Origin of the sequence: Devosia sp. WQ 349K1 (genome assembly GCF_016595685.1) — a bacterium.
Classification (GTDB): domain Bacteria; phylum Pseudomonadota; class Alphaproteobacteria; order Rhizobiales; family Devosiaceae; genus Devosia.
In genome coordinates, this window is the sequence record NZ_JAENGO010000001.1 from 910,479 (window position 1) to 968,149 (window position 57,671).

Here is a 57,671-nt window from a genome sequence, read left to right on the forward strand (position 1 = left end):
GACCCATCAGGGTCGAGGTCACTGGGAAGCCAGTGAGCTCGGCCAGCTCGCGCAGGGATTCGGAGGCTTCCGGACCCGAGTTGATGATGCCGCCACCGGTGTAGAAGATCGGACGCTCAGCCTTGAGCATCATATCTACAGCCGCTTCGATAGCCTTGAGGTCGCCATCCATCTGCGGACGGTAAGACTTGGCGCGCAGCGTGCTCGGCTCTGGACGATAGTAATCGCCAACCGCGAACTGAATGTCCTTCGGAATATCGATGACAACCGGACCCGGACGGCCAGTGGTGGCGACGTGGAAGGCTTCGTGCAGGATGCGCGGCAGGTCCGCCACGTTCTTCACGAGGTAATTGTGCTTGGTGCACGAACGGGTGATGCCGACCGTATCGCATTCCTGGAAACCGTCGGTCCCGATAAGGGTCGTTGGCACCTGCGCGGTGATGCAAACGAGCGGAATGGAATCGAGAAGAGCGTCCGTGAGGCCGGTCACCGCATTGGTCGCGCCCGGGCCCGACGTTACGAGCACAACCCCCGGCTTGCCGGTCGAACGTGCATAGCCTTCGGCCATGTGGGTCGCACCCTGTTCGTGGCGCACCAGAATGTGCTGGACGAAGTCCTGCTGGAACATCGCATCATAAATTGGCAGCGCAGCGCCACCGGGATATCCGAAGATATGTTCAACGCCCTGATCGGTGAGCGCTTGGATCACCATTTCAGCGCCGGTCATTTTTTCGGCCATCATTCAGCCCTTCCTAATTCTCCCCCGGAGGGAAATCCGTCGTTCTCCGCCTCTCCCCGCGCGGCGGAAAAAAGGCAATAAAAAAGGCCCCGTTTGGGACCTTGTGTTCGGCGCATCCGCAATCGCGCGGGGTTTTACCCCACGGTGCCGATGCGCCTGCTAACCACTACGAGAATGAGCGCCCGCATGGGACCTCTCCTGAAAATTCGTTGCGCATTGATAAAGTGATTGTGAGACCTGAGTCAACCCAAAATGCCGCACGCAAATCGTCACTCCGTGAAGGCGTCACCCTGCCACGCTGGCTTTTTTAATGGCAGCAGGCCTGCAAAGTGCTACAGGCGGCACAACAGAGATTATGACGTTTTGGTGACATGAGTAAAAGCGCGCTCGACAAAGACTTGCAGCGTGTTTCCGGAATGGAAACGGCAACCTTTAATTTGACCCGCTCGCTTGCAGCGCCGGGCATCGCCTTAGTCTTCCTCCTGCTCGCCGCAGTTTGGGCCAGCTACGCGATGGGCGGCTCGCCTGGCACCTATATTGTTGTCATTTCGGCCTGTATTGCAGGGTATATGGCGCTCAACGTTGGCGCCAATGACGTCGCCAATAACATGGGCCCAGCTGTGGGTGCTCGTGCCATCACCATGGGCGGTGCTCTCGTAATCGCGGCCATCTTCGAAGCAGCAGGCGCTCTGCTCGCTGGCGGCGACGTGGTCAACACGGTGGCGCGGGACCTGCTGATCGCACCAGACTTTGAGTCGACAACCTTCATCACCGTGATGATGTCCGCTCTGCTGGCATCAGCGCTATGGGTCAACCTTGCCACCTATATCGGCGCGCCAGTGTCCACCACCCATGCCGTTGTCGGCGGTGTGGTTGGTTCCGGTATTGCCGCCGCAGGCTTCGGCGTTGTGAACTGGGGCATGATTGGCGCTATCGCAACCAGCTGGGTGATCTCACCCGTTATGGGCGGGCTGTGCGCCGCGGGCCTATTGTGGTTGATCATGAAGACGATCACCAATCGTCTCGACAAGATTTCAGCAGCGCGCGTTTGGGTGCCGATCCTCGTCGCGCTGATGACCGGCGTCTTCGCCATCTATCTCGCCACCAAGGGCATGAGCCGCATCTGGAAGCCTGAGCTGCCCATCGTTGTGGTGCTGTTCTTCGTCTTCACGGCGCTGGGCTGGATTGTTTCCATGCCCATCGTGCGCAAGCAGTCGATGAACCTTGAGAACCGCAAGAAGCATGTGGCGACCTTGTTCCGCATTCCGCTGGTGATCTCGGCCGCCCTGCTCTCGTTTGCACACGGCGCCAATGACGTCGCCAACGCTATCGGCCCAATGGCCGCTATCGTCAGCGCCATCGAAAGCGGCGGGGCTGACGCGGGTGGCATTAGCTTGCCATTCTGGGTTCTGGCCATTGGCGCTATCGGCATCTCGCTGGGCCTTGCTCTGTTCGGACCCCGTCTCATCCGGACCGTTGGCGAGCAGATCACCAAGCTCAACGAAATCCGCGCGTTCTGTGCGGCGCTGTCGGCGGCTGTGACCGTGCTCGTCGCATCGGCACTCGGCATGCCGGTTTCCTCGACCCACATTGCCGTGGGTGCGGTGTTCGGCGTCGGCTTCCTACGTGAGTATTTCTCGCGCCGCGACATGGAAGGCTCTGCCGTTCCGGTCAATGCCAAGTTCGTGGACCCATCCCAGCTCAACGCAACACCGGAAGAAGCGCTTGCCAATGCGCGCAAGTCTGAAGGGCGACTGCTCGTGCGTCGTCAGCATGTGTACTCCATCGCGGCAGCTTGGGTTGTGACCGTACCCGCCTCTGCAATTTTGTCGGGCGTGCTCTATTACGTGCTGAGCCTGATCATTCGCTAATTTGGCGAGTGCGATAGTTGAAACGAAGAAGGCCCGGAACCACATGGTTCCGGGCCTTCTTCGTTAAATCCGGTGGCAGCGCTTATTTGCCTGAGTAGAGCGTGTGAAACTTCACCGCGAGGCGCGCTAGCGAGCGATCAGCCAGAAGGCGCTTGGCTTCGGTTAAAGTCGCCCAGTGACGCAAGCGCTGACCCTTCTCGCGCCATGTGTCGAGCTGCTCGGTAACGAGAAGCGGGTAGAGATCGACATTGACCAAGGTCGCGCCTTCTCCGCCGGTGCTCGCCCGGTAACTGCCAATAACATCCTGCGCGATCGTACCGACAACGCCAGCTTCTTCAGCGGCCTCGGTCGCGGCACTGTCCCACGCGGTATATCCCGGCTCAATCGCGCCCTTGGGAAAAATCCACTTGCCGCTGCGGCGCGAGGTGATCAGCAGGAAAGCCATGCGCCCATCGACGATCGAATATGGCAGCGCTCCAGCCTGACGCAGCGCGTCTGGCGTTTCGACTGCAGGGCTCCAATGCTTTAGCAATTCGCGCAAGGTCACGACCCTTTTGGAAAAATAGGTTGCTCGCTCCTTGGCACAGCTACGCGGCCAGAGTCCACACCACAAACAGAAAGGGCCCCGTAGGGCCCAATCATCAATTCGGTATGTCGAGCCGATATGCTCGATTAGCGTGCCAGTGCAACGTTTGCAGCAGAAACCTTGCCGTCACGGCCGGTTTCGAGTTCGAAGGTGACCTTGTCGCCTTCGTTCAGGCTCTGAAGGCCCGAGCGCTGCAATGCAGAGATATGCACAAACGCATCTTTTTCGCCGTTCTCAGGCGAAATAAAACCGTAGCCCTTAGTGGTGTTAAAGAACTTCACGGTGCCCGTAATAGTAGACATAGCAAGACCTCGAGGTCGTAGATGCTGCTCGCGCAGCGTTGGGTGAGCCTGACAGCAAGTTGTCAGAACGTACATTTTCACCAGATCAGGAGGTAGCCTAGTTTCCGGAAGCCCGGTCGTTCAGTTAGCGCAAGTCGAGTGGCACGTTAGAACCAATTATCTATGCAGACTGAACAATTTTCAAGGCACATCTCACTGTAAGTGAAAGACACCCGGCCGGGGGGCCGACCGGGTGTCTTACGCCCAAAAGGGCGTACGCCGCAGGGGGCGCTACGGCATCTAGAGACGGTGTTAGCCGCGCGGACAAGCCGCTACGTACTGCACACCTGTGCGTGGGTTACGGTACACGCACTGATTGGGATTTCCGTTGTAGTTGCGGCTTTGCAGAGCATCGCCTGCAGCCGCACCAGCGATCGCGCCAATGCCAGCACCAACGATCGCGCCAGCTGCGCTGCCGCCCGTGATTGCCGACCCTACGACTGCGCCACCGACGCCGCCAACGGTTGCACCCTGCTGGCTAGCAGTACATGCGGTGAGCGAGAGAGCCGCAGCAGCGACCACCAAAATCTTAAGCATGGAATATCCTCCACGATAACTTCCGCGTCCAAAATGCGCGACGTCCGTGAATGGTTCCAGAATTTTGACCGAATTATTTATTTAATTTAGCGAGGCCCGCGCCACTTAGGGCAAATCCAAGCCATCCCAAAATCATAAGCCCACCGCCAATCGGTGCCGCACCTGCAAAAAGTGGGGCGCTGAGAAACTCACGCAACGCCAAATCCGCTCCAAAAATCAGCGTCCCGAGCGCCAGAATTGCCCCCGAAACGGCGAACGAACGAGACCGACCAAAGAAGCCAACCGCTAACAACGCAGGGCCATGGGAGAGGAAGACTGCCGCGATGGCGGAAAGATTGCGCGAATCTACCATGTGGGAGGATGCAGCCGCAGCAGCCACACCGCTTGCCCCAAGCAAACCTACAACGACAAGCAGGCCTCGATGCAACACAATCATGTCCAACTCCTTAGCTGCTCTTTTATAGCGCCAGCGAATGGTCTAGAGGATCACTCTCTAAGAGAGTATTGAATATGAGTGAGATGGTCGCGCCAATGCCAGAGCGTGCTTCGCGCGGCGCCTGGGGGCGGGAATTTATCGAGAGTTTTTCTCTCGCCTGGCCGCTGGTTATTGCTCAGCTTGCTCAAAACGCCTTGCAAACAACAAACGTCGTGATGGTCGGCTGGCTTGGCCCCTCCGATCTCGCCGCGGCAACGCTGGCCTCGACGTTCTATACCCCTTTCATGCTGCTCGGCACCGGGATCGTCGCAGCAGTATCAGCGCTTGTTGCGCAAGCGCGTGGGCAGCGAGACATCAAGGCAGTGCGCCGTGTCGTGCGCCAGGGGTTCTGGGCGGCCCTCATGATTTGCGCGGTGCTTGTGCCGCTGATCTTACAGTTTCAGAATATTTATCAGCATCTGGGCCAAGACCTCGACACGCTCGCGCATGGCCAGAGCTACATCAATATTCTGGCGTTTTCCCTGTTCCCGGCACTCGGCATCATGGTGCTGCGCTCGTTTTTGTCAGCGACCGGCATCACCCGCCCCATTCTGATCATCACCATCTTTGGCGTGCTCATTAACGGGCTGATCGCGTACTGCCTCATCTTCGGCAATTTTGGTTTGCCGGAAATGGGCATTCGTGGCGCTGGGGTCGCCTCGCTGGTGGCGAACTTGGCGATGTTCGCCATGATGCTGACCTATGTGCTGCGTCACCGCAAACTTAAGCGCTTCAACATCCTTGTGCGCTTCTGGAAGGCGGACTGGGGACACCTCAAGGAAATCTTCCGCATTGGCGTGCCGATGGGCATGACGACACTGGCGGAAGTCGGGCTATTCACCGCCGCGGCGGTGCTCATTGGTCAATTCGGCACGGACGCGATTGCAGCCCACGCCGTCGCGTTACAATGCTCGTCGACCGCCTTCATGGTGCCGCTCGGCTTGGGATATGCCGCAACCGTCCGTGTTGGCTTGGCCTATGGTCGCGGCGACAAGGAAGGTATTCGGCGCGCTGGCTGGGCGTCCTTCATCCTCGGAACCGGCTTCATGGTGTTCTCCTGCGCCCTGTTCCTGCTCGCGGGTCGACAGATTGCCGGGGTATTTTTGGATCCGACGCTCGAGTCCAACGCCCATGCGATCAATCTTGCTGTGACCTTCATCGCTGTGTCGGGCCTGTTCCAACTGGTCGATGGCGCTCAGGTTACCGCAGCCTATTCGCTGCGCGGCCTCAGCGACGCGAAGGTGCCCATGTGGATCGCCATCTTTGGCTATTGGTTCATCGGCCTACCGACCAGCTATGTCTTGGGCTTTACCTTCGGCATGGAAGGCTTGGGCGTTTGGCTGGGCCTCGCTGTTGGTCTCGCCTTCGTCGCTGTGCTGCTGGTCGGGCGATTTGCCTATCGCGAACGCCTCGGACTGCTCAAAACACTGAACCCCGCCTAAAGCGGGGTTCCTCCAAGGCCCAGTCTTGGCCAATCAGCCATACGGTTGCGGAACCACGTTCGCTGCCGTTTGGCATATTGATGGGTGGCGGTTGTGGCGAGGCGGATCGCCTCTTCCTCATCCATTTCCCCTTTCAGCCAGGCTGCAATCTCCGGTACGCCAATCGCCTTCATGGCCGGCAGCATCGGGTCGAGGTTTTGCGCCAACACCGCCTTCACCTCCCCCACAGCGCCATTGTCGAACATGTGGTCAAAGCGATGGGCGATACGCTCGCGCAGCACCTCGCGCTCGGGCCACATGACAAAGCGCTCAATTTCGGCGTCAGCCAAAATTCCGGCCTGCGGCTCGTCTTGATAAGACGACAGCGCCCTGCCCGTTGCCCTCTTGACCGAGAGCGCCCGAACCACACGCTGAGGGTCAGCAACCTTGAGCCGAGATGCGGTGATGGGGTCTTCCGCCGCGAGCAGCGCCATACGCTGAGCCTCGTCAAAATCGGCGATCTCTTCTTCAACCGAAATCATAACGGCTTGAGGCACTTCTGGGATGTCTGCGAATCCCTTTGTCAGCGCATCGAAGTAAAGTCCTGTGCCGCCGACAAAGATCAGCTCACGCGCTGGATCGACCTCTTGAATCAACGCATTAACTTTTCGGATATATTCGCCGGTTGAGAACCGTTTAGCGACAGGCACAACACCATAGAGATGGTGCTCGGCCTGCGCTTCGTCTTCAACAGATGGACGCGCTGTCACGACACGAAGCGTGTTATAAACCTGCATTGAATCGGCGTTGATAATCACGCCGCCACCCGTCTGGGCGCGCGCGATTGCCAGCGCCGACTTGCCGCTGGCAGTCGGACCCGCTATCAGAACCACGCGCCTCTGGGCCATCATTTCGTTCTCCCGAAAGTCGCTTTATCCATGCCGGTTCTTTCCCTGATCGCCAACCCTGCAGATCCTGATTTCGACACCAAGCTTGCTCAAGCTGTCGTGGCGGAAATAGGCGGAGAACTCAACTGGCTGAACAATGGTATCGCCTGCGATATCATTGAGCCAAAAGCTGAGAACGCTCTCGCCCTCGCACGCGAAATCATTGGCACGCGCGCCGTGGACGTCAATTTGGTGCCCACCGAGGGTCGCCGCAAGCAGCTTCTTGTCGCAGACATGGACTCCACCATGATCCAGCAGGAATGCATCGACGAGCTGGCCGCTGCCTTGAACCTCAAAGACAAGGTTGCCGAAATCACCGAACGCGCTATGCGCGGCGAACTTGATTTCGAACAGGCGCTAGACACGCGTGTGGCTCTCCTCAAAGGCCTTGATCGTGCTGCCATGGACGAGGTTCGTCGTGGCTCCATCACCCTCATGCCGGGTGGGCGTACGCTGATCCAGACCATGAAGGCCTATGGCGCCTACACCTCGCTGGTGTCGGGCGGCTTCACCTTCTTTGCTGACTATTTTGGCAAGCGCATCGGCTTTGACGAGGCCATCGCCAATGTTCTCGAATTCGACGGCGATAACCTCACCGGCACGGTGAGCAAGCCTATCGTCGACAAGACCACCAAGCGCACACGCCTTGAAACACTCGCCAATGAAAAGGGTCTGTCGCTGAGCCAGACCATGGCTGTGGGCGACGGTGCCAATGACCTCGATATGATCGCGATTGCCGGCATGGGCGTCGCGCTGCATGCCAAGCCGGTCGTAGCGGCCGCCGCAGGCTACCGCATCGACCACAGCGACCTCACGGCCCTGCTCTATCTGCAAGGCTATGACGACGAAGATCTCGTCCGCTAAGCCAACACCAAGATCCAATAGAAAAGGCCGGCGCAGTTTCCTGCGCCGGCCTTTATCATGTCTGGTCTGCCGTTACTGAGCTGCTGGTGCAGCAGGCTCGGCTTCAGTCGGAACCACGGGTTCAACTGGGGCCGGAGCTTCAATGCCAACGGTTGGCTGCAAGGCCGTACCATCTTCCAGCGTGATGCTTGGAACAGTGGTGTCCTGCAGGCCAAGGCCGTCGAGGAGTGGCTCAGTCGGTGCATCGACAACTTCTGGAACAACCAGAGGCTGGATCGGAGCACCAGTGATTTCGCCGCGTTCTGGCAGCGCGCCGCCCGAACCGAAGTAGCTGAAGAAGGCGCTGTCTGGCGACAGAACCATCGTCGTGCCGGTATTTGCCAGCGACGTACGATAGGCTTCCATCGAACGGTAGAACTGGAAGAACTCTTCGTTCTGGCCATAAGCCAGCGCAAAGATACGGTTCCGTTCAGCGTCGCCCTGACCGCGGAGGATTTCCGCATCACGGGTTGCAGCCGCGACGATTTCAACCGCCTGACGATCAGCGATAGCGCGCAGGCTCTGAGCCTGTTCCTGACCGCGAGCGCGAAGCAATGCAGCTTCGGCAAGACGTTCAGCACGCATACGTTCAAAGGTCGTTGCCGAAACTTCAGCATCGAGGTCGGTACGCAGGATACGTACATCGACAATGTCGAGGCCGAGGTTTGCCAGATCCGGACGGATCAGATCACGGGTTTCCTGCATCATCTGCGCGCGCTGATCAGACAGAGCGTCGGAGAATTCACGCAGACCGTAAACCTGACGCAGAGCCGCATCGAGGCTTGCGCCGATACGGGCTTCAGCGACTGCAAGCTGACCGGTCGCACGTTCACGGAACAGACGCGCATCAGCGATGCGGTAGGTCAGGAATGCGTCAACCTGATAGAATGCGTTGCCCGACACCTGAACACGCATGTTCGAGATATCATAGCGCAGCAGACGATCGTCGATCATCTGAACGGTATCAACGAAGTCGGTCGGGATCTTGAAGTAGATGCCCGGCTCGGTGCGCACATCGGTGATCTGACCGAAGCGCATAACAATGGCCTGCTCGCGTTCGTCGACGACGTAAAGCGAGGAGAAGACGACGTAGAGGGCGGCAAGAACCAGACCGCCGAGAACATAAAGACGGTTCATGATCAGTTCCCTTCAGTGGTGTTGCGCTTGCCCAATTCTGGCAGCGGCAAATAGGGAACGACGCCCGAACCATTTGCACCTGGCTCGATCAGCACCTTTTCGGAGCTGCCCAGAACCTGTTCCATGGTTTCGAGGAAGAGACGCTGACGGGTCACTTCTGGCGAATTCACGTATTCAGCATAGATCGAGTTGAAGCGTTCCGCCTCACCGGTTGCTTCCTGAACGACGCGGTTCTTATACGCAGCAGCATCTTCACGGGCCGCTGCGGCTTCACCGCGAGCATTACCGAGAAGGGTGTTTGCGTAAGAACGTGCTTCTTCCTGAAGACGGGTCTCGTCCTGACGCGCACGCTGCACTTCATTGAAGGCGTCGATAACGTCAGCTGGAGGACCAGCATTCTCGATCAGCACCTGGCTGACATTCACACCGAGGCCGTAGCTTTGCAGCGTCGCCTGAGTGATACGCAGAACTTCCTGCTGAATGCCCGCACGGTCGTCAGAGTAAATGTCCTGAGCCGGACGACGACCAACCGCTTCACGCATCGCGCTTTCAGACGCGTAGCGCACCAGCGATTCCTGATCGCGAACGTTAAACAGGTAAGAGACCGGATCGTTGATCGCCCAGAACACGGAGAACTGGACATTGACGATGTTCTGGTCGCCCGAAAGCATCAAACCGTCGCCCGCATTGCTGCGCGACGATGCAGTGGCTGCACCGATCTGGGTCTGATTGACGGTCGTGGTTGCACGTTCAACCGATTCAACAGGCCACACCATGAAGTGCAGACCCGGGCCCGAAATCTCTGGCTTCGGCTTACCGAAGCGGAGTTCAACACCCACTTCTTGCGGGTTGATGGTGTAGATAGAGTTGGACACCCAAAACGCTGCTAGCGCGAGGAAGCCGCCGATAAACAGCCACTTCCCACCTGGAACGTTACCTTTAAACTGGTCACGGCCACGATTGAGAATGTCTTCGAGATTGGGGGGATTACCGCCCGGACGACGCGGACCACCGCCGCCGCCGCCACCGCCGCTATTGCCGCCACCACCTGGCGCTTGGCCCCAAGGGCCGCCATTGTTGCGGCCGCCTCCGCCACCATTATTCTCCCAAGGCATCGCAATCCTTTCGGTGTCTAAGAGAAAATCTGTTCGTTCTTATATAGGCATGCGCACCCGCGTATCAATCCGCGAGCGCTTGGCGCTTTTCATAGACCTTAATGGAATATGGCGCGCCGTCTTTTTCCGACGGTTCAACATGTGGTTCGGCCACAACCTGCCATATTTCGGGGTCGATCTGAGGAAAGACGACATCGCCCTCCGGCTCAAGCTCCACATGGGAGATATAGAGCCGATCCGCCTTGCCGATGGCTTGCGCGTAAATCTCCCCGCCGCCGATGACCATAAGCTCGTCAACACCCAGCGCACCGGCCAAGCTCGCGGCCAATTCTATGGCTGCTTCAAGGCTTGCCCGGACATGGACGCCCGCTGGAACCGCATAGTCTTCTTGCCGCGTCACCACGATATGCGGGCGCCCCGGCAAGGGCTTAGGGAAAGTCTCGAACTGTTTGCGGCCCATGATCATGGGCTTGCCCATGGTGGTTGCCTTGAACCACGCGAAATCGGACGGAATGCGCCACGGAATTGTCTGGTCAGACCCAATGACACTGTTCCGCGCCACCGCGGCAATCAAGGCAAGCTGCATGGAATACGGTCCTCAGTTCATCAGCTGATCGGAATGGCGCAGCAGAAGGATGTCGATCTCTCCTGAGGCCCAGTAATCTGTTTTGACCATTTCAAAGGTCGTTGGCCCGATTTTCTTGACGCCGTCCCCACAAAACGACACCAGATTTTTCGGGTCGCCCTTGTCGACAACGAGACGGAAGTTCTCGATTTGCCCGCCGGCCCAATTATTGCCGGTGGTGACGATGTAGGAAATCCAGTTATCCCAATAAGGGGCGTATTCCTCGCCCTTCGGAATGGATTTCCGCACTGTATTGCGGAAGCCTTCATCGACGCAGTACTTGGTTGCGTATTCGCCCTGCGGGTCCCAGCCGCTTTCTGGATCGCCGGTGAGCAAGACGTTTGTCCCCACGGTGCCGCCAACGCTTGGGCGGTATTTGTGCTCAACCACAACCTTATCATTGGCTGGGAATGTCGCCTCCCAAACATAGGAGGCGCGATAGGTCCAGAGCGGATAGGTGTCATCTTGCACCTTGCCCTCGCCCAAATCATAAACCTCACGCTGAACAATGCCGAGACGTTGAAGCGCGCTCTTGTCCTCCGCCGACAGACCATTGAGTGCGTCTTGGGTCTCGTCGGCGAAATTGACCAAGGGGATGCCCATGCTGGTCAATAGCGCGCTTCGGTCCACCCCGACGGCCATGGCATATTCATAAAGCTTCGCGGGAAGCTCATCGCCGTCGAAGGTCGTCACAAACTCAAAGAGGTTATCGAGTGGCCCTGTCGGATAGGACACTGGGCTATGATAGGAAAAATCAATGTCGGGCATCGGGAAGGCAACGAGCTGCTCAATGTCTTCGTCGCTATTGTTGCGGAAGACATATTTTACGCGGATCTCGTCGACCGAGATGTAGAGTTCCTCGCTCTCCATCGAGATGTGGTCATTGGTGACGAAGTTGAGCCCATTCGTCGTCAGTTGAACCGACGTGTCATTGGCAAAACTGGGTCCCACCAAAATTCCGGCAGCCACCATAAGGGCGATGAAACGCATGTGAACTCCCCACTCTGCCCGCTCCTCGTGGGAGCAGGACTCTCGTCAAAATGCCTTGTTCCGGTTTAAGCATGTTCAGCCGCAGCGCAAAACCAGCAAATTCGCTGAATTACAGCCGACGAAAGCTGACAGCAGCCTGAGCCTAGACTAGAGCATTCTTCAACACCGCATCCGAGCAAGTATTTAGAGCGCGCACATCATGGTTCAGACTTGGCAATTTTGGGCGTTTCTGTCCGCAGTGTTTGCGGCGCTCACCGCCGTTTTCGGCAAAATCGGCGTCCAGAACATCAATTCGGACATGGCGACGCTGATCCGGACAATCATCATTCTGGCCATGACAGCGGCTATTGTCGTGTCTTTTGGCCACTGGCAAAAGCTCGAAACTATTCCCGGCAAAACCTGGGTGTTTCTGCTGCTGTCGGGCCTCGCCACGGGCGCATCTTGGCTGTGCTATTTCCGTGCGCTGCAAATGGGGCCGGCGTCGCAGGTTGCGCCCATCGACAAGCTCAGCGTCGTTATGGTCGCTCTCTTCGCAGCGCTGTTTCTCGGCGAAAAGCTGGCCGTGCACAATTGGCTGGGCGTGGCTCTGATCGGCGTGGGCGCAGTACTCGTCGCGATCCCCTAATCGGGGCGATTGAAATAAGCGAACCACTTGCGGTCGAGCGCGGCATCAAGATCAATGCCGTTGTGGCGCGCATAGAGCAGCATCATTGCGAGAACGTCAGCAGCCTCGTCATCTCGCTTCTGCTTGATTTCGTCTTCGCTCATCCCTTTGAGCCGCCCGCGACCCGATAGGCGAAGATGCTCAGCAGTCAGCTCGCCAAGCTCTTCTTGGAGTTTAAGGATGAACCAATCGTCATTGCGTTCGACATTCATGCGCTCTGCATAAAGGTCGGAAATCTTGGCGACGAGACCGGTCAGCTCTTCGAGAGTGCGGCTCATACGGAAACCGACGCCTTGATATGCGGATGCGGGTCATAGCCCTCAAACGCAAAGTCCTCGAACACAAAATCTTCCAGACGCTTGCGTTCTGGGTTCATGATCAGCTTGGGCAGTGGGCGCGGCTCGCGCGTCAGCTGCAACTTCGCCTGCTCAAAGTGGTCATTATAGATGTGCACGTCGCCAAAGGTATGGACGAAGTCGCCCACTTCGAGATCGCACACCTGCGCCATCATATGCGTGAGCAGCGCATACGAAGCGATGTTGAACGGCACGCCGAGGAAAGTGTCCGCCGAGCGCTGGTAGAGCTGGCAGGAAAGCTTGCCGTTGGCGACATAGAACTGGAACAGGCAATGGCATGGCGGCAGCGCCATATTGTCCACTTCCGCCGGGTTCCAGGCCGAAACGATGTGACGGCGGCTATCCGGCTTGTGCTTGAGGCTTTCAACAAGCGCACCGAGCTGGTCGATGTGACGACCGTTGGGCGCCGGCCAGCTGCGCCACTGCGAACCATAGACCGGACCAAGATCGCCGTTTTCATCGGCCCACTCGTCCCAAATCTTGACGCCCCGCTCCTGCAACCAGCGCACATTGGTCTCACCGCGAATGAACCACAGGAGTTCATAGATGATGGACTTCAAGTGCAGCTTCTTGGTGGTCAGCAGCGGGAACCCCTCTTGGAGGTTGAAGCGCATCTGATAGCCAAACAGCGATCGCGTACCGGTTCCGGTACGGTCCGACTTGTCGGCACCGGTTTCAAGAATATCGGAGAGGAGTTTTAGGTACGGCTGCATGACCCATAACTAGCGCGATTCGCCGCCGAGGTGTTTCTCGATAAGTCGCGTCAAAGTTGCGATCTGCTCCTGTTGGCGCAAAATGAGACCGCGAATTTCCTCTTCGCGAAGCCGATCGAGTTTTTCATGCAGGGCCATGATCTCGATCTCCGATTTCAAATTCACCTCATAATCATGGGAAGAAACCTCCCGATCCTTCGCCGCCTGTCGGTTTTGGCTCATCATAATGACAGGCGCCTGCACGGCCGCCAGCATGGACAGCATCAGATTGAGAAAGATGAAGGGATAGGGATCAAATGCCCGACCGGCCAATAGCAGATTGGTGGTCACCCAAAGCGCCAACACCACGCCAAACCCTGCGATAAAAACCCATGAGCCGCCAAAGGCCGCGACCTTGTCGGCCAACCGCTGTCCAAAGGTCAGACTGTCATTGAATTGCGCCTGCGTATCCCGCGATAGAGTGCGTCGCTCGATCGTTTGCTCAAGGACCTTCCGCTCCTGGTCGGTCAGATTTTCCATATCCTTGCCGAGAAACCTATCGGACGCATGCGCAATACGGGCGGCGGGATCGGAAGACATGGGCATGTTCCCTTGCTTTATGGATGGGGCAATACTGACACTGCGGTGGCGCAAGCCAGAATGGCATCCTACTCCCGTATAGAATGCTGTCAGCACCTGTCTCAGACGGTGTTTCCTGCTTTAGGCGAGGCGACTGACAAACTCAGTCTCGTCCTTCTCCCAAACATGCGACTTGTCGATATGCGCTAGCGCCCACGCGAACATGGTCTGCATGCCACGCAAGTCTCGCGCCGCGACCGCTTCTTCCAAGATCTCGTTGATCCGCATCTTGGCGGGCAAATGGCCAAGAGGTCCGACACGCTCAAACTCAACACTAATGCCTTCATCAACCCAAGCGCCGACGAGAGCCGCGAACTCTTTGGAAATGAGGAAGGCGGTTAGCTCAAGAACGAGAATTGTGATCGTGTCATTGTCGAAATGCTCTGAGCGGATAACCACGCCGCTCCGCAGAGGATGCCACGCCTCGCTCAACTCAGGCAGGAAGAAGTAGCCGCAATAAAAGCCGCGGCATACGGTTGGACGCACATCATAGACGGTGCAGCCCTGCCCTTCGGCACAATGCAGGCACAAAAAATTGGCGGGCTTCTGCAGCTCTTCCGTGCGGATTGGCGCAAAGGAGCAGCAGGCGGTGCAGCTTTCGCAGCTACGCCCTTCAATTGGCTGCAATTCCATAGACCCCTCCAATTCCCCCGGACCTTAGAAGAGCGTGAATTGGGCCAGCTTGTCTAGCACCAGCTTTCGCGCTTACCGCGCCATGGATGGGCCAGACCTTCAGCGATCATAGTGTCTGCGATGGATCGGCCATTGCGCTCGACGATGCGCAGTTTGCGCCCGTATTGGTCTTCGTCACGCTCATAATCGCCCAGTGTGAAAGGTGCCGCATTCAACAGCGAGACAAGGCGCGTTGTTGCGCGCTGGCCCAATGCCGCTTCATGCGGGCAAGATGGGCTGCTGACTTCCGGCGTATTCAAATCGGCGATGCGATATTTCACGCCATCGAGCCAGAATGTGTCGCCATCGACAACGCAGGTGACGCGATTTCTCGTACTGCAGACAGAAAAATGTGCGCTCATCCTAGCGGGTGTCGCCACCCCAGACGGCGCAACACCGGTCGAGGCAACAGCGCTGATCCGTGGCTCGATAAGCCATTGCGCCAACCCGCTGCGGTCAACGCCCACAACGACCAAAGCGCCCAGCATAAACGAGCCTGCAATCGCATAGGCGATGGGGAATTTCACCCACCACGGCATGCGCTGGGATCGGCGCGAGCGGTTAGATCGTACGAGATAAAGGCGGGGCGGCATGGTTACTCCTACACAGAGCAAACTGACCTATCCGATCTTAATCCCGTGTGAATTTTATGCAGAGCGTTTGCATCCTTACGCCCAGTCACCTATATAGAAGGGGCTCGCAAGAGCTATGGCGATAAACTGTCATTGTAATAAACCCATCGGACCCGGGGGCAGTACCCGGCGTCTCCACCATCTCCCCTCTTTATGAGGTGAGCCAATGGGGACGAAACAGGATCGACGAGGGCGTAAAGAGTGTGCTTTCGCTCGGCATGGTACCACCGTTATCGGACTAAAACTTATAGTTGCAAATGACAACAATAAGGCTCCAGTAGCTCTCGCAGCGTAAGCTGCGCGACATCTGGGAAATAAGTCCTCCGCCCCTAGCCGGGCGATAGGCGGGGTTCGCAGGCACCTGGCAACAGAAGCCTGCACTCAATCTCCAATCCGATCGCAAAAATCCGTCTTTGTTCTTGAATTATCAGGGAACGTAGGGCTGATATGAGCCGTTCGGATTCGACACTACTCTCGGGAGAAGCCCCAATGGCCGAAGACCACATGCGTTACGATATCCTCACGCAAGAAGCGATGCGGGGCGTCGTGCGTAAGGTATTGGCGGAGGTGTCGCGCACCGGCCTTCCGGGTGATCACCACTTCTACATTTCCTTTGCGACCCGCGCTCCTGGCGTGCGCATCTCGGAAGAGCTGATCAAGCAGTATGATTCCGAAATGACCATCGTGCTGCAGAACCAATACTGGGATCTAAAGGTCAACGAAGCCAGCTTTGAAGTGGGCCTGAGCTTTAACGGCAATCCCGAAATGCTGCTCATTCCGTACACCGCGATCAAGGGCTTCTTTGACCCGTCCGTGCAGTTTGGCTTGCAGTTTGATCCGAGCAATGTTGCCGATGATCAGCGCGACGATACCGGCTCTTCTTCCTCTGCTGCTGCGTCGGAAGAAAATTCTGCCGAACCGGTCGAAGCGAGCGGCGAAAAAGTCGTTTCGCTCGACGCTTTCCGCAAGAAGCCATAAGTCGTCTCGGAGATGGACAAACGCTCCTTCTCCATTGTCGGCCACCGCACATCGATTGCGTTAGAACCCGCGTTTTGGGCTGGGCTTGAGGCCATGGCACAACAGCGCGGGTTAAGTTTGGCTGGCCTCGTCAGACATATCGACGAAACCCGCGACACGCAGAACCTATCTTCTGCCGTGCGTTTGGCCGTATTGGCCTATTATCGCGATGGCGAAGCTTTGGCTCGCTCCACAGACCCTAAGGCAAAGGCCGAATAGTCGGCGCGAAAAGCGTGGGATTCTGCGGGGCATCGGGCGCGCTCTGAATGAGCATTTCAATCGTCTGCTGATCAAAACTTGGCAACATCGGCTCCGGCGCGACGAGCGGCTGCGAGAATGGCGGCACTGGCTCTGCCTCACGCGCCGCTTCCTCCTCGGCGGCAAGACGCGCGGCTTCTTCCTCCGCAGCGATACGTGCTGCCTCTTCCGCAGCTAGGCGGCGCTGCTCCTCAATACGCCGGTTCCGATCTTCCGCCGCTGCACGCTGCCGTGCCTCGTCTTCAAGACGGAGCGCATCTAGGCGATCCAGCTCAATCTCATTGGCGCGCACCTGCACGGCAGCGGAAATTTCTGAGAGATCGAGAGTGGCTTCGGGGGCAGAGACAGTCCCGCCAAGTCTGGTGAGAATGCGCGCATTGTCGAGCTCAACCAAGCCGCGTGGATCTTCAAACGCTTTCGGCATCATAACGAAAGAGCCGCTGACACCCATATCGTTGAGCGCCAACTGGAGCGAGCCCGAAAGGGTGGCTGCCTCACCATCGATAAACATATTGCCCAAGCGCACTGTGCCGCCCGCAATCGTGAAAGCGCCCGGTGCCACAGCGGCACTAAATTTGCCCTCGGCCAGAGCCGCACGCATGACGGTTTCCAAAACGTCTGGCGGGGTGTTGAGAACATCGTCGACGTTCACGAGTGCTGGATAGACCGCCGTAGAATGCCCGGCGACGCCGAATTCCTGAATGGCAAAATTGCCTTCCCCGGAGAGGCTGCGCACCACTTCGGCCAAGCTTTGCCCTGCCCCTTCGAACTGCCCGCTGCCATCGAGAATGCCGGAAAGACCCAGCTCTGGCGCCACGGCATCAATAGTGACGCCCGTCATGGTCCCGCGCCCCGAAATGGTCCGTTCGCTCAAAGCGCCAGCGCAACAATTGACGAGGTTCAACGAGAGCTTGCCGCCGCCCAATGCGGTTTCAAAGCGCCCGAGCGTGGCCGATTGCTGATCCCAGAGGAACATGAAACTGGTATCGCCGCCGATCGTTCGCCCATCAAGGCTCAGCTCGCGGGCGATGACTTCAACATTGCCACGCGTTTGGCGGGGCGCGAGTGCTGTGGCCAGTGGGCCTTCTGGCCAGACGCCCTCTGCCGCTCCGATGAGCGCTTCGCCTCCAAAGAGAAACGCTGCCAGTGCGGTTGCGTCCACACGATCGGTGGTGATGGTGCCGCCAAAGCCCGGCATTTGCCCGATCATCTGCATGCTGACGTCGCCACTAAATCGGGTGTCGCCCGACGCGCCGGTAATCTCAGAAAGCGCAAGGCTGCGACCAGCGATAAATTCCATGCTGGCGCTCGCTTCCACCGGCGGCAGCTGTGCGCCGGACACGCCAACCAATGCCGCCAGTCCACTGCCATCGCGCAAGATCACGTCGGCCGTGCCCGTGCCGGAAAGCACAGCGCCATCGTCAAAATCGAAATCGCCATAAAAGGCGACGACTTGCCCATCTTGCCCCAGCGAAAGACGGCCAGTGAAGCCATCGGCCAGCGTGCCGTCAACAAAGGCGCTGCCGACCATGGCCTCATCGCCGGTAAACAGAGTCGGCCCGGTCCAACCGAATTGCTCAAGCAGCGCGAGGCTATCCTGCGCCTCAATTGATGCGACAACAGAAAGCTGGCCTTCGCCCATGTGCGAGATGGGCCCCTCACTCTCGACGCGGACGTCCAGCGCCGCCTCGGCAATGGAGCCATTGGCGGTAATGGTCTGGCCACTGCCCTGTTCTGCATCGGCCAGCACAATCTGCAAATCGGCTGGCATGGCCAAATCGATGGCTTGTTGCCAATCAAATGGCACATTGGCCATTTCATAAAGCGCGGTGAGCCCGGGCGCGCCCGCCTCTTTGAGATTTAGGCCACCCGAAAGCGTGACATTGGGATCGAGCAGCGAACCGCTTAGACGCACAGTGCCGTTAAAGCCGACCCCGCCCCAATCATCGACCGATAGGCGCGAGAAGCGGATGGCGTCCCGCGACCATTGCGCCTCGCCGACGAGATTTTGCGCGGGCAGACCGAGCACATCGAGCGCCTGCGCCTGTACTGAGAAACTGCCATCGGGGAAGCTAATAAGGAAATTGCTGTCGAGCGAGGCATTGGGTGCGAGGGCAAAGAGCGCCTCGCTCAGCGGCGCATCGAGGTCTCCCAAGCGCAGCACAGTGTCCAGTCTCGGCTCTGCGCCAAACCCGATACGTAGGTCCAGCCCATGATCCTGCCCACCCAAGGCGATCCAAGCATTGCTGAGGCCAAAAGCGTCGGAGCCCAAACGCACGCGACCGTGCAATTCCCCCGGAACGCCGAACAGTGGGTTGTCGTCGCTCGGCTTGCGCCAAAGCGCAGCCAGTGCGTCGAGACGCTGCGCCCGCATGACGATGTCGCCCATGACGCCCAAGCTTCCGCCGGCATTGGTCACCTTGCCCGAAAAACGGGTTTCGGTCTGGCCGGGCAAAAGCCCGATGGCTTGCGCAATGGTCCAGCTATCGCCGTCCGTCGTTGCTTCCACGCGCAAATTGCGCAGCGAGAAGCCACGCATCCCAACCTCAGCAAGGTCAATCTCAAGCTTGCCCGCCATTTTGGGAATAGGCGGAGCCGGAATTTCGCCCAAGAGACGGACAAACTCATAGGCCTGTTCGGCTGCAACTTCGCTTGCATCACGCGGCGGGAGCGAGAACACGCCCCCTGAAACCATAATGTCGAAGAAGCGCGTTTCCCCCAGCTGCACATTGGCCGTGCCGGTGAGCCGCATACCCGAGCGGTTCTGATCTGGGCTCAACGTAAACCCGGTCAGCGAGACCCGATCCGTGGACGCGGTAATCTTGGTTTCGAGCACCAGATCGCCCGTAATGTCCTTAGCCGCCGTGGCGAGCTGTGGTGGCTGACGATAGGTCAGCGTGCCATCAAACTTAGGGGCGAGCCCACTTTCAAAAGAGCCATCGGCATTAAAAACCGTATTGGTCGCAAGATCGCGCACCATGGCCGACACGCGCGCCGCGCCCTGCGCATCACTGGCCCCAGAGTTCAGCCGCAGCTCATAGCGCCCATCGGCATAGTCGGCATTGCCCTGAAACTGGAATGGCCCACCAAAACTAGACAGCCGCAGATCGCCAGAGAGATTGGAAACAGTGAAGGTTTCGTGGCTCCGCACATCATTGAGCCGCACACTGCCCTCAGTGATGCTGGCGTGACCCAGAGCGACACCGGTTCCGGCGTTCGACATATCAACGCCACTGGCCAAGAGACCGTTCTCGTCGATGGTGAAATCAACAACGGGACCAATCAGCGAAACCGAGGTGGCGTTATAAATATCGCGCAAAAAGTCCATCAGCGCGAACTCAGCTTCAACGCGCCGAACCGTTGCCGCCGGATCGGTGGCCGGGCCCACCACCACATCATCGAACTCAAGACGCGGGGTCGGCAACAGTGAAAACGCAATATCGCCGCGAATGGACACATCCGTGCCAAGCACTTGGCTGGCCAGCACTTCCATGCGGTCGCGATAATCCGCCCAGTGGATGAACCGGGGCAGAATGAAAGCTGAGCCGAGCACCACGATAGCGAAGATGCCGACCACGATATAAATGCGATTAAGCAATGTTGTGCCTGCCCCGGACAATTTGGAGCGAAGTGTAGGCGCTTGCGGCCCCCGCGCAAGCCATAGCCGCAATTTGCGCAATGAAAACGGGAGAAATTTCGAGCTCTGCCGCTGACGGATCGGTGAAAACACCCGCTTCTATACAGGGGGCGGCGCACTCCCTATATTGCAATGAGAACAAAATGAGATTCGACGAGGCTTGGCGACGCGGCTGACACGCTGTGAGCGCCTTGGAAACTTTCGCTAATGGTCGACAACGCGCCCCTGCCCCGCCCCAAGGCTGGTCCCATCACGAGCCAACTGAACCGTCAGCCGCCGGTTGATCGGAATATTCCCGATTACCTGCACGGTCTGAACCCGGAACAGCGCGACGCCGTGCTCACCACCGAAGGGCCGGTTCTAGTTCTGGCGGGCGCGGGCACAGGCAAAACGCGCGTTCTCACCACCCGTATTGCGCATATTTTGAATACCCGCATGGCCTGGGGCTCGGAAATTCTCGCTGTGACCTTTACCAATAAGGCCGCAGCGGAAATGAAAAAGCGCATCCATGATCTGGTGCCTCAGCTTGATGGCCTGCCATGGATGGGCACATTCCACTCGATCGGCGTCAAAATTCTGCGCCGCCATGCCGAATTGGTTGATCTCAAACCGCAGTTCACAATTTTGGACACGGACGATCAGCTGCGCCTGATCAAGCAATTGCTTGAAGCCGAGCAGATTGACGAAAAGCGCTGGCCCGCTAAGCAGTTCGCCGGAATGCTCGACGCCTGGAAAAACCGCGGCTGGACGCCGAAGGATGTTCCCGCCTCAGAGGGCAGCCACTACGCCAATGGCAAGGGCCTAAAGCTCTATTACGACTATCAGGCGCGGCTAAAATCGCTCAACGCCGCCGACTTCGGCGACCTTTTGCTCGAATGCATTCGCCTGTTCCGCGAAAACAAGGACGTGCTGGCCGAATACCATCGGCGCTTCAAGTTCATCCTCGTCGACGAATATCAGGACAGCAACACCGCCCAATACTTGTGGCTGCGCTTGCTCGCCATGGGCAAGCCCGCACCTGAGGCCAATATTTGCGTGGTGGGTGACGACGACCAATCCATCTACGGCTGGCGCGGCGCTGAAGTGGACAATATCCTGCGCTTTGAGCAGGACTTTCCCGGCGCAAAGGTCGTAAAACTCGAGCGCAATTACCGCTCCACGGCCAATATCCTTAAGGCTGCATCCACCGTCATCGCCTATAACGAAGGCCGCTTAGGCAAAACGCTACACAACGAGGGTAGCGAGGCCGGCGATGCCATCCATGTCGCTGAGCTATGGGACAGCGAAGAAGAAGCGCGCCATATTGGAGAAGAAATTGAGCAAATACAGCGAGATGGCGAAAACTTAAACCAAATTGCTGTCTTGGTTCGTGGGGCATCTCAAATGAGAGCCATCGAAGACCGCTTCATCCTGATGGGGCTAAGCTATCGCGTTATCGGTGGTCCGCGCTTTTATGAACGAAAGGAAATTCGCGACGCGTTGGCCTATCTTCGTATCATAAGCCAGCCCGCAGATGACCTAGCATTCGAACGCATTATCAATGTGCCAAAGCGCGGCATCGGCGATGCCACGGTAAAGACGCTGATGGAAACCGCGCGATTGATGAACGTACCATTGTTGGAGGCCACTCGCGAGCTGGTTAGCACAGAGGAACTTAAGCCCAAACAACGTTCAACCCTGAACGCGCTCGTTCAGCAGTTTGACTTGTGGGCCGAGCGAATGAAAGTCATTCCGCATCACGAGCTAGCCGAACAAGTTCTCGACGAGAGCGGTTATACCGGCATGTGGCAGGCAGAACGAACTGAGGACAGCACGGTACGGCTTGAGAACCTAAAAGAATTGGTCCGAGCTATGCAGGGATTCGAGAGCCTATCAGGATTTCTTGAGCACATCTCGTTAGTTATGGAGCGCGACCAAGAAAGTGGAAACGACGCTGTAACCGTCATGACGCTCCATGCGGCGAAGGGCCTAGAATTTAACTCTGTGTTTCTACCTGGTTGGGAAGAGGGCTTATTCCCGAGTCAACGATCCATGGATGAGAGTGGCAAGGCGGGGCTGGAAGAAGAAAGGCGTTTAGCCTACGTCGGTCTAACACGAGCGAGGAAGCGCGTTCGTATCACTTTGGCGCGCAATAGACGAATTTTCGATCGCTATGAGCATCGCCTACCAAGCCGCTTTTTGGATGAACTTCCCCCCGACGTGGTGGAAGTGAAAGACACCGGCTCGTCCTATGGCGGCTATGGTTATGGTGGTGGCGGCGGCGCATCGAGCCGCTTTAATAAGATCGACCCATTCGAAAGCGTCTATGAAACGCCCGGTTGGAAGCGTGCCCGCGAAAACCAATCGAGCCGCACGGGCGGTGGTCCCATGACGATTGAGGGCAATCTCGTGGCCCGTTCCGTCAACACCGGCAGCCAATCGAGCAGCTATTCGCTCAACGACCGCGTCTTCCACCTCAAGTTTGGCTATGGCACGGTCACCAATATCGAAGGCAATAAGCTGACGATTGATTTTGAGAAAGCCGGAACCAAGAAGGTTTTGGAGAGCTTTGTGAAGCCGGGCTAAGAGCCCGGTTTTTCTTCACGCTGCCCTATCCATTCGTGAACTCTGCTCCCATTTAAGCGTTGTGCCTGCACACACTTATGGGAAGAAAACATGATCCTCTCCACCACGCCCACCCTCGAAGGCCGTCCCGTCTCGCAATATCTTGGCATTGTTACGGGTGAAGTGATCGTCGGCGCTAATATCTTCAAAGACCTGTTTGCCGGTATTCGCGACATCGTCGGTGGCCGCGCGGGCGCTTATGAAAGCACACTGCGCGATGCACGCCGTGAAGCGTATCGTGAGCTCGAAGAAGAAGCCCGCCGCCTCGGTGCAGACGCCGTTGTGGGCATCGACCTCGACTATGAAGTCGTTGGTCAGGGCGGCTCCATGCTGATGGTTTCCGTCTCCGGCACTGCCGTAAAACTCTAATTCCGCGCGGGCAGGACACACTGCGCCATTGACTTGGACGCCTCTCCTGCCCCAATGGCACCGAACTCTAATAAAGGTCGCCCATGTCCGTCGAACAAGTCTCCGTCGCTCTCACCAAAGAACAGGCCTATGCGCTGGTCGACGCCGTGTCTGAACGCGACGATCTGGCCACGACCGTGTCGTGCCACGAGAACGAAGAAACCGGCGAGTGGATCTTTGAGGCAGGCTGCGAAGACACGCCAAACCTCGAAGCATTTAACGAAATCGCTCAGCAGGTTCTCGGCGGCGCGGTGACCTTTACCGTCGAAGAAATCGACCCGAGCATCAACTGGGTAGCCAAGTCTCTCGAAGGCCTAGCTCCTGTGATCGCAGGCGGCTTTTACGTCTATGGCTCGCACTCGACCGACCCGGTACCCGAAGGCCTGATCGCCATGCAGATCGACGCTGCGCAGGCGTTTGGCACTGGTCACCACGAAACCACCACCGGTTGCCTTGAAGCCATCGACATGATCCTGGGCACGAAAAACCCGCAGAACATGATCGACGTCGGCACCGGCACGGGCGTTCTCGCCATTGCATTGGCCAAGAAGCTCAACCGCAAGGTGTTCTCGACCGACATCGATCCGATCGCCGTCACCACGACGCTCGAAAACGCTGCCCTCAATGATTGCGCTGAACTGATCGAATGCATCGAAGCCACCGGCCTCGACCATGAAGAGATCACCTCTCGCGCGCCTTATGATCTGGTCGTCGCCAATATTCTGGCTGGCCCGCTGACCGAACTGGCTCCGGGCGTTGGCGCTGTGACGCAGGAAGGCGGCAATGCCATTTTGTCGGGCATTCTCAACACTCAGGCGCAGGGCGTTATCGACGCTTACCTCGCTGCCGACTTCAAGCTGGTCGAGCATCTTAAGCGGAAGGATTGGACCACGCTTATCCTCGAAAAGAACTAAGCACCCGCGCCTCAGAAATAGAAAAGCCTCCCTTCGGGGAGGCTTTTTTGTTGGCCCGTCGATCAAATGCGCAATGCGGTGCGAGTCCTGGTGCTCAGGCCCAAAAACAAAAAATCCCCGAAGGTGGCTCCGGGGATCGTCTGGTCTAGATTGTCAGCGTAATGCTTGCAGCCGCCTTATGGGCGCTTAGTAACCGCGCCAATCAGCTGGTGCTGCATGCGGTAGCTGACCTGGCGGGTAGCTTCGCGACCACGGCAGTCAATCAGACCACCCAGTGTGCTGCGGAAGCTATTCTTGCTCTCGGTCATTCTCTACTCCATGCGACGGCGGCAATCCGTTGCGCCGTCTGTGCGTTTCTCTATTCCATCCGCGCCATTCCAGTTAGTGGGGCGCGAACAGATCAGCTATGCCTTTTATGCAAGGCGACCGATTAGATGTCGGTATTGTGCTTCTGAGCAGCCTTGGTCTTGGCATCGAACTGAGCAACATAGCGTTCAGCCTGCTGTGTGCGAGCATCAACGATGGCATTCAGGGCGCGGCGGAAGAAATTCTCTTGCTTCGTCATTTTTCTCTCCTAGTGTTCGACACTAAGATAGGCATTCTTCGGGCGACAACCAGTCCGATAAAGACAAGCCAGCTATGCCCAGAGCGCAGCACGGCGCAGGATTTGTAAGCATGACAGACCGTTCTTTCCCGCCCACGCAGTTTCAGAGCTTCGAGGTCAAGAGTGACCCAAGCCAGGTCGCGCCCCGAGTCGCTCAGTTGCGCGCGGCGATGAAAGCTGCGGGCGTGGATGCCTTCCTCATTCCACGCGCTGATGCGCACCGCGGGGAGAGCGTGCCGGAAAGCGATGCGCGCTTGGCATACCTCACCGGCTTCACCGGCTCGGCGGGTCATGCCCTGGTCACAGCGGATAAGGCTGCGCTCTTTGTCGACAGCCGCTACACCTTGCAGGCACCCGCGCAGACAGACACAGACGTTTTTAAAATTGAGGAACTGGCGGTTGGCTCAGCCAGCCCGGTACTGCGCGATTACATCGCCGAGGGCGCGACCCTTGCTTACGATCCGTGGCTGCACACCCCGGGCGAAATCCGCACCTTTGTTGATGCGCTCAAGGGCTATGCCAAGGTCGTTCCGCACACCAATCTCGTCGACACCATCTGGCACGACCGTCCGGCAGCGCCCATTAGCCCGATCGAATTCCTGGGCCACAACCGCGCTGGCAAGACCGCGCAGGACAAGCTCACTGATCTGCGTAAAACGCTAAGTGACGAAAACGCCGCTGCTGTGGTGCTCACCCTGCCCGAAAGCATCTGCTGGCTCTTCAATATGCGCGGGCGCGACGTGCCCAACACGCCCTTCGTTCTTGGCTTCTCCATCGTGCCACAATCCGGCACACCGAAGCTCTTCCTCGATGAGGGGAAGATCACACCCGAAATTAAACAGGCACTTTCTGGCATTGCCGAGATCGAACCAGTAACCGGATTCTCTGCCGCTCTTGCGGCTTTTGGCGCAGATGCGAATAGCGTTCTAATCGACCCACAATCTGCCCCCGCTGCCGTTGCCGAAACGCTGACCAATGCCGGCGCCAAGCTCATCGAAAAGCGCGATCCGATCCTTGGGCCCAAGTCGCGCAAGAACGAGGTCGAACTCTCCGGCATGCGCGAAGCACATAAGCTCGATGGCGTGGCTCTGGCCAAGTTCCTCCATTGGTTCGACACCGAAGCCCCCAAGGGCAATCTCACCGAGATCGGCATCGTCACCGCGCTTGAAGCCTTCCGCCGCGAAGAGGAGACCTGCGTTGACGCCAGCTTTGATACCATTTCCGGCTCCGGTCCGAACGGCGCCATCGTCCACTACCGTGTTACTGAAAAGACCGACCGTCGCCTCAACCCCGGTGAGCTGATGCTCGTCGATAGTGGCGCGCAATATCTCTCCGGCACCACCGACATCACCCGCACGCTTTATACAGGCGATGCCAGCGCCGAAGAGAAAGACCGCTACACGCGCGTCCTCAAGGGGATGATCGCCATTTCCATGGCGCGCTTCCCCGTCGGCACCAGCGGCGCAGTCATTGATGTGCTGGCGCGCCAATTCCTCTGGCAGGATGGCATCACCTACACCCACGGCACCGGCCACGGTGTGGGCCATTTCCTCGCCGTCCACGAAGGGCCGATTGGCATTTCCAGCCGCTACACCGCTCCCCTGGAAATCGGCAATGTGCTCTCCAATGAGCCGGGCTACTACAAGGCCGGAGCCTATGGCATCCGCATCGAAAACCTGATCGTGGTCGAGGAAGCCAAATCCTTCCCCGGCTATCTCCAGTTCGACACGATTACCCTAGCGCCCATCGAAACGCGTCTCATCGACCAAAGCCTGCTCACGGCTCCAGAGCGCGATTGGCTCAACACCTTCCACGCCAAGGTGTGGGACGAGATCGGGCCACGCCTCAACGGCGAGGTGAAGGAGTGGCTTCGCCGGGCCACCACAGCGATCTAGTCAAACCAAAGGGCAGTCTCACGACTGCCCTTTTTCTTGTTCCTATTTTGCGATCCGCTCGAACCACTCGTCTTCCGAGATCACCTCAATGCCAAGCGTTTCTGCTTGCTTGAGTTTCGAGCCCGCCCCCGGCCCCGCCACCAGCAGATCGGTCTTCGCCGAAACAGACCCCGCGACCTTCGCGCCCAAGCGCTCCGCCATGGCCTTGGCTTCCGTGCGTGTCATCTTTTCAAGACTGCCTGTGAACACCACGGTCTTGCCTGCAACCACGCTGTCGGTCGAAATCACCACGACGTAGGGCTTTGGCTTTACCTCAACGAGCAGATCATTGAGCGCATCAACGTTCTTATCATTGGCGAAAAAGCCCATGATCGAAGAGCGCACCGTGTCACCGATGCCGGCGATTTCGGGGAATAGCGAATGCCCGTCGACATGATGCGCCGCCTTAAAGGCCACATCACGGAAGTTTTCAATCGTGCCAAATTCCTTAGCCAGCATGGCAGCCGTGGTTTCACCCACGTGGCGAATGCCGAGCGCAAAGATGAAGCGATCGAGTTCTGGCTCACGACGCGCATCAATGGCGTCGAACAGTTTCTTCACCGACACTGCCCCAAAACCGTCGGCGTCCTTGAGCTTTTTAAAACTCTTGGAATCGACAGCCTTGAGGGTGAAAATATCGGCCGGACGTTTAATGCGACCCTCGGCATAGAACTGGCTGATCTGCTTGTCGCCCAAGCCATCAATATCGAGCGCGTTGCGCGATACGAAATGCTTTAGGTTCTCAACCGCCTGTGCGGGGCAGAACAGCTCGCCCGTACAACGGCGCACCGAGTCGAGCTTACCTGTCTTCTCATTGATCTCGCGCACAGCTTCGGAGCCGCATACCGGGCAAACATGGGGGAAGACGAAAGGCTCGGTGCCTTCTGGTCGCTTATCAAGCACGACATTGACGATCTGCGGGATCACATCACCCGCGCGCTGAACGATCACCGTGTCGCCAACACGCAGATCGACGCCATCGCGAATGGCCTCGCCCTTATTACCGATACCTTTGATATAATCTTCATTGTGCAGCGTCGCGTTCTCAACAACCACGCCACCGACTGTCACCGGAGCCAAACGCGCCACCGGGGTCAGCGCCCCCGTCCGGCCCACCTGAATATCAATGGCCGTAAGCGTGGTGAACGCCTGCTCGGCCGGGAACTTATGAGCGATAGCCCAACGCGGCGCGCGCGCCACAAAGCCCCAACGCGCCTGCAGATCGAGCCGATCAAGCTTATAGACCACGCCGTCAATGTCGTAGCCGAGTGCCGAGCGCTGCACTTCAATACCGTGGTAATGGGCAATCAGCTCTTCGGCTGAAGTGGTGCGGACCATCAGCGGATTGGTAACAAAGCCCCAGTTTTTGAGCTTCTGGACGAAATCAAACTGCGTTTCGGCCGGAGGCTGAGGATTACCCGCGCCATCTTCAGCTAGGCCCCAAGCATAGGCAAAGAAATTGAGTTTCCGGCTCTTGGTAATTTCCGCGTTTTTCTGGCGCAACGAACCCGCAGCGGTATTACGTGGATTGACGTAATCCTGCCCGCCATACTTGGCGGAATGCTCCTTGAGGCGTTTGAACTCAGCGTGGTTCATATAAACTTCGCCGCGGATTTCGATCACCGCAGGCCAACCCTCGCCTGAGAGCGTGTGCGGAATATCGGCAATGGTTTTGAGGTTTTCGGTGATGTCCTCACCCACTGACCCATCGCCTCGCGTCGCGCCTTTAACGAGCACACCATTCTCGTAGCGCAGCGATGCCGAAAGCCCGTCGATCTTTGGCTCAGCGGTGAATTCGAGCTTGAATTCCGGGTCGCGCAGCGTATCGGCCATGAAGAATTTTTTGGCCCGCGCGACAAAGTCCGTCACGTCCTCGTCGGTGAAAGCATTGGCGAGGCTGAGCATCGGCACGCCATGGCGCACCTTGGCAAAGCCATCGGCAGGTGCAGCCCCAACCGCCGTCGACGGGCTATCCATGCGAACGAGAGCAGGGAAACGCTCTTCAATGGCAAAATTGCGTTGGCGGAGCTTGTCGTAATCGGCGTCCGACAAATCCGGCGCATCATTTTGATGATACGCAATATCCGCCGCCGCAATCGCCGTCGAGAGCCGGTCAAGCTCAGCCCGTGCTTGGTCTTCCGTGAGATCGGTTACAGGCAGCAGCGGCAAATCGGTCATGGCATCACTCAGAATCTGAATGCTGTTGGTTTAGCAGAACGCATCACACCGCGCATGGTGCCAGCGCATCGACACAGGGGATAGGGTCAACAGGGCCCAAGTTTACGCTAGCAAGGCGCACGGACAATTTCTGACAGCAGGCCGTGTCGCAACGCGAGAATTCTGCCCCTCAAGAGCGAGTGAGGAAGGATGTGCCCGTTGGGCCGGACGAAGGGTTGTCCCTGCCAATTACGCGCAAACCACCACCCCACCCTCAATCCCTCCCCCTCAAGAGGAGGGAGGCTGACCGATGTCGCTCAGGCCACGTCGCCTAAACGCGCGCTGTTTCACTCCCTCCCCCTTGCGAGGAGGGCTGGGGTGGGGGAAAGCGCCCCACACATACTGCCTCAACTCGGCCAAACACCGAGCACCATTTTAACTAAACCACTGTCCCCAGCAGTTTGCTCGCTGCAGCGCGGGCTTCATCGGTAATCTCCGCCCCCGCGAGCATTCGCGCCACTTCTTCCTGCCGTGCATCCCGGTCCAGCGGACGAACATGCGTGCGCATGAAAGCACCCTCTTTGACCATCTGCTTTTCAATAAGCAGGTGACGGTTGGCGCGGGCTGCGACCTGCGGGGCGTGTGTTACCGTCAGAACCTGCACTGTGCTTGCCAGCCGTGCCAAACGGCGACCAATCGCATCGGCAACAGCACCACCAACACCAGTGTCGATTTCGTCAAAAATCAGAACTGGCGCCGAGCCGCGATCGGCGAGCACCACCTTAAGCGCCAGCAGGAAACGGCTCAATTCGCCCCCCGACGCCACCTTGAGTAGCGGGCCCGCAGCTGTTCCCGGATTGGTCTGAACGTGGAACGCGATCTGGTCAAAGCCTGCGGCAGCGACACGGTTCTTATCAACCTGCTGGTCGACAATGAACTTGGCCGCGCCCAGCTTCAAATCCGGCAGTTCAGCCTCAACCGCCTTGGCCAGCGCTTTAGCCGATTTCGCTCGGCTGGTGCTGAGCTTTTCTGCCGCCTCTACATATTTGGCCCGCGCCAGCGCTTCGGCCTGCTGCAGAGTTTTGAGGCGCCCTTCCCCGCTTTGTAGCGTATTAAGATCGCCTTCATACTTTTCGAGCACTTCAACCAATCCATCGCAGCTGGTCTGGTGCTTACGCGCGGCTGCGCGCAGCGCGAAAAGACGCTCTTCGACCTGCTCAAGCTCAGAGGGATCAAACGCCATCTCACGCTTCAGATCTTCCAAAGCGTCAGCGGCTGTATCTAGGGTGGCCAGCGAAGCGTCCAGCGCATCCACAATCGGCTGGAACAGGGTCGCCCCGCTGTCCAGCTTGCGCAGCAAGCGCCGCATGAGCGCTGCGAGTGCAGGCGATGGCGCATTTGGACCGTTGAGGATTTCATCAATCTCGACAACATCCGCGGCAGCCTTTTCGGCCTGCTGCAACTGTTGGCGACGTTCGGACAATTCTGCCTCTTCGCCCAATCCCGGTTTCAGCTTAGAGAGCTCATCAACCGTGTGCCGCGCATAGTCCTCGGCGGCGAGTGCCGCATCAACCTGCGCGCGCTGCTCCTCAACGGCCTGTTGCGCCTCAACTAAGGTCGCCCAGGCGTCCCTCACAGCCGCTGCCGGTTTGGAGAGTTCACCAAAAGCGTCGAGCGCCGCGCGGTGCGTGGCCACATCAACCAAAGCGCGATCATCGTGCTGGCCGTGAATTTCGACGACCTGGCTCCCCACCTTTTGCAAAAGCGAGGCCGACACCGGCTGGTCATTGATAAAGGCGCGGGTACGGCCGTCCGAGAACTGAACACGCTTGAGGATCACGTCCTCATCATCGGGCACAGCGTTTTCGCGCAACAGCGCGCGCGCCGGATGATCTGCGGCCAGTTCCAGCACGGCGACGACCTGCCCGCTGTCCTGCCCCTGCCGTACCAGCGAGGCATCCCCACGTCCGCCGAGCGCTAAAGTCAGCGCATCAAGCAAAATGGATTTGCCCGCGCCGGTTTCACCGGTGAGGACAGTCATGCCGTTATCAAGCGCCAGATCGAGCTGGTCGATGAGAACGATATTGCGGACCGACAGCGCGTTTAGCATGCGCGAATTTCCCTCAAGGGACTGGGCTTTGCTTGTCTTATCAGCTTGGCTGCGGATTGAGACGTCCGCGAGACGCCTTCCACAGCAAAGCCGCTAACACAGCCGCGTGACACGATAGCAAAATAGAACAAAATAGCAACACCGTCTTTCGCTAACCCCAGAGCGAAAAACAAAGGGCCCCGTGTGGGGCCCTTCAAACTCGTCAAACTGACGCGCTTAGTTGCGAACGCCGGCCAACCAGCTGCCCGAATTCAGGCTTGGTGCGAGGCCCTGCTTACCGAGAAGTTCAAAGCCGCGCTTGTACCAATCGCTCGATGGGTAGTTGTGGCCCAGAACGGCGGCAGCAGACATGGCTTCTGTGGTCAGACCGAGCGAGAGATAAGCCTCGGTCAGGCGGTAGAGCGCCTCTTCGATGTGAGTCGAGGTCTGCCACTTTTCAACGACTTCGCGGAAGCGATTGATCGCCGCGGCGTACTGGCCATTACCGAGGTAATAGCGGCCCACCGACATTTCCTTACCAGCGAGCTGGTCATAGGCGATCAGGAGCTTTTCCTTAGCGTCCTTGGCGTGCTCGGACTTCGGATAATTGTTGATCAGGAGCTGATAGGTGTCGATCGCGTCCGTCGACAGCTGCTGGTCACGAGTAATATCCTTGATCTGAGCGAAATAGGCAGTGCCCTTCAGCCAGAGGATATAGGCGGTTTCAGAGCTCTTGGGATAGAGCGCCAGATAGCGGTCTGCCGCTAGGATCGCCTCGTCAAACTTGCCGATGCGATAGTTCGCATAGACCTGCATGACCTTGCCCTTTTCGGTCAGCGGATCCAGCGGATGCTGGCGATTGAGCTGATCGAGCTTGCGGATCGCGGTCTGGTAGCGCTGGCCATCCATATCGTCGAGCGCACCCTGATAAAGGGCAGCGGCAGGAATGATAGCAGCTTCTTTGAGCTTAGGCGGCTGGAACAGACCACCACCGGCGCAAGCCGTCAGTGCTGTCGCAAAAACGCCAATGGCAGCGAGCCGAACGGCGCGGGCTGTAAGCTTCTTCATTGCATTAAAGGTCACGTACGGCCCCGTATTGGTTCATGCGCACTAATGCGACGTAGTTTCCAAATGGATCAAAACTGTGGCAGCAGAAATCAACGTCTCAGCTTGCCGAGCGCAGATAATGGGACACCTCAAGACCTTCAGGTTGGTCGTTGAAGGCTTCCATTTCAAGCGGCAGATCCTCCGCGCTAACTATCTCATAATTAGCATCGCTGGAAAAGAGACCAGTCAAAACATGAGCATTGAGCGCATGGCCCCCTTTATAGGAGCGGAAGCGACCGAAGATCGGCAAGCCAGCGAGCGAGAGATCGCCCACGGCGTCGAGCAGCTTGTGCCGGACGAATTCGTCCTCAAAGCGCAGACCACCTGGGTTCAGGATACGGTCCTCATCGACTGTGATTGAGTTATCAAGGCTAGAGCCGAGCGCAAAACCAGCAGAACGCAGAATTTTGGCGTCGCGCGCAAAGCCAAAGGTACGGGCGCGCGATACGTCTTCAAAATACCGGCGCGGCGTCCAGTCAAAGATCATGCGCTGGCGGCCAATGACCCGAGAATCAAATTCAATTTCAAGATCGAGCGCGCGCCCGTTGTAGGGCTCAAGCGCTGCGAAGGCGTCGTTGTTACGAACAGTAACGGCGCGCATCACCTTGAGGAATTTCTTGGCAGCTGGCTGCGTGACCAAACCAGCTTCAATAATTGCCTTGGCAAAAGGATAGGCGGAACCGTCAAGGATCGGGCATTCCGGCCCTTCAAGCGTGATCAGCGCGTTGTCGACGCCAAGTCCCGAGAGTGCGGAAACCACGTGCTCAACGGTCGAAACACTGTAGCTATCGCCCAGGTCGATAGTGGTCGCGAGCGTCGTGCGGCTGACGCGCGTGTGCAGCACCGGAACCGTCTTTGTATACGTGCCGCCGCCGAGGGCGCGTCGAATTACATAGCCAGTATCGGGCGCTGCAGGCGCCAAAATCATTGTCACAGGCTGCGCCCCGTGGACGCCGTAGCCAGCAAAGTTAATCTCGCTGGCCAAGGTCCGCTGACGCGTAGATAGCTTAGTCATGCCTGGAATATTCCAAATAGGTCACGCTCAATCAGAACGCTTATCGAAAAAAAGCTCGGTGCGGAAGCCGCACCGAGCAAGGTTTTCACCTGTTGATCACGAAAAGACTAACCGTGCTTACGCAGGAATGCTGGAATCTCAAGGTGTTCCTTCTGCGCGGGTGCAGCAGGAGCGCGACCATGTGTATCAAGATTGCCACGCGCGCCTTCGGTTGCTGGTGGGACACGCGAAGCGCGCTGACCACCATTCTCGATTGCACTGCGAGCTGCAGCATCGTCAGCCATGGTCTGGCGCGGTTCAGCACGAACCTCTGCCTGAGCAGGTGCGCCCAAGTTTAGACCAACATTGGATGCCAGACGCTTGAAGAGTGCGCGAGCATTGCGTGGTTCTTCAGTCTGCACCTGCGGAGCGACTGCAGCTTCCTGAGTGCGGCGAGCGACAGCTGGCAGTTCTTCAGTACGCGGCATACGACGCTGACCGTCCGGACGCGCTGCATTGGATGGAACATAAACCGAAGGGATCGGCTGTTCCTGAGCAACAACAATCTCTTCTGGCTCATAGTGAGATTCAGAAGCCGGCACGTATGGTTCTACGACGATACCGTCGTCTTCGTGAAAGGAAACTGGCGATGGCTGCGCAGCGGGCGTTGGGTGCTGAGCGTGGAACGCCTCGGCAACCGCAGCTTCAACCTGCGAGCTGATGTCTTCAACTTCCATCATCACTGGCTCAACCGGAGCCTGCGGCACCACGGGACGGTTGGCCTCAACCGGAACGTGGCGTTTTACTGATAAAGGGGTGCGGGACGCGTGCGGCTTAGCCGGCTCCATTGCCTGAACCATAGTCGCGTCGGTGCCAGTAGCAACGACAGATACGCGGATCGTACCGTTCAGGTTTGGATCGTAAGTCGCACCAAGAATGATATTCGCGTCGGTATCCACTTCTTCGCGGATACGCGAAGCGGCTTCATCGACTTCATAAAGGGTCAGGTCTGGACCGCCGGTAATAGAGATCAGCAGGCCACGAGCACCATGCATCGACACATCGTCGAGCAGTGGGTTCGCGATAGCCGCTTCAGCAGCGTGACGTGCACGGTCTTCGCCCGAAGCTTCGCCAGTACCCATCATCGCCTTGCCCATGCCACGCATAACAGCGCGCACGTCAGCGAAGTCGAGGTTGATCAGGCCTTCCTTGACCATCAAATCGGTGATGCAAGCAACACCCGAGAACAGCACCTGGTCAGCCATCGCGAAAGCGTCGGCGAAGGTGGTCTTCTCGTTGGCAACACGGAACAGGTTCTGGTTCGGGATAACGATCAGCGTGTCAACGTGACGGTGCAGTTCGTCAATACCATCTTCAGCCAGACGGGTACGACGATTACCCTCAAAGTTGAACGGCTTGGTCACAACACCAACGGTCAGGATGCCCTGTTCGCGCGCAGCCCGAGCCACAACGGGCGCTGCACCAGTGCCAGTACCACCACCCATGCCGCAGGTGATGAACACCATGTGCGAGCCGGAAAGGTGATCGTTGATTTCGTCCCAGCTTTCTTCCGCTGCCGCACGACCCACTTCCGGGTGCGATCCAGCGCCAAGACCTTCAGTGACGCCAACGCCAAGCTGAATGATCCGCTGTGCCTTCGACAGGGCGAGTGCCTGCGCGTCGGTGTTTGCAACGACAAAATCCACGCCTTCAAGGCCGGATTGAATCATGTTGTTTACGGCGTTGCCGCCACCACCGCCCACACCGAACACGGTGATGCGGGGCTTGAGTTCCTGAATATCGGGAATAGTGAGGTTGATCGTCATGTGTGGCCCCATAGGTGGCGTGGTTGATTAAGATTTAGCGGCCTAATCGTTAATCCCACCCTAACAATTGCCTGTATTGCGCAGTTCTCGGCGCATTTTGCGACACCGCATGCAAGGCACGCCCTCCGGTGTTAACCAGCCGATAAGCAACAAAATTAACCTTGCACGGTGCGGAGCCGGTCAGTTTGGGCCTTGATAAAGTGATAATAAAATAAACGAATGCCCATAAAGTGAGAGGGCGCTCGCTTAACGAACGCCCTCTCCTGATTTGGCCGTACGGAGTTATCCGTATCTATCTTTGTGTGTTAATTCGCGCCCGAAGCCGTCGCTTGAACGCAGCTTTCCGTCGTCGATCAGAAGCTGCTCCGCAGCCAGTTGCCGACGCGTGAGAGGTAGCCGTCCGTACCAATGAGTTTGCGGCTACTGCGCGGCTCGGAGTATTCATTAGCGCAGACTTGCGGATAAACCAGCATGCCAGCCACTGTCGCAAAGGCGGCGCCACGAGCAATTTCAGGCAGGCCCGAAATCCCCATTGGGCGACCATTGCGGACGTTGCGAGCAAGGGTGCGACGCGCCACTTCCGGCAGGCCAGTCATTTCGCTGGCCCCACCGGTTAACACGAAGCGACGTCCGCAGACGTCCATCATGCCCGTGGCCTGCATGCGATCACGGATAGCTGTCAGAACTTCTTCGATACGCGGACGCATGATGCGGGTCAGAACAGCGCGCGGGATTTGCCCCGGCGCTTCGTCATGACTTGCACCCACGGGCTGGATCGGGATCATCTCGCGTTCATCCGCCTGCCCCGGCAGAACCGAGCCATGCAATGTTTTGAGGCGCTCTGCGTCCTGCACGCTCACCGAGAGCTGGCGCGCGATGTCGAGCGTCAGATGGTGCCCACCAATGGCGATAGCATCGGCATAGACCATGTGCCCGTCGTTAAACACGGACACTGTCGTCGTCGCGCCGCCAAAGTCGATACAGGCAACACCCAATTGCGCTTCATCATCCACAAGGGTTGCAAGACCCGAGGCATAGGGCGTGGCAACGATGGCTTCGATCTGCAAGTGGCAGCGGTGAAGCACCAGTTCCAGATTGCGCATAGCCAGAGTTTCCGCGCTCACCACGGCAACGTCGACTGAGAGCTTCTCCCCCACCATGCCCTTGGGGTCACGAATGCCCTTATGACCATCGAGCGAAAACCCGATGGGCAGCGCGTGAATAATGGAGCGTTCCGCGCGGACCGAACGAGAATTGACAGCCTTGAGCACACGCACAAGGTCAGACTTTTCCACCTCTTGCCCGTCAAGATTGACCGCAGCCGAGAAGGTTTCGGAACCCAGGCGGCCAGCCGTAACGTTGACGAGCACGCTTTCCAGCGTCAGCCCTGCAGCGCGCTCAGCCATGCCCACGACATTGCGAATAGCCTGTTCGGCCTTTTCAATATCGGTGACGACGCCACTCTTGACGCCTGCCGCCGGACCATAGCCAAAACCGATCACTTCTGCCTTGTGGGTACGCCCCTTCAAGGAGCGACCTTCGCTGCGCGGCACCAGGCGCGCGATAATGCAGCAGATCTTGGTCGACCCAATGTCGAGCACGGCCACCAGAGTGGTCTTGCCTGGTTGAACCGGACGAAGCCGGGAGGTCATCGCATCGGTGATCATTGGGGTGTCGTCACAGTTTCTTCGATAGGCTTATTGGGGCGGAGCGCGACCAGCGTATCATTGCGCAAATCAATCTGCGCCAGATCGCGGTCGAGCAATCGGAATTCATCTTGATAGTCTTGCAGCTTGCGCAGCGCTTGGGCGACGCCCTGCTCCGGAAGCTGCACCCGCAGGCCAGTGCTATAAATCAAATCCCAACGACGGTCGGCGATACGCGAAATCGCCACCAACTCGTCTTTGAGTTGCGGAACAGTGTCGATGGCGCGGATCATCGCCAAGGCATCGTCCGCGGCACCATCGCCAATAACCAATGGCAGATCGCCATAGGCACCGCGATCCTCGCCGATCTGATCCCCTGCCCGGTCAATCAAGAAGGTGATGCCATCCACGCGCCAACGCGCAACCGGCAGTTTCTCGGTGATCGTAACGTCCACCTTGCCCGGATAGGTCTTGCGGACCAACACGCTTTCAACGGCAGGAAGCTCAGCAATGCGCTTGCGCGCTGCATCCACATCAAAACTCATTGTCGAGGTTTCGAGCTGGATCGCCAAAGCGTCGAACACATCCTGCTCGGATGTCAGTGTTTGACCGGAGATCGAGATTTCCGAAACGGCAAGGCCCGCATGCGCAAATTGCGCCTGTGCCAGTTCGACCCCGATCATCGCCAGATTGCCGATTGGCTCACGGACTTGGTAAAGCCCCGCACAGCCAGCGAGCAGCAATGCAACTGAAAAGACCTTACGGATCTTCCCACTGTGCAATACCCAAACGCGGTTCAGAGAATTTTTGATACGGCGACGCGGAGCGCGCGCACGGACAGGCAAAGCGCGGGTCGTCACTGGTCGCGCTCCAGCGAGAAGTGTCTCGCTTTTTACCTGTTGCAACTCGCGTCCTCCACCATCCAGGAGACTAGATCTTCGTAAGTGTGTCCGGCATGCAGAGCCTGCTCGGGCACCAGGGATGTCGCTGTCATACCCGGCTGGGTGTTGATTTCGAGACAAACCAGTTCGCCATCTTCCCCAGCTGCCTCGTTGTACCGGAAGTCACTTCTGGTCACGCCTCGGCATCCGAGTGCTGCATGGGCAGCTAGTGCGAGCTTTTGCACTTTGTCGTAAATTTTCGGTTTCAGATCGGCAGGCAAAATATGCACCGACCCACCAGCCGCATATTTTGCTTCATAATTGTAGAAGCTGAGGTTTGTGACGATCTCTGTCACCCCTAGCGCCACATTACCCATCACTGCGCAGGTGAGTTCACGGCCCGGAATAAACCGTTCAACCATGACCTCTTCGCCATTATTCCAATCTTCGCGCAACAGTTCCTGCGGCGGATGACCAGTCTCGGCCTTGACGATAAAAACGCCAAAGCTGGAGCCATCGGCGATCGGCTTGATCACATAAGGCGGGGCCATAACGTGATCGCGCGCCGCCTCTGCCCTGGTCACGATGACGTGATCAGTGACTGGGATACCCGCAGCCTTGAAGGCGATCTTGGCCTGATGCTTATTCATCGCCAGCGCCGAAGCCATCACGCCAGAATGGGTGTATGGGATTTCGAGCAGTTCCAGCACGCCCTGGATCATGCCGCTTTCGCCAAACGGGCCATGCAAAGCGTTGAACGCCACATCCGGCTTGAGCTGACGCAGCACGTCGGCAACGTCACGGCCAACGTCAACCTCGGTCACCCGATAGCCCGCATTGCGCAGAGCCGCAGCACAGCCAGCGCCAGAGCTCAGCGACACGGGACGCTCGTTCGACCAACCACCCATCAAGACCGCGACATGCTTGCTCATTGTGCAGCCTCATTCTGTGCAGCAGCCAATTGCGCTGGAAGCGCGGCCGCCCATTGCGTGATATTGCCGGCGCCTAGGCACACGACATAATCGCCTGCTGCCGTGCGTTCCGCCAGAATTGCGGCAAGGTCTTCAGGCCCTGCAAGAACACGCGCATCGCGATGGCCACGGGCCCGAATGCGGTTGACCAATTCATCATTGGTCACGCCCTCAATCGGCTGTTCGCCCGCAGCATAGATCGGCGCCACGAGCACGGTGTCTGCGTCGTTGAAGCAGGCCGCGAAATCATCAAACAGATCCTGCACACGGCTAAAGCGGTGCGGCTGAACAATCGCGACCACATCGCGTCGTGCCGATTGGCGCGCTGCTTTCAATACTGCCGCGATTTCAACGGGGTGGTGGCCATAGTCGTCAATCACTGTCACGCCGCCTGCTTCACCTGTCTTGGTGAAGCGACGCTTGACGCCCGTAAAGCCCTTAAGGCCCTTGCGGATCGCTTCTGCTGGCACATGCAGCTGGTCCGCCACGGCAATCGCTGCGGTCGCATTGAGCGCATTGTGAATGCCCGGCATTGGCAGCTCGAGCCCATCAATCCGCAATTGCGTCTGACGAATACGGTCACGGATTTCGACCGAGAAGGTCTGAACGCCGTCATGATTTTCGACATCGATCAGGCGCACGTCTGCCTGCGGATTGCGCCCATAGGTGACAACACGACGATCGCGAATTTCGCCAACCAGCGACTGCACAATCGGATGATCGAGGCACATTACCGCAAAGCCGTAGAACGGCACATTCTCAACGAACTGGTGGAAGGCCTTCTTCACGCCTTCAAAGTCACCGTAGTGATCAAGGTGTTCAGGGTCGATATTGGTCACGACCGCCACGTCCGCCGGCAGCTTCACGAAAGTGCCGTCGCTTTCGTCTGCCTCAACCACCATCCATTCACCGCCACCAAGACGGGCATTGGTGCCATAGGCATTGATGATACCGCCGTTGATCACGGTCGGATCAAGATTGCCGGCATCGAGCAGCGCCGCGACCAGCGTGGTCGTCGTCGTCTTGCCATGCGTGCCGCCAATAGCAATCGCGGTCTTAAACCGCATGATTTCGGCCAGCATTTCAGCGCGACGCACCACAGGCAAAGCCCGCGCCCGCGCTTCCATCAGCTCAGGATTGTCTTTCTTGATCGCCGAGGAGATCACCACGACTTCAGCCAGCCCGAGGTTGTCGCCGCTCTGACCGATCTCAACCTTGATCCCCATGTCGCGCAAGCGCTGAACATTGGGATTAAGCGAGGCGTCGGAGCCCTGCACCGTGTAGCCCTGGTTATGAAGGATTTCGGCGATACCGCTCATGCCAATGCCGCCAATGCCGATAAAATGGACCGGCCCGATGTTCCGCGGCATCTTCATGATGGAATTCCTTCATTCGTCTTTGGTGCAAGCCCAGCGATTTGCTCGGCAAGGTCGGCCAGTTTCTCGACAGCCTGAGGCTGACCCAAGGCTCTGGCAGCCTCAGCGGCTTGCTGTAATTTGGCAGGATTGCTGAACAGGTTCTGCAACCGAGTGGCAAGCGATTGCGGTGAGAGTGTGTCTTGCTCCATCACCCAGCCGCCGCCGCCCTCTTCGAGCACCTGGCCATTGTATTTCTGATCGCTATCGAGCGCGCCCGGCAGCGGTATCAAAATCGCTGGACGCCCGATAATGCAAAGCTCATTTACGGTGGAAGCGCCCGAGCGTCCAATCACCAAATGCGCATTGGCGATCCGCTCTGGCAAGTCGCCAATGAAACTCGCCAGCTCCACATTGGTGCGCGATTGGCGGTAGCTTTCCGTCACGCGATCAATGTCTTCTGGACGCGCCTGCTGAACAATCTGGAAACGCGAACGCAGCGCATCCGGCAAAAGCGCAATCGCCGCCGGAACCACATCGGAGGTGAAGCGCGCGCCTTGGCTGCCGCCAGTCACCACGAGCCGGATCGGACCGACAGCGTCGAGCGCGGGATAAGGTCGACCCGCTACGGCACGAACGCGGTCACGCGCCGGATTACCCGTCACCACTGACGCCACTTTTTGCGCATCAGCAAATTTCGTTTTGCCGAAGCTCAGCGCCAGCGTATGCGCGAAACGGGTCAGCGCCCGGTTGGCGCGCCCCATAACTGCGTTTTGCTCGTGCAGAATGCCCGACACACCGGCCAGCTTCGCCGCGATGAACGGCGGGAATGTCGGATAGCCACCAAAGCCAATAACAGCGGCAGGCTTATCCTTAGCGAAAATGCCATAGGCCTTTGCCACGCCGCGCAGAATAGTGAAACCCGCACCCGCGGCCTTCACCAAATTCGCGCCTGAAGGGGTGGCGGAGGGGACGATATGGATCGCCTTGGCCGGGAAATCCGCACCATAGGCTTCCACGCGATGGTCCGTCATCAGCTCGACGACATGACCACGGCGTTGCAGCTCTTGAGCCAGCGCCATAGCCGGGAACAGGTGCCCACCGGTCCCACCGGCAATAAGAATAAAGCTGCTCATTCTGCGGGGGCCACCACTGCACTGCGATACGAAGGAATGCCGGTCGCCATACGCTCTTCCGGCTTGGTACGGGTCAATGCGAGCATCAGCCCCATACCAAAGGCCACTGCGAACATGGACGTGCCGCCATAAGAGACGAATGGCAGCGTCATCCCTTTGGGTGGGATCAGGTTCAGGTTCACAGCGAGATTGATGCCCGACTGCATCGCAAACTGCACGGCAATGGTCGATGCGGCCAATCGCGCAAACAGACTTGTCTGACGCTGCGCCGAGATCATCGCGCGGATCACGATAAAGGCGATGAGACCAACAAGGCCCATGCAGAATAGAATACCAAACTCACCCGCCGCCGCCGAGAACACATAGTCAGCATGCGCGTCGGGAATGAGCTTTTTGGCCAGCGACTCGCCCGGACCACGCCCAAACCACCCGCCTTCCAGCAGGGACTGAATGGCGCGGTCAATCTGATAGGTATTGCCACCAGCGTCAGGATTGATGAACGTATCGATACGGCGCGACACGTGCGGGAAGAACATATAGGCCCCTGCCAGCGCACTGACCGCCAGTAGCCCAAGCCCAATAATCACCCACCAGCTAATCCCGGAAAAAAACAGCAACACGGCCCAGGTGGCGACGACAAGCGCGGTCTGCCCAACGTCCGGCTGCAACAGCAGCGCCGCCACGATCAGGACCATGAGCCCAGCGGCCATCCAGCGCCCAGGGACGTTGCGATGGATGAGCGATTCAGAAAACAGCCACGCGCTGATCACCGCGAAGGCAGGCTTGACGAATTCCGATGGCTGAATGGATTGCCCGGCGAGCGAAACCCACCGGCGCGCCCCCTTAACCTCGGTCCCGAAGTAGAGGGTCGCCCAGAGCAATACTGTCATCACCACCAGCACGAAGAGCGCGCTCAAGCGTGCTTGGCGGTGAGACAGTAGAGAGGTTGCCAGCATAACTGGCACCGCCAAGACGCAGAACATGGCATGGCGGATTACAAAGTGCCACTCATCGAGCCCGATGCGTTCAGCCACAGCAGGGCTTGCGCCAAAGCTGAGGACCATCCCACACGCCAAAAGCATAATCAGAGCGCCGAGCAGCTCGCGGTCAATCGACCACCACCATTCGGCAAGCCAAGTTTTTTCAGCACGGGAGAACATCATCGGGAAAGCCCGGTTACGCGGTACAACTTACTTCGATTTGTAACCAACGATGGTTACCGATTTGCCAAGGCATTTGCGTTTTGCAAAAGCGTGATCAGAAAAAAACAAACCCCGGCGAACCGGGGCTTGCTTGGAATTTCAAGGACTTGACCGACTTAGCGGAGCTTGAGGCTCGACAGACCAATCAGCGCCAAAACAAAAGAAATGATCCAGAAGCGAATAACCACCTGACTTTCCGTCCATCCCAGATGCTCGAAGTGGTGATGGATGGGCGCCATTCGGAAAACGCGCTTCCCTGTTAGCTTGAACGAGGTCACCTGCACGATCACAGAAACCGTCTCCAGAACGAAGAGACCACCGATGATGCAGAGGACGATTTCGTGCTTAGTCGCGACCGCGATCGTGCCCAAAGCACCACCCAAGGCGAGCGAACCTGTGTCACCCATAAAGATCTGCGCCGGTGGCGCGTTGAACCACAGGAACCCTAGCCCTGCTCCGATCAGCGCACCGCACACAACCGCCAATTCAGCCGTACCCGGCACGGAATTGAGGAAGAGATAGTCCGCGTAGTTCTGCGAACCAACAACATAGGCGATGAGGCCAAAGCAAGCCGCCGCAACCATCACCGGCACAATCGCCAAACCATCGAGGCCATCTGTCAGGTTCACCGAATTGCCCGCAGCAACCACGACGAAACCGCCGAACAGAATGTAGAAATAGCCAAGGTTGATGGCGAGGTCTTTCACGAACGGGAAGACCAGCGAAGTGCCATAAGAGCCCGAAGCAAGCTGGGAAATCGCAAAGGCCGCAACACCACCGATCAGCGCTTCCAACAGCAAGCGCTGCTTGGAGCCGAAGCCCTTGTGGCTCATGCGCTTGACCTTGAGATAGTCGTCGTAAAACCCAATCGCGCCAAAGCCGATGGTTACGAACAACACCACCCAGACATAACCATTGGTCAGGTTCGACCACAGCAGAGTTGAGATCACCGCGCCCGAAAGGATCATCAACCCGCCCATTGTCGGGGTGCCCTTTTTGGTCAGCAAGTGTCCAGCAGGACCATCTTCACGAATTGGCTGTCCACGTCCCTGTTTCAGGCGCAGCAGGGAGATCATCCCCGGGCCGAACATGAAAACGAAGAACAACGCCGTTACAACTGCTCCAGTTGTACGGAAGGTGATGTACCGGAAGACGTTGAAGGCTGACACGGAGTCGCCCAACTGGCCGAGAAAATAGAGCATTCTATTCCGCTATTCTTGTTGGGGATTTCAGCTGTTTGAGAATTTCTGTGTGATGGCGCTGACAATACGCGCCAGACCAACCCCGTTCGATCCTTTGATCATAACTGCGTCGCCAAACGCAAGATCATCTATGATCACCTTTTGGGCTTGTTCAACACTCTGATGATGGCTGGCCACAATGCCAGCGGGCAGAGCCTGTCCGAGAGCCGCCATATGCTGGCCCACGAGATGCACGCGCGTCGCGCCCGACGCCAGTACGGCTGGTGCAAGGCCCGCGTGCAACGCGTTCGCCGTGTCACCCAATTCTCTCATATCGCCCAACACGATGACCTTGCGACCATTCGCTGGCGTTACGGAGGCGAACACATCCAAAGCCGCGCCCATGGAGGCGGTGTTGGCATTATAGCTCTCGTCGATCAGCAACAAAGGCTTATCGGCTGATCCAAAATTGGTGCGCTGTCCCCGCCCCGGCTGCGCACCCAAACGCGCTAAAGTGTGCAGGGCAAAACCCATATCGATGCCCGCGAGGTCCGCCACAATCAGCGCTGCCGTTGCGTTGACCAGCATATGCCGCCCGGCAACGCTCAGCTCAAGCGCATAGCGTTCCCCACCACGCTCAACCGTGGCCGTACTGCCATCAGCTCTCGTCACAACATCAACGATCTGCCAATCGACACCGGCCGAAAAACCGTAGGTGATGACCCGGGCAACGCCTGCAGCGCTGGCCGCTTGCATCAGAATATCAATCTGCGGGTGATCGGCATTGATCACCGCCGTGCCACCGGGCTCAAGCCCGTCGAAAATCTCCGCCTTAGCCAGCGCGATGTTTTCCAGCGAACCAAGGTTTTCCAAATGCGCTGGCGCCACATTGGTGATCACCGCCACATGGGGGCGCACCAGCTTGCTTAACGGGCGAATTTCGTCGGGCGCGCTCATGCCCATTTCAAACACACCGAACTGCGCCGTTTCCGGCATCCGCGCCAGCATCAGCGGCACGCCCCAGTGGTTATTAAAGCTCTTGATCGAGTAATGCGTTTCGCCAGCTGTTTCGAGCACAGTGCGAATGGCTTCCTTAGTCGTGGTCTTCCCCACGCTTCCGGTCACACCAACGATAAACGCCCGGCTCCGCGCCCGCGCTGCCCGCGCCATGTCACGCAACCCGCCCAAGGCGTCAGCAACGACAATACGCCCCTCGCCCACGCTTTTGCCGTCTGTGACCAGAGCTGCCGCTGCGCCATTGGCGATAGCGGTATCGACAAAATCATGGCCGTCGAAGCGATCGCCCTTGATCGCCACAAACAGGGCATCACGGCCAAGATCACGGGAGTCGATTGAGACCGAGTTGATCTCAGTCGCACTCACACCGGCCGCGCGCCCACCGGTCGCTGCGAGAATGGCATCAAGCGTAAAAAGTGGAGGGGTCATGAAATTAGCTGTCGTTGAGAGAAGCGCAGTTGGTGACGCAAAAAGTCAGAGCACCGTTCTATAGCGAAATTGAGGTGATGGACCACGCGTGTCACTTTCCCCCAAAACAATAACGCCGGACTATGAGGTCCGGCGCCATCGTATTAGCCCTTGATCGCTTCCAGAACCACTTCGTGGTCCGAGAAGTGCGATTTGGTGGTTCCGATGATCTGGTAGGTTTCGTGGCCCTTGCCAGCGACCAGAAGCACGTCGCCTTTCTTGAGGCGCTTCACCGCGGCAAAGATCGCCTCACGACGATCCGCGATTTCCTCAGCGCCCTTGGCACCAACCATCACCTCAGCGCGAATTGCAGCCGCGTCTTCGGTGCGTGGATTATCGTCCGTGACGATCACTTCGTCCGCCAGATTGCTGGCGATCTCACCCATCTGCGGACGCTTGCCCTTGTCGCGATCCCCGCCACAACCGAACACCACGCGCAGCTTGTTCGGCGCGTATGGACGCAAAGTGGTCAGAGCCGTGCGCAGTGCTTCGGGCTTATGCGAATAGTCCACGAAAATGGCTGCGCCATTGTGCTCGGCAACCAGCTCAAGACGCCCAACAGCGCCCACAAGTTCTGGCAGTGCTGCAAACACATCAGCCTTATCAACACCCGAAGACATCGCCAGAGCGGCCGCTACCAGCGTGTTCGAAACCTGGAATTCACCAGGGATTTTGAGGTGGAAACTGACGAGTTCGCCAATATGGCGGATCTCAACGCGCTGGCCATAACCTTCAGGCTTGATCGAAAGCAGCTCGATATAAGCGCCTTCACGACCGACCGTGAGCAATGTTGCGCTGGCCGAAAGGGCCGCGAACATAAACGCTTCGTGTTCCGGATCATCGACGTTGACGATTGCCGCGCCGCCATCAACCAGAAGCTCGGTGAACAGACGCAGCTTGGCGTTCTTATACTCTTCCATGTCAGCGTGATAATCGAGGTGATCACGGCTGAGATTGGTAAAAGCGACCGCTTCAAAGTGGATACCGTCAAGGCGGCGCTGGTCCAGACCATGGCTCGACGCTTCGAGCGCCACATGGTCAATCCCCTGCGCCTTGAGCGCGCGCATGGCCTGATGCAGCGTGCGGCTGTCTGGCGTGGTCAGAGCGCCGTCGATACGACGGTTGCTCGTCTCAATACCCAGCGTACCAATGCTTGCACCCGGCACCCCGACTTCGTCCCAAATCTGGCGAACAAATGATGCAACGGAAGTTTTGCCATTCGTGCCGGTTACAGCCACCAGCATTTCTGGCTGCGGCTCAAACACGCGGCTTGCCGCGCGCGCATAGGCAGCGCGAACATCGGGAACCACGATCACTGGCACGCCCGGGTCACCCGGAGGCGTCACATCCGTCACAACAGCAAGCGCGCCGCGTTCGACCGCGTCAGCGATAAACTGATTACCGTGCACCTTAACGCCCGGCAGAGCGAAAAAGACATCGCCCGGTTCAATACGCCGGCTGTCCGAATTCAACCCGAATACGGCACCAAGGCCCTTTTTTGGGCGGGCGCCAGATCCCTCGAGCAGTTGGCTAACGCTTATGGACAACAGTCAAAATCCTTCTGGATAGAGCTGCCGCACTGATTGCGGAACGATCTGTTGATCCAGCAGCTCACTAAATTCTGGCGCAATACCCAGCATTGGTGCAATCCGTTGCACGATCCGGCCGGTCATATGCCCCGCATTCCAACCTGCGGTGGTGCCTGACCGTTCATTTTCTGCCTTTGGCTCATCGACCATCACGACCATAGCATAGCGCGGATTATCGAGTGGGAAGGCAGACGCGAAAAAGTTCGTCACCTTGCTCGATGAATAGCGGCCATCAACCACTTTTTCTGCAGTACCAGTCTTCCCGCCAACGCGGTAGCCCAGCGCAAGCTTATTCATCTGCGAACCGGAACCGCCAACCGAGATTGCGTTCAACCGCATCAAATAGCGGACGTATTCGCTGGTCTGCGCACTCACCACTGGCTCATAAAGCTTCTCTGCGTCAGCAATCGAGCGCTTGAATAGCGTTGGGGCAATATAGTTGCCGCCATTGAGCAGAGCTGTGTGCGCCATAACCATGTGCAGCGGCGACACCGAAAGACCGTGACCGAAGGATGCCGTAGCGGCACCCACTTCTGAGAACGACTTTGGAATGGTCGGAGAGCGCATTTCAGGCAATTCAAACTCGACGCGTTCGTCAAACTTGAGACGGCTGAGGAAGGCGCGGAAATTGTCTTTACCCATCGCCTGCATCACCCGGATCGTCCCGATGTTAGACGAGTATTTGTAAACTTCCGGCAACGCGAGGATACGGTTTTTACCGTGGAAGTCGCTAATGGTGTACCGACCGAAGCGTACGCCATAGCGCGCATCGAACTTGTCCGTGATACGGACAGTCCCGGAGTCCAGCGCCCCCGCGATGGTGATGGTCTTGAAAATCGAGCCGGGCTCAAAGATGCCCGAAGTGATCCGGTTGAATGTATCTTTGACCAATGCAGACGCTGGCTCATTCGGATTGAAGTCCGGCAGCGATGCCATCGCAACAACTTCACCCGAATAGATGTCGATAATGACGCCCGCGGCTGCAATCGCCTGATAGCGCGCCATCGAATCCTGCATCTCCTGATGCAGAATATGCTGCACACGCATATCAACCGAGAGCTCAATCGGCGTCAGCGCATTGCCGCGCGCAAGACCAAGCTCCTGCAACACCGCAAGGTGGTCGGTATCGACATAGCGCTCAATGCCGGCAATGCCCTGATTGTCGACGTTGGTCGACCCCAGAATATGGGCCGCCTCGCTCATCGCCGGATAGAAGCGCTTGGATTCCGTGATGAAATCAATGCCCGGAATACCGAGGCGCATCACTTGCTCTTGGATAGCAGGCGTCAGTTCACGCTGGACCCACACAAAGCCCTTTTCGCCCGTCAGTCGCTTGCGCAGCCATTCCTCATCAAGGCTCGGCAACACGGTGCGAAGCTTGGAGACAGCCTCTTCAACGTCAATAATGCGACGCGGCTCGGCATAGAGCGAAGGCACACGAATATCGACCGCCATCTCCAGACCATTGCGGTCCAGAATGGGCGGGCGCGACGCCATAATCGCGTCACGCGTTTGCCCTTCGATCGATTGATCAGGCACAACCATGCCCAGCTGAATGAGGCGGCCGCCCACCAGGCCAAAGCCCATCACGACAGCCAAAATCATCCACCGAATACGCGCCTGCGTCAGGTTCCCGCGCTGCTTACGCGAGCCCTCTAACGCAATGGTCGGCGGCATTCCCTCGGCGACGATAGCCATTATTCGGCTCCATCCAGTTCAATGATGGCGTCGATTGGATCAACGCCTTCTGCGATCGCTTCAAACAAGGCATCCATCGATGCCGCATCGGGCTTTTCGGGGCGCATCGGCAAAGCCGCAAAGGCCCCAAATTGCTCTTGCGCAACGGGGGTCAATTCCAGCTCAACCTGATGGCGCTTCACAATGGGATCGATGTGACCGGGCTGATTAAGCACCGCCCAGTCAGCTTTGAGCAAAGAGAGTTCCCCCTCCTGCTCATTGATTTTCAGGGCCAACGCAGTTCGCTCAGCCGCCGTGCCTTCAATGGAAAACTTGAGCGCGTAGACGCCCGAAAGCATCGCCACCGACACAAACAGCAGGAAAATGTTGACGCTGCGGATCATTACGCTTCTCGCACTTCCGGAACACCCAGACCACGCAACTGCACCGGACGGGCAGCATCAGTGGTGCGGCGCGCGCTGCGCAGCACAGCCGAACGCGAGCGCGGATTGCGCGACAGCTCGGCCTCGCCTGCCTTGACGGCCTTAGCGACCGGATGCCAACGCCGCGCTTCAGCCTGCACTTGCGGCAGGTGACGCGATGCGGTCGGACCACCCTTGTCAGGGTCAAAGAAGCGCTTGACGATGCGATCTTCCAACGAATGGAAGCTCACCACGGCCAGCGTACCCTCTTCGCCCAAAAGGCGTTCAGCCGCGAACAGGCCTTCAACCAATTGGTCGAATTCCCCATTCACAGCGATCCGCAAGGCTTGGAACGAGCGCGTTGCCGGATGCGCGTCACCGGGCTTACGACCGATGGCCTTCTCGATGATCTTTGCGAGTTGCAGCGTCGTGGTAATCGGCCCGTCTTCGCGCGCAGCAACAATGAACTGGGCGATACGGCGAGATTTGCGCTCTTCGCCGAACGCATAGAGCAAGTTCGCCAGCGCTTCCGTTTCCAGCTCATTGACCAGATCAGCAGCACTCGTGCCTGAACTGCTCATGCGCATATCCAAAGGCCCGTCGCGCATAAATGAGAAGCCTCGTTCGGCCTGATCAAGCTGCATAGACGACACGCCAATGTCGAGCACAACGCCATCAATCGGCCCAAAGGGCGCGGCCAGCGTATCGAGAGCCGAGAATGTGCCAGCAACAAAATGGAAGGTATCGGGGAATTCAGCGCGCAACCGCTCGACATGCGGAGCAACGGTCGGGTCGCGGTCGATCCCGATGACAGTCGCGCCAGCCTGCAGCAGCGCACGCGAATAGCCGCCTGCGCCGAACGTACCGTCGACGATTTTCATTCCCGGTGCGGGCTTCAAAGCCCAAAGCACTTCGTCCAACAAAACCGGTAGATGTGGCCCTGCTGTCACGTCTGACTCGGGCAGATTTGGCTTGCCCATATTCGGCAAAACTCCATCACCGGCAAAACGCGCCGGTTACAAAAACTCATCCCCTATTTTGCAATGGGACCTTTAAGATTTTGTTTCCCATTCACCTGACGGCGGAACCACTCACGATCTCGTGACTTATATTCTTCATTGCGCCTGTAAAATATTCAGGCGATTAAATATGTGCCTGCCGAGATTTCAGATGCCAATTACCAACAAAACATTCATCCGATCGACAGCACTCTTAATGCTCACCGGCTTGATCGCCCTGATCGGCATCGTCGGGACCAATATTTGGTTGGTCGAGCGCTCCCAAGGCTATTTCCAGGAAGTTATTGATGCGCGCTCCATACGCCGCGCATCTGTCGACCTACTCGGATCATTGCAGGATATGGAAACCGGGCAGCGCGGCTATTTGCTGACCCAGGACCGAAAATATCTTGAGCCATACGAACAGCATATTGAGGCAATCGATCGGAACCTGGCCGATCTGAATGCCAGCCTCAGTCAAATTGAAAACGCTCAAGAATCGTTGCAACGACTGAGCACCAATATCGCCTACAAGCGCGCCGAGCTCGCGGACACCCTAACCCTCGCTGATAGCCAAGGTTTCCCTGCCGCGATTGAGCGGGTCCGCAGCGACAGTGGTAAGCAAGCGATGGATGACATCCGGGCTTTCCTCACGGCTGTGATGACAGGCGCGGATGATCGAATCTCTGCCGGCGCTGAGAACCAAGAAAACACGATCAATTTTCTACGCCTCGTCACTGTCGTGGGTGGCGCGGTCATTCTGCTTGTGGTCAGCGGCTCCATCTGGACCATGATTTCCTACATGCGCGAACTGGCCCTTGCGCGCAAAGAGATTGAAGAAGCGAACCTCGGGCTCGAAGCGCGCGTCGCCGATCGCACCAAAGAGCTGGGCAAGGCCAATGAGGAAATCCAGCGCTTCGCCTATATCGTCACACACGATCTGCGCGCCCCGCTCGTCAACGTTATGGGCTTTACCAGTGAAATGGAAACAGGCGTGGCTGCCGTGCGGACCTATATGGAACTGCACCCGCCTGCCCCCGGCGACACAGTGGCTGAGGAAGCCCATCTGGCCGCCTCTGAAGATCTTCCCGAGGCCGTCACCTTCATTCGTGCTGCCACGCGCAAGATGGATAGCCTCATCAACGCTATTCTAAAAATCTCCCGCGAAGGACGGCGCACCTTGCGCCCTGAATCTATTGATCTCAAACGGCTTGTCGAAAGTTCGGCGGCAGCCGTCCACCATCAGCTCGTAGAAGGGCAAGGCGAGATCAATATCGACGTCAAGGTCAACGAGCTGTTCACCGACCGGCTGTCTGTTGAGCAGGTCTTGGGCAATATTCTCGATAATGCCATCAAATACCAAAGCCCAAATCGGCCGCTAAACGTTCGGATCACGGCACGGAACGCGCCCGGCAACCGCGTGATCATTGATGTCGCAGATAATGGGCGCGGCATTGCTGACACCGACCACGAACGCGTCTTCGAGCTCTTCCGCCGCTCTGGCACCCAAAACAATCCTGGCGAAGGCATTGGCCTCGCCCACGTCCGCACCATGGCCCGAAGCCTAGGTGGCGACGTCAAACTGTCATCCAAACTCGGTGCAGGCACCACCTTCACCGTCGATCTTCCGCGCGATCTGCGCGCATACCTAAAGGGAAATGGGGCATGAACAACGCGCGTCCAGTGACCATCGTCATGGTCGAAGATGATGAGGGCCACGCCCGCCTCATCGAGAAAAACATCCGCCGTGCTGGTGTTGCCAACGAAATCCTTGGCTTCACCAACGGCACCGATGCACTCGAATTCCTTCTTGGTCCCGATGGCACCGGCCAAACCAATCAGGGGCGTCAGCTTCTGGTTTTGCTGGACCTCAACCTGCCCGACATGACCGGTATCGATATCCTCGAAAAAGTCAAAGCGAACGAGCATACTCGTCGCTCACCGGTTGTGGTGCTCACCACCACCGATGACCAGCGCGAGATCCAGCGCTGCTATGACCTTGGCGCCAACGTCTACATCACCAAGCCGGTAGACTATGAAGGGTTCGCACATGCCATCAAACAGCTCGGCCTGTTCTTCTCAGTCATGCAAATTCCAGAGGCCGAATAATTTAAATGCCGAATAGAACGCCGACCGTTCTTTATGTTGATGACGACCCGGGGCTGACGCGGCTGGTTCAAAAAGCCATGCAGCGCAGGGGCTTCCACTTCTTCAGCGCTGGCGGCGTTGGCGAAGCGCTGACCCATTTGCAGAATGAGAATATCGATGTCGCCGTGCTTGATCACTACATGCCCGACGGCACCGGCTTGGACATTCTCGCAGGCATGGGCACGCTCGAAAACCGGCCCGGTGTTGTCTATGTGACAGGCGCTGCCGAAACCGAGATTGCCGTGTCCGCCATGAAGTCAGGGGCCACCGACTTCGTCCCCAAGACCGGTTCTGAGCAATTCATGGAACTGCTCTTGGTGGCAATTGATAGCGCCGTCGACAGCGTCAGACTGACCCGAGCCAACGAGCGCGCCAACCGCGAGGCCCGTGAAGCCCGCGAACGCGCCGAGATGCTGTTGGGGGAGGTCAATCATCGCGTCGCCAATTCATTGGCCATGGTCGCCGCGCTCGTCGGATTACAAGCGAACGCTCTAGAGGATCAGGAAGCCAAGCGCGCCCTCTCCGAGACGCAGGCCCGTATCCATGCTGTGGCAGGCGTGCATAGGCACCTTTACACTTCGGGCGACGTCCGCACCGTACAGATCGGCGACTATGTCTCAAGCCTGATCGGCGAACTCGAAAACAGTGTTCAGGCCGAAGGCCAAACCGCGCGCATTAGCACCGATGTGCAGAGCTTCCCGGTACCGACGGAAAAGGTCGCCTCACTCGGGGTCATCCTCATCGAGCTGGTCACCAATGCGCTGAAATATGCCTATGAGGGTCGCGAGCCCGGCGAGATCCGCATCTCGATGCGCTATCTGGATAACAATGTCCGCTTGGTCATTGAGGACGATGGAGTGGGCTGGAGCGGCATAGGCAAGCCGCGTGGCACTGGCCTCGGCACCCGCATCGTCAAGGCCATGGCCCATTCACTCAGTGCCGATGTGATCTACCGTAACGGCCCCGGCACGAGCGTCGAGGTCACCTTCCCACTGAACGGCTGAGCATAGAGGACAGGAGCCAGCTCGTTCGGTACGGCGGCAAATTTAACGATGCCCACGACCAGTGCCAAAACCAGAGCGCCACTCAGGACGTAAAATCTGATGTAGCTGTTTTTGAAGGGGTTTTTCCGACCCTGGATCGGGTCACCACTGTTAGAAGAGTCCATCGAAAGGCCTGTAACTATATTGCAGACAAAAGCCCTTCGCGGGGGAGTGGTTGCACTGACAAACCTAAGTGAGTGCCAGAAATATCAAAGACCGGGATAACTCCCGGCCTTTGATATTTGCTAAAACCCTATGCCAGCTTGGATTTAGCCTTCTGAGCCTTAAACTCAGCCGGGTTAAATTCGCGATCACCCTTGGCGTCACGAATGCGTGTCGGCAGGCCGAGCTTGCCCAAAAGATCAATGAACGGCACAGCTGGCAGTTCTTCGACATTGGCCATGCGATGGCAATCCCACTCGCCCGTAGCGATCAACATTGCAGCCGCAACGGCAGGCACACCAGCCGTATAGGAGATTGCCTGGCTATTGGTCTCAGCAAAGGCTTCTTCGTGGTCTGCGATGTTGTACACCAACAGCTCAGCAGCCTCGCCATTGCGCGTCCCCTTGATCAGGTCGCCAATGAAGGTCTTACCGGTGTAGCCCGGAGCGAGCGACATCGGATCAGGCAACACAGCCTTCACCACCTTAAGCGGCACAACTTCAACGCCTTCTGCCGTTGTCACCGGCTGCTCAGAAAGCAGGCCAAGGTTGTTCAGCACAGTGAAGACATTGATGTAGTGCTCGCCAAAGCCCATCCAGAAACGAACATCTGGAACACCGAGATTGGCCGAGAGCGAATGCACCTCGTCATGGCCGGTGAGATAGGTCGTGTGCGAACCAACGACCGGCAGATCGTCCGTGCGCTTTACCTCGAACATCTTGTTCGCGGTCCACTCGCTGTTCTGCCAGCTCCATACGGTGCCAGTGAATTCGCGGAAGTTGATTTCCGGATCGAAATTGGTCGCAAAATAGCGCCCATGGCTACCAGCGTTGACGTCGATAATATCAATGCTGTCGATCTGGTCGAAATAGGCATTCGCGGCCAGCGACGCATAAGCATTGACCACGCCTGGGTCAAAGCCAGCACCGAGAATGGCGGTGACGCCCTTGCGCTCGCATTCATCGCGATGCTTCCACTCGTAGTTGCCGTACCACGGTGGCGCTTCGCAAATCTTCTTTGGGTCTTCGTGAATTGCTGTGTCGATATAGGCAACACCCGTATCCATACAGGCGCGCAGAACGGACATATTCAAAAACGCAGAACCGGCGTTGATGACGATGTGTGTGTGGGTCTGCTTGATCAGTGCCTTGGTGGCTTCGACATCCATTGCGTCGAGCTTGTGTGCAGCCAAGACTCCAGGGCGCTTAAGCGCCTTCTTGTCCAAAATGCCCGCAACCAGTGCGTCAGCCTTGGACAGCGTTCGGGAGGCAATGTGAATGTCTCCCAAAACATCATTGTGCATTGCAGCCTTATAAGCTGCGACCTGCGCGACACCTCCGGCGCCGATGATCAGTACGTTTTTCTTCAATTGTCACGAAACACCTTTTTATGGGTGGAAAGGTCAGCCAATCCTAAGACAGGCTAGCGAGATAGTCAGAATAGTCGAACGTGCGTACCAGCTCGACATCCCCATTTCGTTTTTTAATAGCGATGGAAGGCATGGCAACACCGTTGAACCAGTTCTTCTTCACCATTGTGTACCCGCCTGCGTTCTGCAGAGAGATACGGTCTCCAACCTTGAGTTCCGTCGGAAAATCATATTCGCCAAACACGTCACCGGCGAGGCACGACTTGCCCGCGATAACATAGTGGTTTGGACCGGCATTCGGTTCCATTTCGGCACTCTGCCGATAGATCAACAGATCCAACATATGGGCTTCAACGGCGCTATCGACAATGGCGACAGACTTTTCGTTTTCGACCACATCTAGAACCGACACTTCCAGCGTCGTTGTTCCAGTGACGATCGCGTCACCGGGCTCAAGATAAACTTGTAGCTGATAGCGCTCAGAAAACGCCTTGAGGCGTGCTGCCAGCGCATCAATGTCGTAGCCAGCGCCGGTAAAGTGAATACCACCACCAAAGCTGACCCACTCTAGCTTCTCGAAAAGGTGACCGAGCTTTTCTTCAAAAGTGTCGAGCAAGGCCGAGAAAGCGACAACACTGTCGTTCTCGCAATTGCAGTGCAGCATGAACCCGCTGATGCGATCCATAACCGCCTCAACCTTGCTGACGTCGCGTTCCCCCAGACGGGAGTATGGTCGCGCCGGATCGGCAAGATCGAAATGGGAATGGCTCACGCCCGGATTGACCCGCAACCCAACTGGCATATGCGCGGCCTTGGCACCAAAACGATCGAGCTGATTGATCGAGTTGAAGATCATCTTATCGGCGTACGAAATCGCTTCGTCGATTTCATCATCGGACCAGGCCACGGAATAAGCGTGGGTTTCCCCGCCAAACTTTTCCTTGCCCAAACGCACTTCATTGAGCGAGCTCGAGGTCGAGCCGTCCATATGCTGGGAGATTTGCGGGAAGGTTGACCAGGTCGAAAACGCCTTCAGCGCCATCACAGCTTTCGCCCCGGAGAGCTCCCGCAGACGATCAACTTTTGCCAGATTGAGATCGAGCTTGGCTTCGTCGATCAGGTAAAACGGTGTTGCCAGGGGCATCGCGCCAACTCCAAAAAAGCGTGTGCCCGCCGGAAATACGGCGGAGGTCCAAGGGGGCCCCGTTTAAGGGAAGATGACGAAAATCGCAAGGGCACACAGGGATATCTCACGGGGTTGCGACCCCACGTCCTGTGGACGCCCCTCCCCACCACCATGGGGAAGGTATGCCAGTTGACCTATAAGCCGGGTTCTGTAAGGCCGCTAAAAGCGACGCGGTGACCATTCATCTGAGGCGGCCGTCGCCGGCGCGCTCGTGCAACCAACCCGGATGATCTGGCCTCGAAACAGGCTGGGCATAAAGCCCGCGTCATCCCTATTTGGTTTTGCTCCCGGTGGGGTTTGCCGTGCGGCCTCTGTCGCCAGACGCCCGGTGCGCTCTTACCGCACCCTTTCATCCTTACCTCGGCATGCCGAGGCGGTTTGCTTTCTGTGGCACTTTCCCTAGGGTCGCCCCCGGCGGCTGTTAGCCGTCACCGTGTTTCGATGGAGCCCGGACTTTCCTCCAACGAGCAGTTACCCACCCGCCAGCGGTCACCCGGTCAACTGACGGTGCCTAAATGCGGCAGCGCCACTGATCCGTCAAGTGAGCATCGGTTGGGGTTTGGGCCGAGTAATCGCTTGATATGCCAAATTGATCGACGCCATGCGCGCAGTCGCGACATCGATCAGCTCTTCAGGCACACCCTTAGCGATCAAACGGTCCGGATGGTGTTCGGCGACCAGCAGGCGATAAACCCGGCGCACTTCCTCAGGCGGCGCATCGTGGCGCAGGCCCAGCACCATATAAGGGTCCACCCCCTCCTCCAGCATCACATGCTGGGAGGCGATCTGTTCAAACCGCGCCTCATCGAACCCAAAAATTGAGCTGACGTGTCGCAGGTATTCCAGCTCGCTTTCATGCACGAGGCCGTCCGCCGTGGCGATAAAGAACAGCCCGTCGAGCACGTGCTCCAACGTTTCTGGCGTTTCGGCGAAATAGCGGGACACTTTGCGTGCATAAGAATCGTAGCCAGCAACATCCTGCTTAGCCAAATTGAAAAGCTTCTGAACCTGCTCGCGGCTATCGTCGGCAATATCGACCGTTGCGTTAAACGCCCGCACTTCCGATGCGGTCACCGCGCCGTCAGCCACAGCCATCTTGGCCGACAAGGCAATCAAGGCTAGCGTAAACGCGGCGTCGCGCCCACCCGGTAGCCATGTGTCTGGGTCGAGAATATCAGCCACTCGGCCCGCGAGGCCGGTGCGATCTGAAAACGAGCCAAGGAACCGCGACAGCTTATGACGCAGATCGTTGTTTTCTTCAGCTTTGCGGACGCAAGATAACATTTGCTGTCGCTTTCAGTTTCCGTCGAAACACCTCTTTATCGGCATTTTACGATGAAGTCCATGGCAGCACCGCATGGACCCGTTTCATCAGTTCAACGGATAGACTTCATATTCGGGGATGTCCCTACCGTCATAAACCGGAGGGAAGGCCCTTGGTTGCGCGTTCGCGGGACCTTGATCAAAGAAAAAACCGCCCGGCACATAGTCATTGCCACCACCAACATTGGCCGGAGGCACGACTGCGTTTGGTGGCACGATCTGCTGGCGGCGAACGGTGGCGCGGCTACCCTGCTGATTGAGGAAATCCTGCACAGGCCCCGCTTCCCATTCTTCCATGCCATCAAGCTCTTCAGGCCGAATGACGCGATTGTCTTGGGGTCGGATAACACGGTTATCTGACGGACTTATGACGGTCTGGCTATGGATCGGCGGCGTATCGATAATCAGGGGTGGTGTATATGCAACCTCGGCTGACGGCGGACGCTGCCACGCAGGCGTCGGAAAGCCGACGACCTTTGGCACAGTAGCAACAACCGCAGGAGCAGGAGCCGCTGGTGGCGTTGCAGCGGGCACAGCCACAGGAGCCGGTGCTGGTTTTGGCGCAGGCTTCTCTACAGCCTGCGGTGCAGGCTGTGCAGGTGCTGGAACCGCTGGCTTTGCGGCAACTGGCTTGGTTTCAGGCTGAGCCGAGGGCTTAGCCGCAGGCGCGCTGCCACCGCCCGAGATATAATCGGGAAGCGCACGTCCGGAGTTCAAAAAATTATCGACCACATCGCCAGACTGCGCCGCAGCAGGTGCACTCGCCTTTGGAGCTTCCGCCACCTCTTGGCGCGCTTCAACCACCGGTGCCGCCGGGGCTGAAACGGCTGCAGGCGCTGACGCAACAGCAGGCGCACGCACTTCACTGACCACAGCCACGCTTGATCCGACATCAGGCATGAACTGGCGTGTAATGAAGTCAGCGGACGGAATAGCCACGACCAGCAAAGCGCCGGTCCAGGCCAGGCCATTGGTAATGCGGCGGTCGATCTTCATAAACATCATC

The 57,671-nt window shown here is 57.8% G+C and carries 52 protein-coding genes and 2 other RNA genes (1 of these 54 only partly in view); 14 read left to right on the forward strand and 40 right to left on the reverse strand.

Annotation, left to right across the window (positions count from 1 at the left end):
* Nucleotides 1-739: the beginning of an acetolactate synthase 3 large subunit gene (locus tag JHL21_RS04340; protein ID WP_199530989.1), read on the reverse strand. 1,031 nt of this gene lie to the left of the window's left edge; only the first 739 of its 1,770 coding nucleotides appear in the window; its start codon is at nt 737-739; its stop codon lies beyond the left edge, outside the window.
* A 371-nt stretch (nt 740-1,110) separates the two neighbouring features.
* On the opposite strand from JHL21_RS04340, the gene JHL21_RS04345 reads away from it, so the two are divergent.
* The gene (locus tag JHL21_RS04345) at nt 1,111-2,610 is read left to right on the forward strand and encodes an inorganic phosphate transporter (RefSeq protein WP_200212061.1); all 1,500 of its coding nucleotides are present in this window, start codon (nt 1,111-1,113) and stop codon (nt 2,608-2,610) included.
* 82 nt (nt 2,611-2,692) lie between these two features.
* Here the strand turns inward: JHL21_RS04345 and JHL21_RS04350 are convergent, their stop codons facing one another.
* From JHL21_RS04350 to JHL21_RS04365, 4 genes are all read right to left on the reverse strand, one after another.
* Nucleotides 2,693-3,151 (reverse strand): NUDIX hydrolase, encoded by a 459-nt coding sequence (locus tag JHL21_RS04350; protein ID WP_200212062.1) that lies wholly within the window; start codon nt 3,149-3,151, stop codon nt 2,693-2,695.
* Nucleotides 3,152-3,282: 131 nt separating this feature from the next.
* Nucleotides 3,283-3,498 (reverse strand): cold-shock protein, encoded by a 216-nt coding sequence (locus JHL21_RS04355; protein WP_169195178.1) that lies wholly within the window; start codon nt 3,496-3,498, stop codon nt 3,283-3,285.
* Nucleotides 3,499-3,789: 291 nt separating this feature from the next.
* Nucleotides 3,790-4,074 carry a glycine zipper domain-containing protein gene (locus JHL21_RS04360; protein WP_200212063.1) on the reverse strand — a complete coding sequence of 95 codons (285 nt, stop codon included), beginning with the start codon at nt 4,072-4,074 and terminating at the stop codon, nt 3,790-3,792.
* A 73-nt stretch (nt 4,075-4,147) separates the two neighbouring features.
* Complete coding sequence (locus JHL21_RS04365) at nt 4,148-4,516, reverse strand: DUF423 domain-containing protein (protein WP_200212064.1); 369 nt, start codon at nt 4,514-4,516, stop codon at nt 4,148-4,150.
* A gap of 68 nt (nt 4,517-4,584) precedes the next feature.
* Here JHL21_RS04365 and JHL21_RS04370 point away from each other — a divergent pair, with 68 nt between their 5' ends.
* A complete protein-coding gene (locus JHL21_RS04370) occupies nt 4,585-5,991 on the forward strand; it encodes an MATE family efflux transporter (protein ID WP_254081907.1) in 1,407 nt (468 codons plus the stop codon).
* On the opposite strand, the gene miaA is transcribed toward JHL21_RS04370, so the two are convergent.
* Complete coding sequence (gene miaA / locus JHL21_RS04375; protein ID WP_254081908.1) at nt 5,988-6,881, reverse strand: tRNA (adenosine(37)-N6)-dimethylallyltransferase MiaA; 894 nt, start codon at nt 6,879-6,881, stop codon at nt 5,988-5,990. The two genes, JHL21_RS04370 and miaA, sit on opposite strands and share 4 nt — an antisense overlap.
* Nucleotides 6,882-6,908: 27 nt before the next feature.
* Here miaA and serB point away from each other — a divergent pair, with 27 nt between their 5' ends.
* On the forward strand, nt 6,909-7,781 hold the full coding sequence (gene serB / locus JHL21_RS04380; RefSeq protein WP_200212065.1) for a phosphoserine phosphatase SerB: 873 nt from the start codon (nt 6,909-6,911) through the stop codon (nt 7,779-7,781).
* Between the two features lie 72 nt (nt 7,782-7,853).
* Here the strand turns inward: serB and hflC are convergent, their stop codons facing one another.
* From hflC to JHL21_RS04400, 4 genes are all read right to left on the reverse strand, one after another.
* Nucleotides 7,854-8,957 carry a protease modulator HflC gene (gene hflC, locus JHL21_RS04385; protein ID WP_169195174.1) on the reverse strand — a complete coding sequence of 368 codons (1,104 nt, stop codon included), beginning with the start codon at nt 8,955-8,957 and terminating at the stop codon, nt 7,854-7,856.
* 2 nt (nt 8,958-8,959) lie between these two features.
* Nucleotides 8,960-10,072: an FtsH protease activity modulator HflK gene (gene hflK / locus JHL21_RS04390; RefSeq protein ID WP_200212066.1), complete on the reverse strand. Its 1,113-nt coding sequence runs from the start codon at nt 10,070-10,072 to the stop codon at nt 8,960-8,962.
* A gap of 64 nt (nt 10,073-10,136) precedes the next feature.
* A complete protein-coding gene (locus JHL21_RS04395) occupies nt 10,137-10,658 on the reverse strand; it encodes a dihydrofolate reductase (protein WP_200212067.1) in 522 nt (173 codons plus the stop codon).
* Between the two features lie 12 nt (nt 10,659-10,670).
* Complete coding sequence (locus JHL21_RS04400; RefSeq protein WP_200212068.1) at nt 10,671-11,687, reverse strand: DUF4424 domain-containing protein; 1,017 nt, start codon at nt 11,685-11,687, stop codon at nt 10,671-10,673.
* A gap of 199 nt (nt 11,688-11,886) precedes the next feature.
* On the opposite strand from JHL21_RS04400, the gene JHL21_RS04405 reads away from it, so the two are divergent.
* Nucleotides 11,887-12,312 carry an EamA family transporter gene (locus JHL21_RS04405; RefSeq protein ID WP_169195170.1) on the forward strand — a complete coding sequence of 142 codons (426 nt, stop codon included), beginning with the start codon at nt 11,887-11,889 and terminating at the stop codon, nt 12,310-12,312.
* Here the strand turns inward: JHL21_RS04405 and JHL21_RS04410 are convergent.
* From JHL21_RS04410 to JHL21_RS04430, 5 genes are all read right to left on the reverse strand, one after another.
* A complete protein-coding gene (locus tag JHL21_RS04410) occupies nt 12,309-12,629 on the reverse strand; it encodes a phosphoribosyl-ATP pyrophosphohydrolase (RefSeq protein ID WP_254081909.1) in 321 nt (106 codons plus the stop codon). The two genes, JHL21_RS04405 and JHL21_RS04410, sit on opposite strands and share 4 nt — an antisense overlap.
* Nucleotides 12,626-13,420 carry a thymidylate synthase gene (locus tag JHL21_RS04415; protein WP_199530904.1) on the reverse strand — a complete coding sequence of 265 codons (795 nt, stop codon included), beginning with the start codon at nt 13,418-13,420 and terminating at the stop codon, nt 12,626-12,628. Before JHL21_RS04415 ends, JHL21_RS04410 begins: the two co-directional genes overlap by 4 nt.
* Nucleotides 13,421-13,429: 9 nt before the next feature.
* Nucleotides 13,430-13,999 carry a DUF1003 domain-containing protein gene (locus JHL21_RS04420; protein ID WP_182394086.1) on the reverse strand — a complete coding sequence of 190 codons (570 nt, stop codon included), beginning with the start codon at nt 13,997-13,999 and terminating at the stop codon, nt 13,430-13,432.
* Nucleotides 14,000-14,119: 120 nt separating this feature from the next.
* Entirely contained in the window at nt 14,120-14,671 is a 552-nt protein-coding gene (locus JHL21_RS04425) for a YkgJ family cysteine cluster protein (protein WP_200212071.1), read from the reverse strand.
* Between the two features lie 53 nt (nt 14,672-14,724).
* Complete coding sequence (locus JHL21_RS04430) at nt 14,725-15,303, reverse strand: thermonuclease family protein (protein ID WP_200212072.1); 579 nt, start codon at nt 15,301-15,303, stop codon at nt 14,725-14,727.
* A 63-nt stretch (nt 15,304-15,366) separates the two neighbouring features.
* On the opposite strand from JHL21_RS04430, the gene ssrA reads away from it, so the two are divergent.
* The 3 genes from ssrA to JHL21_RS04445 all read left to right on the forward strand — a co-directional run bounded on the left by ssrA (nt 15,367) and on the right by JHL21_RS04445 (nt 16,578).
* Nucleotides 15,367-15,724: a transfer-messenger RNA gene (ssrA, locus tag JHL21_RS04435) on the forward strand.
* Nucleotides 15,725-15,831: 107 nt separating this feature from the next.
* Nucleotides 15,832-16,320, forward strand: a complete 489-nt coding sequence (locus JHL21_RS04440; protein WP_200212073.1) for an SspB family protein — start codon at nt 15,832-15,834, stop codon at nt 16,318-16,320.
* 12 nt (nt 16,321-16,332) lie between these two features.
* Nucleotides 16,333-16,578 (forward strand): ribbon-helix-helix domain-containing protein, encoded by a 246-nt coding sequence (locus tag JHL21_RS04445; RefSeq protein WP_199530899.1) that lies wholly within the window; start codon nt 16,333-16,335, stop codon nt 16,576-16,578.
* Here JHL21_RS04445 and JHL21_RS04450 read toward each other — a convergent pair.
* Complete coding sequence (locus tag JHL21_RS04450; RefSeq protein ID WP_200212074.1) at nt 16,559-20,215, reverse strand: AsmA family protein; 3,657 nt, start codon at nt 20,213-20,215, stop codon at nt 16,559-16,561. The genes JHL21_RS04445 and JHL21_RS04450 overlap by 20 nt on opposite strands.
* Before the next feature lie 246 nt (nt 20,216-20,461).
* Between JHL21_RS04450 and JHL21_RS04455 the strand changes: the two genes are divergently transcribed.
* The 3 genes from JHL21_RS04455 (at nt 20,462) to JHL21_RS04465 (ending at nt 24,180) form a co-directional block, all read left to right on the forward strand.
* Nucleotides 20,462-22,819, forward strand: a complete 2,358-nt coding sequence (locus JHL21_RS04455) for an ATP-dependent helicase (RefSeq protein ID WP_200212075.1) — start codon at nt 20,462-20,464, stop codon at nt 22,817-22,819.
* A gap of 90 nt (nt 22,820-22,909) precedes the next feature.
* Nucleotides 22,910-23,227: a heavy metal-binding domain-containing protein gene (locus tag JHL21_RS04460; RefSeq protein WP_182394088.1), complete on the forward strand. Its 318-nt coding sequence runs from the start codon at nt 22,910-22,912 to the stop codon at nt 23,225-23,227.
* An 83-nt stretch (nt 23,228-23,310) separates the two neighbouring features.
* Nucleotides 23,311-24,180 carry a 50S ribosomal protein L11 methyltransferase gene (locus tag JHL21_RS04465; protein WP_200212076.1) on the forward strand — a complete coding sequence of 290 codons (870 nt, stop codon included), beginning with the start codon at nt 23,311-23,313 and terminating at the stop codon, nt 24,178-24,180.
* A 176-nt stretch (nt 24,181-24,356) separates the two neighbouring features.
* Here the strand turns inward: JHL21_RS04465 and JHL21_RS17870 are convergent, their stop codons facing one another.
* Together JHL21_RS17870 and JHL21_RS17875 are read right to left on the reverse strand one after the other, a co-directional pair.
* On the reverse strand, nt 24,357-24,488 hold the full coding sequence (locus JHL21_RS17870; RefSeq protein ID WP_282567598.1) for a hypothetical protein: 132 nt from the start codon (nt 24,486-24,488) through the stop codon (nt 24,357-24,359).
* Nucleotides 24,489-24,610: 122 nt separating this feature from the next.
* Nucleotides 24,611-24,745: a hypothetical protein gene (locus JHL21_RS17875; protein ID WP_282567599.1), complete on the reverse strand. Its 135-nt coding sequence runs from the start codon at nt 24,743-24,745 to the stop codon at nt 24,611-24,613.
* 110 nt (nt 24,746-24,855) lie between these two features.
* On the opposite strand from JHL21_RS17875, the gene JHL21_RS04470 reads away from it, so the two are divergent.
* Nucleotides 24,856-26,679: an aminopeptidase P family protein gene (locus tag JHL21_RS04470; RefSeq protein WP_200212077.1), complete on the forward strand. Its 1,824-nt coding sequence runs from the start codon at nt 24,856-24,858 to the stop codon at nt 26,677-26,679.
* 42 nt (nt 26,680-26,721) lie between these two features.
* Here JHL21_RS04470 and ligA read toward each other — a convergent pair whose 3' ends face one another.
* The 17 genes from ligA to rsmH all read right to left on the reverse strand — a co-directional run bounded on the left by ligA (nt 26,722) and on the right by rsmH (nt 49,416).
* Nucleotides 26,722-28,887, reverse strand: a complete 2,166-nt coding sequence (gene ligA / locus JHL21_RS04475; RefSeq protein WP_200212282.1) for an NAD-dependent DNA ligase LigA — start codon at nt 28,885-28,887, stop codon at nt 26,722-26,724.
* A 427-nt stretch (nt 28,888-29,314) separates the two neighbouring features.
* Entirely contained in the window at nt 29,315-30,985 is a 1,671-nt protein-coding gene (recN, locus tag JHL21_RS04480; RefSeq protein ID WP_200212079.1) for a DNA repair protein RecN, read from the reverse strand.
* Nucleotides 30,986-31,201: 216 nt separating this feature from the next.
* Entirely contained in the window at nt 31,202-32,047 is an 846-nt protein-coding gene (locus tag JHL21_RS04485) for an outer membrane protein assembly factor BamD (RefSeq protein WP_169195158.1), read from the reverse strand.
* 82 nt (nt 32,048-32,129) lie between these two features.
* Nucleotides 32,130-33,086 carry a UDP-3-O-acyl-N-acetylglucosamine deacetylase gene (lpxC, locus tag JHL21_RS04490; protein WP_169195157.1) on the reverse strand — a complete coding sequence of 319 codons (957 nt, stop codon included), beginning with the start codon at nt 33,084-33,086 and terminating at the stop codon, nt 32,130-32,132.
* Between the two features lie 107 nt (nt 33,087-33,193).
* Entirely contained in the window at nt 33,194-34,891 is a 1,698-nt protein-coding gene (gene ftsZ, locus JHL21_RS04495) for a cell division protein FtsZ (protein WP_169195156.1), read from the reverse strand.
* 353 nt (nt 34,892-35,244) lie between these two features.
* The gene (ftsA, locus tag JHL21_RS04500; protein WP_200212081.1) at nt 35,245-36,558 is read right to left on the reverse strand and encodes a cell division protein FtsA; all 1,314 of its coding nucleotides are present in this window, start codon (nt 36,556-36,558) and stop codon (nt 35,245-35,247) included.
* Nucleotides 36,555-37,397, reverse strand: coding sequence for an FtsQ-type POTRA domain-containing protein (locus tag JHL21_RS04505; RefSeq protein ID WP_200212082.1), 843 nt, complete (start codon nt 37,395-37,397; stop codon nt 36,555-36,557). The genes ftsA and JHL21_RS04505 overlap by 4 nt, the downstream gene beginning before the upstream one ends.
* Nucleotides 37,398-37,429: 32 nt before the next feature.
* On the reverse strand, nt 37,430-38,350 hold the full coding sequence (locus JHL21_RS04510) for a D-alanine--D-alanine ligase (RefSeq protein ID WP_200212083.1): 921 nt from the start codon (nt 38,348-38,350) through the stop codon (nt 37,430-37,432).
* Nucleotides 38,347-39,765, reverse strand: a complete 1,419-nt coding sequence (murC, locus tag JHL21_RS04515; RefSeq protein ID WP_199530891.1) for a UDP-N-acetylmuramate--L-alanine ligase — start codon at nt 39,763-39,765, stop codon at nt 38,347-38,349. The genes JHL21_RS04510 and murC overlap by 4 nt, the downstream gene beginning before the upstream one ends.
* Nucleotides 39,762-40,880, reverse strand: a complete 1,119-nt coding sequence (murG, locus tag JHL21_RS04520) for an undecaprenyldiphospho-muramoylpentapeptide beta-N-acetylglucosaminyltransferase (protein ID WP_200212085.1) — start codon at nt 40,878-40,880, stop codon at nt 39,762-39,764. Before murG ends, murC begins: the two co-directional genes overlap by 4 nt.
* Complete coding sequence (locus JHL21_RS04525) at nt 40,877-42,040, reverse strand: FtsW/RodA/SpoVE family cell cycle protein (protein ID WP_169195265.1); 1,164 nt, start codon at nt 42,038-42,040, stop codon at nt 40,877-40,879. Before JHL21_RS04525 ends, murG begins: the two co-directional genes overlap by 4 nt.
* A gap of 158 nt (nt 42,041-42,198) precedes the next feature.
* Complete coding sequence (mraY, locus tag JHL21_RS04530) at nt 42,199-43,284, reverse strand: phospho-N-acetylmuramoyl-pentapeptide-transferase (RefSeq protein WP_169195150.1); 1,086 nt, start codon at nt 43,282-43,284, stop codon at nt 42,199-42,201.
* Nucleotides 43,285-43,311: 27 nt separating this feature from the next.
* Nucleotides 43,312-44,709, reverse strand: a complete 1,398-nt coding sequence (murF, locus tag JHL21_RS04535; protein ID WP_200212086.1) for a UDP-N-acetylmuramoyl-tripeptide--D-alanyl-D-alanine ligase — start codon at nt 44,707-44,709, stop codon at nt 43,312-43,314.
* A 143-nt stretch (nt 44,710-44,852) separates the two neighbouring features.
* Nucleotides 44,853-46,295, reverse strand: a complete 1,443-nt coding sequence (locus JHL21_RS04540) for a UDP-N-acetylmuramoyl-L-alanyl-D-glutamate--2,6-diaminopimelate ligase (RefSeq protein WP_254081910.1) — start codon at nt 46,293-46,295, stop codon at nt 44,853-44,855.
* Nucleotides 46,296-46,298: 3 nt separating this feature from the next.
* A complete protein-coding gene (locus tag JHL21_RS04545; protein ID WP_200212087.1) occupies nt 46,299-48,035 on the reverse strand; it encodes a penicillin-binding protein 2 in 1,737 nt (578 codons plus the stop codon).
* Entirely contained in the window at nt 48,035-48,418 is a 384-nt protein-coding gene (locus JHL21_RS04550; protein ID WP_200212088.1) for a hypothetical protein, read from the reverse strand. The genes JHL21_RS04545 and JHL21_RS04550 overlap by 1 nt, the downstream gene beginning before the upstream one ends.
* Nucleotides 48,418-49,416 (reverse strand): 16S rRNA (cytosine(1402)-N(4))-methyltransferase RsmH, encoded by a 999-nt coding sequence (gene rsmH / locus JHL21_RS04555; protein WP_200212089.1) that lies wholly within the window; start codon nt 49,414-49,416, stop codon nt 48,418-48,420. Before rsmH ends, JHL21_RS04550 begins: the two co-directional genes overlap by 1 nt.
* A gap of 190 nt (nt 49,417-49,606) precedes the next feature.
* Here rsmH and JHL21_RS04560 point away from each other — a divergent pair, with 190 nt between their 5' ends.
* Genes JHL21_RS04560 through JHL21_RS04570 form a run of 3 tightly spaced genes read left to right on the forward strand, consistent with a single transcriptional unit; the run spans nt 49,607 to nt 52,586 of the window.
* A complete protein-coding gene (locus JHL21_RS04560) occupies nt 49,607-51,103 on the forward strand; it encodes a CHASE3 domain-containing protein (protein ID WP_200212090.1) in 1,497 nt (498 codons plus the stop codon).
* The gene (locus JHL21_RS04565) at nt 51,100-51,543 is read left to right on the forward strand and encodes a response regulator (RefSeq protein ID WP_169195144.1); all 444 of its coding nucleotides are present in this window, start codon (nt 51,100-51,102) and stop codon (nt 51,541-51,543) included. Before JHL21_RS04560 ends, JHL21_RS04565 begins: the two co-directional genes overlap by 4 nt.
* Before the next feature lie 5 nt (nt 51,544-51,548).
* Complete coding sequence (locus tag JHL21_RS04570) at nt 51,549-52,586, forward strand: histidine kinase dimerization/phosphoacceptor domain -containing protein (protein WP_200212091.1); 1,038 nt, start codon at nt 51,549-51,551, stop codon at nt 52,584-52,586.
* A gap of 292 nt (nt 52,587-52,878) precedes the next feature.
* Here the strand turns inward: JHL21_RS04570 and JHL21_RS04575 are convergent, their stop codons facing one another.
* The 5 genes from JHL21_RS04575 to JHL21_RS04595 all read right to left on the reverse strand — a co-directional run bounded on the left by JHL21_RS04575 (nt 52,879) and on the right by JHL21_RS04595 (nt 57,661).
* Nucleotides 52,879-54,156: a saccharopine dehydrogenase family protein gene (locus tag JHL21_RS04575; RefSeq protein WP_200212093.1), complete on the reverse strand. Its 1,278-nt coding sequence runs from the start codon at nt 54,154-54,156 to the stop codon at nt 52,879-52,881.
* A gap of 43 nt (nt 54,157-54,199) precedes the next feature.
* Nucleotides 54,200-55,300 carry a carboxynorspermidine decarboxylase gene (gene nspC / locus JHL21_RS04580; protein ID WP_200212094.1) on the reverse strand — a complete coding sequence of 367 codons (1,101 nt, stop codon included), beginning with the start codon at nt 55,298-55,300 and terminating at the stop codon, nt 54,200-54,202.
* 163 nt (nt 55,301-55,463) lie between these two features.
* Nucleotides 55,464-55,847: RNase P RNA component class A (gene rnpB / locus JHL21_RS04585), an RNA gene on the reverse strand.
* Nucleotides 55,848-55,879: 32 nt separating this feature from the next.
* On the reverse strand, nt 55,880-56,626 hold the full coding sequence (locus JHL21_RS04590; protein WP_200212096.1) for a DnaJ family molecular chaperone: 747 nt from the start codon (nt 56,624-56,626) through the stop codon (nt 55,880-55,882).
* A gap of 87 nt (nt 56,627-56,713) precedes the next feature.
* Entirely contained in the window at nt 56,714-57,661 is a 948-nt protein-coding gene (locus tag JHL21_RS04595) for a hypothetical protein (protein WP_200212098.1), read from the reverse strand.
* Between the last annotated feature and the right edge of the window lie 10 nt (nt 57,662-57,671).

Bases quoted from the DNA above. Each gene is read 5' to 3' on its own strand.
- JHL21_RS04345 (WP_200212061.1), top strand. From the start codon at position 1,111: ATGAGTAAAAGCGCGCTCGACAAAGACTTGCAGCGTGTTTCCGGAATG.
- JHL21_RS04355 (WP_169195178.1), bottom strand. From the start codon at position 3,498: ATGTCTACTATTACGGGCACCGTGAAGTTCTTTAACACCACTAAGGGC.
- JHL21_RS04360 (WP_200212063.1), bottom strand. From the start codon at position 4,074: ATGCTTAAGATTTTGGTGGTCGCTGCTGCGGCTCTCTCGCTCACCGCA.
- JHL21_RS04370 (WP_254081907.1), top strand. From the start codon at position 4,585: ATGAGTGAGATGGTCGCGCCAATGCCAGAGCGTGCTTCGCGCGGCGCC.
- miaA (WP_254081908.1), bottom strand. From the start codon at position 6,881: ATGATGGCCCAGAGGCGCGTGGTTCTGATAGCGGGTCCGACTGCCAGC.
- serB (WP_200212065.1), top strand. From the start codon at position 6,909: ATGCCGGTTCTTTCCCTGATCGCCAACCCTGCAGATCCTGATTTCGAC.
- hflC (WP_169195174.1), bottom strand. From the start codon at position 8,957: ATGAACCGTCTTTATGTTCTCGGCGGTCTGGTTCTTGCCGCCCTCTAC.
- hflK (WP_200212066.1), bottom strand. From the start codon at position 10,072: ATGCCTTGGGAGAATAATGGTGGCGGAGGCGGCCGCAACAATGGCGGC.
- JHL21_RS04395 (WP_200212067.1), bottom strand. From the start codon at position 10,658: ATGCAGCTTGCCTTGATTGCCGCGGTGGCGCGGAACAGTGTCATTGGG.
- JHL21_RS04400 (WP_200212068.1), bottom strand. From the start codon at position 11,687: ATGCGTTTCATCGCCCTTATGGTGGCTGCCGGAATTTTGGTGGGACCC.
- JHL21_RS04405 (WP_169195170.1), top strand. From the start codon at position 11,887: ATGGTTCAGACTTGGCAATTTTGGGCGTTTCTGTCCGCAGTGTTTGCG.
- JHL21_RS04410 (WP_254081909.1), bottom strand. From the start codon at position 12,629: ATGAGCCGCACTCTCGAAGAGCTGACCGGTCTCGTCGCCAAGATTTCC.
- JHL21_RS04415 (WP_199530904.1), bottom strand. From the start codon at position 13,420: ATGCAGCCGTACCTAAAACTCCTCTCCGATATTCTTGAAACCGGTGCC.
- JHL21_RS04420 (WP_182394086.1), bottom strand. From the start codon at position 13,999: ATGTCTTCCGATCCCGCCGCCCGTATTGCGCATGCGTCCGATAGGTTT.
- JHL21_RS04425 (WP_200212071.1), bottom strand. From the start codon at position 14,671: ATGGAATTGCAGCCAATTGAAGGGCGTAGCTGCGAAAGCTGCACCGCC.
- JHL21_RS04430 (WP_200212072.1), bottom strand. From the start codon at position 15,303: ATGCCGCCCCGCCTTTATCTCGTACGATCTAACCGCTCGCGCCGATCC.
- JHL21_RS04440 (WP_200212073.1), top strand. From the start codon at position 15,832: ATGGCCGAAGACCACATGCGTTACGATATCCTCACGCAAGAAGCGATG.
- JHL21_RS04445 (WP_199530899.1), top strand. From the start codon at position 16,333: ATGGACAAACGCTCCTTCTCCATTGTCGGCCACCGCACATCGATTGCG.
- JHL21_RS04455 (WP_200212075.1), top strand. From the start codon at position 20,462: ATGGTCGACAACGCGCCCCTGCCCCGCCCCAAGGCTGGTCCCATCACG.
- JHL21_RS04460 (WP_182394088.1), top strand. From the start codon at position 22,910: ATGATCCTCTCCACCACGCCCACCCTCGAAGGCCGTCCCGTCTCGCAA.
- JHL21_RS04465 (WP_200212076.1), top strand. From the start codon at position 23,311: ATGTCCGTCGAACAAGTCTCCGTCGCTCTCACCAAAGAACAGGCCTAT.
- JHL21_RS17870 (WP_282567598.1), bottom strand. From the start codon at position 24,488: ATGACCGAGAGCAAGAATAGCTTCCGCAGCACACTGGGTGGTCTGATT.
- JHL21_RS17875 (WP_282567599.1), bottom strand. From the start codon at position 24,745: ATGACGAAGCAAGAGAATTTCTTCCGCCGCGCCCTGAATGCCATCGTT.
- JHL21_RS04470 (WP_200212077.1), top strand. From the start codon at position 24,856: ATGACAGACCGTTCTTTCCCGCCCACGCAGTTTCAGAGCTTCGAGGTC.
- recN (WP_200212079.1), bottom strand. From the start codon at position 30,985: ATGCTAAACGCGCTGTCGGTCCGCAATATCGTTCTCATCGACCAGCTC.
- lpxC (WP_169195157.1), bottom strand. From the start codon at position 33,086: ATGACTAAGCTATCTACGCGTCAGCGGACCTTGGCCAGCGAGATTAAC.
- ftsZ (WP_169195156.1), bottom strand. From the start codon at position 34,891: ATGACGATCAACCTCACTATTCCCGATATTCAGGAACTCAAGCCCCGC.
- ftsA (WP_200212081.1), bottom strand. From the start codon at position 36,558: ATGATCACCGATGCGATGACCTCCCGGCTTCGTCCGGTTCAACCAGGC.
- JHL21_RS04510 (WP_200212083.1), bottom strand. From the start codon at position 38,350: ATGAGCAAGCATGTCGCGGTCTTGATGGGTGGTTGGTCGAACGAGCGT.
- murC (WP_199530891.1), bottom strand. From the start codon at position 39,765: ATGAAGATGCCGCGGAACATCGGGCCGGTCCATTTTATCGGCATTGGC.
- murG (WP_200212085.1), bottom strand. From the start codon at position 40,880: ATGAGCAGCTTTATTCTTATTGCCGGTGGGACCGGTGGGCACCTGTTC.
- JHL21_RS04525 (WP_169195265.1), bottom strand. From the start codon at position 42,040: ATGTTCTCCCGTGCTGAAAAAACTTGGCTTGCCGAATGGTGGTGGTCG.
- mraY (WP_169195150.1), bottom strand. From the start codon at position 43,284: ATGCTCTATTTTCTCGGCCAGTTGGGCGACTCCGTGTCAGCCTTCAAC.
- murF (WP_200212086.1), bottom strand. From the start codon at position 44,709: ATGACCCCTCCACTTTTTACGCTTGATGCCATTCTCGCAGCGACCGGT.
- JHL21_RS04545 (WP_200212087.1), bottom strand. From the start codon at position 48,035: ATGGCTATCGTCGCCGAGGGAATGCCGCCGACCATTGCGTTAGAGGGC.
- JHL21_RS04550 (WP_200212088.1), bottom strand. From the start codon at position 48,418: ATGATCCGCAGCGTCAACATTTTCCTGCTGTTTGTGTCGGTGGCGATG.
- rsmH (WP_200212089.1), bottom strand. From the start codon at position 49,416: ATGGGCAAGCCAAATCTGCCCGAGTCAGACGTGACAGCAGGGCCACAT.
- JHL21_RS04560 (WP_200212090.1), top strand. From the start codon at position 49,607: ATGCCAATTACCAACAAAACATTCATCCGATCGACAGCACTCTTAATG.
- JHL21_RS04565 (WP_169195144.1), top strand. From the start codon at position 51,100: ATGAACAACGCGCGTCCAGTGACCATCGTCATGGTCGAAGATGATGAG.
- JHL21_RS04570 (WP_200212091.1), top strand. From the start codon at position 51,549: ATGCCGAATAGAACGCCGACCGTTCTTTATGTTGATGACGACCCGGGG.
- nspC (WP_200212094.1), bottom strand. From the start codon at position 55,300: ATGCCCCTGGCAACACCGTTTTACCTGATCGACGAAGCCAAGCTCGAT.
- JHL21_RS04590 (WP_200212096.1), bottom strand. From the start codon at position 56,626: ATGTTATCTTGCGTCCGCAAAGCTGAAGAAAACAACGATCTGCGTCAT.
- JHL21_RS04595 (WP_200212098.1), bottom strand. From the start codon at position 57,661: ATGAAGATCGACCGCCGCATTACCAATGGCCTGGCCTGGACCGGCGCT.